This window comes from Luteibacter sp. P1_D3 (assembly GCF_056406135.1).
This window is the reverse complement of record NZ_JBFUAT010000013.1, coordinates 56024-110519: the sequence shown is the minus strand read 5'-3', so window position 1 is coordinate 110519 and position 54496 is coordinate 56024. Positions and strand designations below refer to the sequence as shown.

58 protein-coding genes and 1 other RNA gene are annotated in these 54496 nt (G+C 62.4%); 36 read left to right on the top strand and 23 right to left on the bottom strand.

Annotated features, from left to right (window positions below):
* Positions 1-280: helix-turn-helix transcriptional regulator (locus tag AC1DYM_RS10910; RefSeq protein WP_477338169.1), on the top strand; the 280-nt coding region annotated here is incomplete at its 5' end.
* A gap of 322 nt (positions 281-602) precedes the next feature.
* Complete coding sequence (locus AC1DYM_RS10905; RefSeq protein ID WP_477338167.1) at positions 603-1166, top strand: hypothetical protein; 564 nt, start codon at positions 603-605, stop codon at positions 1164-1166.
* A gap of 321 nt (positions 1167-1487) precedes the next feature.
* Here the strand turns inward: AC1DYM_RS10905 and AC1DYM_RS10900 are convergent, their stop codons facing one another.
* Complete coding sequence (locus AC1DYM_RS10900; protein WP_477338165.1) at positions 1488-1796, bottom strand: helix-turn-helix domain-containing protein; 309 nt, start codon at positions 1794-1796, stop codon at positions 1488-1490.
* A gap of 286 nt (positions 1797-2082) precedes the next feature.
* On the opposite strand from AC1DYM_RS10900, the gene AC1DYM_RS10895 reads away from it, so the two are divergent.
* The 3 genes from AC1DYM_RS10895 to AC1DYM_RS10885 all read left to right on the top strand — a co-directional run bounded on the left by AC1DYM_RS10895 (position 2083) and on the right by AC1DYM_RS10885 (position 5792).
* The gene (locus AC1DYM_RS10895; RefSeq protein WP_477338164.1) at positions 2083-2733 is read left to right on the top strand and encodes a hypothetical protein; all 651 of its coding nucleotides are present in this window, start codon (positions 2083-2085) and stop codon (positions 2731-2733) included.
* Between the two features lie 1363 nt (positions 2734-4096).
* Positions 4097-5437, top strand: coding sequence for an MrcB family domain-containing protein (locus AC1DYM_RS10890; protein ID WP_477338162.1), 1341 nt, complete (start codon positions 4097-4099; stop codon positions 5435-5437).
* Positions 5430-5792, top strand: a complete 363-nt coding sequence (locus tag AC1DYM_RS10885) for a nucleotide pyrophosphohydrolase (RefSeq protein ID WP_477338161.1) — start codon at positions 5430-5432, stop codon at positions 5790-5792. The genes AC1DYM_RS10890 and AC1DYM_RS10885 overlap by 8 nt, the downstream gene beginning before the upstream one ends.
* 19 nt (positions 5793-5811) lie before the next feature.
* Here AC1DYM_RS10885 and AC1DYM_RS10880 read toward each other — a convergent pair whose 3' ends face one another.
* Positions 5812-6378, bottom strand: coding sequence for a recombinase family protein (locus tag AC1DYM_RS10880; RefSeq protein ID WP_477338159.1), 567 nt, complete (start codon positions 6376-6378; stop codon positions 5812-5814).
* 154 nt (positions 6379-6532) lie between these two features.
* On the opposite strand from AC1DYM_RS10880, the gene AC1DYM_RS10875 reads away from it, so the two are divergent.
* Positions 6533-7153, top strand: a complete 621-nt coding sequence (locus AC1DYM_RS10875) for a sce7726 family protein (protein WP_477338157.1) — start codon at positions 6533-6535, stop codon at positions 7151-7153.
* Here AC1DYM_RS10875 and AC1DYM_RS10870 read toward each other — a convergent pair.
* From AC1DYM_RS10870 to AC1DYM_RS10860, 3 genes are read right to left on the bottom strand one after another with little or no spacing between them, the layout of a single operon-like run.
* Positions 7077-8165: a beta family protein gene (locus AC1DYM_RS10870; protein WP_477338155.1), complete on the bottom strand. Its 1089-nt coding sequence runs from the start codon at positions 8163-8165 to the stop codon at positions 7077-7079. The genes AC1DYM_RS10875 and AC1DYM_RS10870 overlap by 77 nt on opposite strands.
* Positions 8166-8172: 7 nt before the next feature.
* Positions 8173-9444, bottom strand: coding sequence for a helix-turn-helix domain-containing protein (locus tag AC1DYM_RS10865; protein WP_477338153.1), 1272 nt, complete (start codon positions 9442-9444; stop codon positions 8173-8175).
* Positions 9441-9902 carry a DUF6932 family protein gene (locus tag AC1DYM_RS10860; protein ID WP_477338151.1) on the bottom strand — a complete coding sequence of 154 codons (462 nt, stop codon included), beginning with the start codon at positions 9900-9902 and terminating at the stop codon, positions 9441-9443. The genes AC1DYM_RS10865 and AC1DYM_RS10860 overlap by 4 nt, the downstream gene beginning before the upstream one ends.
* Positions 9903-10206: 304 nt before the next feature.
* Here AC1DYM_RS10860 and AC1DYM_RS10855 point away from each other — a divergent pair, with 304 nt between their 5' ends.
* The gene (locus AC1DYM_RS10855; RefSeq protein WP_477338149.1) at positions 10207-12015 is read left to right on the top strand and encodes a hypothetical protein; all 1809 of its coding nucleotides are present in this window, start codon (positions 10207-10209) and stop codon (positions 12013-12015) included.
* 147 nt (positions 12016-12162) lie between these two features.
* On the opposite strand, the gene AC1DYM_RS10850 is transcribed toward AC1DYM_RS10855, so the two are convergent.
* The 4 genes from AC1DYM_RS10850 to AC1DYM_RS10835 form a co-directional block, all read right to left on the bottom strand.
* A complete protein-coding gene (locus AC1DYM_RS10850; protein ID WP_477338147.1) occupies positions 12163-13023 on the bottom strand; it encodes an HNH endonuclease in 861 nt (286 codons plus the stop codon).
* Positions 13020-14582: an AAA family ATPase gene (locus AC1DYM_RS10845; RefSeq protein WP_477338145.1), complete on the bottom strand. Its 1563-nt coding sequence runs from the start codon at positions 14580-14582 to the stop codon at positions 13020-13022. Before AC1DYM_RS10845 ends, AC1DYM_RS10850 begins: the two co-directional genes overlap by 4 nt.
* Before the next feature lie 29 nt (positions 14583-14611).
* Positions 14612-15880: a tyrosine-type recombinase/integrase gene (locus tag AC1DYM_RS10840; protein WP_477338143.1), complete on the bottom strand. Its 1269-nt coding sequence runs from the start codon at positions 15878-15880 to the stop codon at positions 14612-14614.
* Between the two features lie 178 nt (positions 15881-16058).
* Complete coding sequence (locus tag AC1DYM_RS10835) at positions 16059-16922, bottom strand: YicC/YloC family endoribonuclease (RefSeq protein ID WP_477338141.1); 864 nt, start codon at positions 16920-16922, stop codon at positions 16059-16061.
* A 75-nt stretch (positions 16923-16997) separates the two neighbouring features.
* Between AC1DYM_RS10835 and rph the strand changes: the two genes are divergently transcribed.
* The 10 genes from rph to AC1DYM_RS10785 all read left to right on the top strand — a co-directional run bounded on the left by rph (position 16998) and on the right by AC1DYM_RS10785 (position 26558).
* The gene (gene rph, locus AC1DYM_RS10830) at positions 16998-17729 is read left to right on the top strand and encodes a ribonuclease PH (RefSeq protein ID WP_477338139.1); all 732 of its coding nucleotides are present in this window, start codon (positions 16998-17000) and stop codon (positions 17727-17729) included.
* A complete protein-coding gene (locus AC1DYM_RS10825; protein ID WP_477338137.1) occupies positions 17726-18238 on the top strand; it encodes a GNAT family N-acetyltransferase in 513 nt (170 codons plus the stop codon). The genes rph and AC1DYM_RS10825 overlap by 4 nt, the downstream gene beginning before the upstream one ends.
* A gap of 4 nt (positions 18239-18242) precedes the next feature.
* The gene (rdgB, locus tag AC1DYM_RS10820; RefSeq protein ID WP_477338135.1) at positions 18243-18836 is read left to right on the top strand and encodes an RdgB/HAM1 family non-canonical purine NTP pyrophosphatase; all 594 of its coding nucleotides are present in this window, start codon (positions 18243-18245) and stop codon (positions 18834-18836) included.
* Complete coding sequence (hemW, locus tag AC1DYM_RS10815) at positions 18833-19990, top strand: radical SAM family heme chaperone HemW (protein WP_477338133.1); 1158 nt, start codon at positions 18833-18835, stop codon at positions 19988-19990. The genes rdgB and hemW overlap by 4 nt, the downstream gene beginning before the upstream one ends.
* A gap of 131 nt (positions 19991-20121) precedes the next feature.
* Entirely contained in the window at positions 20122-22389 is a 2268-nt protein-coding gene (locus AC1DYM_RS10810) for a DUF1631 family protein (RefSeq protein WP_477338131.1), read from the top strand.
* The gene (locus tag AC1DYM_RS10805; RefSeq protein ID WP_046967982.1) at positions 22386-22733 is read left to right on the top strand and encodes a PilZ domain-containing protein; all 348 of its coding nucleotides are present in this window, start codon (positions 22386-22388) and stop codon (positions 22731-22733) included. The genes AC1DYM_RS10810 and AC1DYM_RS10805 overlap by 4 nt, the downstream gene beginning before the upstream one ends.
* 58 nt (positions 22734-22791) lie before the next feature.
* The gene (locus tag AC1DYM_RS10800; RefSeq protein WP_477338129.1) at positions 22792-23406 is read left to right on the top strand and encodes a hypothetical protein; all 615 of its coding nucleotides are present in this window, start codon (positions 22792-22794) and stop codon (positions 23404-23406) included.
* 80 nt (positions 23407-23486) lie between these two features.
* Positions 23487-24809, top strand: coding sequence for a Xaa-Pro dipeptidase (gene pepQ / locus AC1DYM_RS10795; protein WP_477338127.1), 1323 nt, complete (start codon positions 23487-23489; stop codon positions 24807-24809).
* 210 nt (positions 24810-25019) lie between these two features.
* Positions 25020-25796, top strand: coding sequence for a hypothetical protein (locus tag AC1DYM_RS10790; protein WP_477338125.1), 777 nt, complete (start codon positions 25020-25022; stop codon positions 25794-25796).
* Between the two features lie 36 nt (positions 25797-25832).
* Entirely contained in the window at positions 25833-26558 is a 726-nt protein-coding gene (locus AC1DYM_RS10785) for an N-acetylmuramoyl-L-alanine amidase (protein WP_477338123.1), read from the top strand.
* Positions 26559-26627: 69 nt separating this feature from the next.
* Here the strand turns inward: AC1DYM_RS10785 and cydX are convergent, their stop codons facing one another.
* The 4 genes from cydX to cydP are packed head-to-tail and all read right to left on the bottom strand — an operon-like array spanning position 26628 to position 29708.
* Positions 26628-26765, bottom strand: a complete 138-nt coding sequence (gene cydX, locus AC1DYM_RS10780) for a cytochrome bd-I oxidase subunit CydX (protein ID WP_052767214.1) — start codon at positions 26763-26765, stop codon at positions 26628-26630.
* A 12-nt stretch (positions 26766-26777) separates the two neighbouring features.
* Positions 26778-27908: a cytochrome d ubiquinol oxidase subunit II gene (gene cydB / locus AC1DYM_RS10775; protein ID WP_477338121.1), complete on the bottom strand. Its 1131-nt coding sequence runs from the start codon at positions 27906-27908 to the stop codon at positions 26778-26780.
* A 10-nt stretch (positions 27909-27918) separates the two neighbouring features.
* A complete protein-coding gene (locus AC1DYM_RS10770; protein WP_477338171.1) occupies positions 27919-29487 on the bottom strand; it encodes a cytochrome ubiquinol oxidase subunit I in 1569 nt (522 codons plus the stop codon).
* The gene (cydP, locus tag AC1DYM_RS10765; protein WP_046967977.1) at positions 29487-29708 is read right to left on the bottom strand and encodes a cytochrome oxidase putative small subunit CydP; all 222 of its coding nucleotides are present in this window, start codon (positions 29706-29708) and stop codon (positions 29487-29489) included. Before cydP ends, AC1DYM_RS10770 begins: the two co-directional genes overlap by 1 nt.
* Before the next feature lie 139 nt (positions 29709-29847).
* Between cydP and AC1DYM_RS10760 the strand changes: the two genes are divergently transcribed.
* Positions 29848-30921: an acyltransferase family protein gene (locus AC1DYM_RS10760; RefSeq protein ID WP_477338118.1), complete on the top strand. Its 1074-nt coding sequence runs from the start codon at positions 29848-29850 to the stop codon at positions 30919-30921.
* Between the two features lie 106 nt (positions 30922-31027).
* Here the strand turns inward: AC1DYM_RS10760 and AC1DYM_RS10755 are convergent, their stop codons facing one another.
* Positions 31028-32320 (bottom strand): aminopeptidase P N-terminal domain-containing protein, encoded by a 1293-nt coding sequence (locus tag AC1DYM_RS10755; RefSeq protein ID WP_477338116.1) that lies wholly within the window; start codon positions 32318-32320, stop codon positions 31028-31030.
* Positions 32317-32883, bottom strand: a complete 567-nt coding sequence (locus AC1DYM_RS10750) for a UPF0149 family protein (protein ID WP_477338114.1) — start codon at positions 32881-32883, stop codon at positions 32317-32319. The genes AC1DYM_RS10755 and AC1DYM_RS10750 overlap by 4 nt, the downstream gene beginning before the upstream one ends.
* A 114-nt stretch (positions 32884-32997) precedes the next feature.
* Between AC1DYM_RS10750 and AC1DYM_RS10745 the strand changes: the two genes are divergently transcribed.
* The 11 genes from AC1DYM_RS10745 (at position 32998) to AC1DYM_RS10695 (ending at position 42708) form a co-directional block, all read left to right on the top strand.
* A complete protein-coding gene (locus AC1DYM_RS10745; protein WP_046967973.1) occupies positions 32998-33222 on the top strand; it encodes a TIGR02449 family protein in 225 nt (74 codons plus the stop codon).
* Between the two features lie 8 nt (positions 33223-33230).
* Positions 33231-33539: a cell division protein ZapA gene (locus AC1DYM_RS10740; protein ID WP_046967972.1), complete on the top strand. Its 309-nt coding sequence runs from the start codon at positions 33231-33233 to the stop codon at positions 33537-33539.
* Between the two features lie 7 nt (positions 33540-33546).
* Positions 33547-33730: non-coding RNA, 6S RNA (gene ssrS / locus AC1DYM_RS10735), on the top strand.
* 109 nt (positions 33731-33839) lie between these two features.
* Complete coding sequence (locus AC1DYM_RS10730) at positions 33840-34451, top strand: 5-formyltetrahydrofolate cyclo-ligase (protein WP_477338111.1); 612 nt, start codon at positions 33840-33842, stop codon at positions 34449-34451.
* Positions 34448-34906: an EVE domain-containing protein gene (locus AC1DYM_RS10725; RefSeq protein ID WP_477338109.1), complete on the top strand. Its 459-nt coding sequence runs from the start codon at positions 34448-34450 to the stop codon at positions 34904-34906. Before AC1DYM_RS10730 ends, AC1DYM_RS10725 begins: the two co-directional genes overlap by 4 nt.
* The gene (gene rpiA, locus AC1DYM_RS10720) at positions 34903-35559 is read left to right on the top strand and encodes a ribose-5-phosphate isomerase RpiA (protein ID WP_477338107.1); all 657 of its coding nucleotides are present in this window, start codon (positions 34903-34905) and stop codon (positions 35557-35559) included. Before AC1DYM_RS10725 ends, rpiA begins: the two co-directional genes overlap by 4 nt.
* Positions 35560-35585: 26 nt before the next feature.
* Entirely contained in the window at positions 35586-37025 is a 1440-nt protein-coding gene (locus AC1DYM_RS10715) for a DNA recombination protein RmuC (protein WP_477338105.1), read from the top strand.
* A 285-nt stretch (positions 37026-37310) separates the two neighbouring features.
* On the top strand, positions 37311-37907 hold the full coding sequence (folE, locus tag AC1DYM_RS10710) for a GTP cyclohydrolase I FolE (protein WP_046967967.1): 597 nt from the start codon (positions 37311-37313) through the stop codon (positions 37905-37907).
* A gap of 2 nt (positions 37908-37909) precedes the next feature.
* Positions 37910-39220 (top strand): hypothetical protein, encoded by a 1311-nt coding sequence (locus tag AC1DYM_RS10705; RefSeq protein ID WP_477338103.1) that lies wholly within the window; start codon positions 37910-37912, stop codon positions 39218-39220.
* On the top strand, positions 39213-39923 hold the full coding sequence (locus AC1DYM_RS10700) for a hypothetical protein (RefSeq protein WP_477338101.1): 711 nt from the start codon (positions 39213-39215) through the stop codon (positions 39921-39923). Before AC1DYM_RS10705 ends, AC1DYM_RS10700 begins: the two co-directional genes overlap by 8 nt.
* Complete coding sequence (locus AC1DYM_RS10695) at positions 39916-42708, top strand: AAA family ATPase (protein ID WP_477338099.1); 2793 nt, start codon at positions 39916-39918, stop codon at positions 42706-42708. Before AC1DYM_RS10700 ends, AC1DYM_RS10695 begins: the two co-directional genes overlap by 8 nt.
* Here the strand turns inward: AC1DYM_RS10695 and AC1DYM_RS10690 are convergent.
* From AC1DYM_RS10690 to cysK, 4 genes are all read right to left on the bottom strand, one after another.
* Positions 42666-43142: a PIN-like domain-containing protein gene (locus tag AC1DYM_RS10690; RefSeq protein ID WP_477338097.1), complete on the bottom strand. Its 477-nt coding sequence runs from the start codon at positions 43140-43142 to the stop codon at positions 42666-42668. The genes AC1DYM_RS10695 and AC1DYM_RS10690 overlap by 43 nt on opposite strands.
* Positions 43139-43804, bottom strand: a complete 666-nt coding sequence (locus tag AC1DYM_RS10685; RefSeq protein WP_477338095.1) for a MerR family transcriptional regulator — start codon at positions 43802-43804, stop codon at positions 43139-43141. The genes AC1DYM_RS10690 and AC1DYM_RS10685 overlap by 4 nt, the downstream gene beginning before the upstream one ends.
* Positions 43805-43905: 101 nt before the next feature.
* A complete protein-coding gene (locus AC1DYM_RS10680) occupies positions 43906-44316 on the bottom strand; it encodes a hypothetical protein (protein WP_477338093.1) in 411 nt (136 codons plus the stop codon).
* Between the two features lie 105 nt (positions 44317-44421).
* Positions 44422-45378 (bottom strand): cysteine synthase A, encoded by a 957-nt coding sequence (gene cysK / locus AC1DYM_RS10675; protein ID WP_477338091.1) that lies wholly within the window; start codon positions 45376-45378, stop codon positions 44422-44424.
* Positions 45379-45472: 94 nt separating this feature from the next.
* On the opposite strand from cysK, the gene AC1DYM_RS10670 reads away from it, so the two are divergent.
* The gene (locus tag AC1DYM_RS10670) at positions 45473-45817 is read left to right on the top strand and encodes an EF-hand domain-containing protein (RefSeq protein WP_477338089.1); all 345 of its coding nucleotides are present in this window, start codon (positions 45473-45475) and stop codon (positions 45815-45817) included.
* Between the two features lie 22 nt (positions 45818-45839).
* Here AC1DYM_RS10670 and AC1DYM_RS10665 read toward each other — a convergent pair whose 3' ends face one another.
* The gene (locus AC1DYM_RS10665) at positions 45840-46727 is read right to left on the bottom strand and encodes an alpha/beta fold hydrolase (RefSeq protein ID WP_477338087.1); all 888 of its coding nucleotides are present in this window, start codon (positions 46725-46727) and stop codon (positions 45840-45842) included.
* Positions 46728-46810: 83 nt separating this feature from the next.
* Between AC1DYM_RS10665 and AC1DYM_RS10660 the strand changes: the two genes are divergently transcribed.
* The 3 genes from AC1DYM_RS10660 (at position 46811) to AC1DYM_RS10650 (ending at position 50050) form a co-directional block, all read left to right on the top strand.
* Positions 46811-47356, top strand: a complete 546-nt coding sequence (locus tag AC1DYM_RS10660; protein ID WP_477338085.1) for a TetR/AcrR family transcriptional regulator — start codon at positions 46811-46813, stop codon at positions 47354-47356.
* Between the two features lie 92 nt (positions 47357-47448).
* The gene (locus AC1DYM_RS10655) at positions 47449-48645 is read left to right on the top strand and encodes a cation:proton antiporter (RefSeq protein WP_477338083.1); all 1197 of its coding nucleotides are present in this window, start codon (positions 47449-47451) and stop codon (positions 48643-48645) included.
* A gap of 40 nt (positions 48646-48685) precedes the next feature.
* Positions 48686-50050, top strand: coding sequence for a GGDEF domain-containing protein (locus tag AC1DYM_RS10650; RefSeq protein WP_477338081.1), 1365 nt, complete (start codon positions 48686-48688; stop codon positions 50048-50050).
* A gap of 19 nt (positions 50051-50069) precedes the next feature.
* Here the strand turns inward: AC1DYM_RS10650 and AC1DYM_RS10645 are convergent, their stop codons facing one another.
* Positions 50070-50768: a VIT1/CCC1 transporter family protein gene (locus tag AC1DYM_RS10645; protein WP_477338079.1), complete on the bottom strand. Its 699-nt coding sequence runs from the start codon at positions 50766-50768 to the stop codon at positions 50070-50072.
* Between the two features lie 121 nt (positions 50769-50889).
* Here AC1DYM_RS10645 and AC1DYM_RS10640 point away from each other — a divergent pair, with 121 nt between their 5' ends.
* On the top strand, positions 50890-51396 hold the full coding sequence (locus AC1DYM_RS10640) for a DUF1993 domain-containing protein (protein WP_477338077.1): 507 nt from the start codon (positions 50890-50892) through the stop codon (positions 51394-51396).
* Between the two features lie 168 nt (positions 51397-51564).
* Here AC1DYM_RS10640 and AC1DYM_RS10635 read toward each other — a convergent pair whose 3' ends face one another.
* Positions 51565-52326, bottom strand: a complete 762-nt coding sequence (locus AC1DYM_RS10635; RefSeq protein ID WP_477338075.1) for an ABC transporter permease — start codon at positions 52324-52326, stop codon at positions 51565-51567.
* Entirely contained in the window at positions 52323-53279 is a 957-nt protein-coding gene (locus AC1DYM_RS10630; RefSeq protein ID WP_477338073.1) for an ABC transporter ATP-binding protein, read from the bottom strand. The genes AC1DYM_RS10635 and AC1DYM_RS10630 overlap by 4 nt, the downstream gene beginning before the upstream one ends.
* Positions 53280-53407: 128 nt before the next feature.
* On the opposite strand from AC1DYM_RS10630, the gene AC1DYM_RS10625 reads away from it, so the two are divergent.
* Both AC1DYM_RS10625 and AC1DYM_RS10620 read left to right on the top strand, forming a co-directional pair.
* A complete protein-coding gene (locus tag AC1DYM_RS10625; protein WP_477338071.1) occupies positions 53408-53902 on the top strand; it encodes a DUF1993 domain-containing protein in 495 nt (164 codons plus the stop codon).
* Complete coding sequence (locus tag AC1DYM_RS10620; RefSeq protein ID WP_477338069.1) at positions 53899-54483, top strand: DNA-3-methyladenine glycosylase I; 585 nt, start codon at positions 53899-53901, stop codon at positions 54481-54483. Before AC1DYM_RS10625 ends, AC1DYM_RS10620 begins: the two co-directional genes overlap by 4 nt.
* The last annotated feature ends 13 nt before the right edge of the window (positions 54484-54496 follow it).

Below are 54496 nucleotides of genomic sequence, written 5' to 3'. Positions count from 1 at the left end.
CATGCAGACCAGTTACCAGCAAACCAAACTTATTAAGATCGGGCGCGTGATGGAGAAAGTCTCACTATCGCGAGCGCAGATTTACAAGATGATCGCTTCCGGCGACTTCCCGTCTCAGATCAAGTTGACAGAGCGTAGCGTGGCATGGAGGGAGGACGAATTGGATACTTGGATTTTGGGTCGTTGTTCCGCTTCACGAAGCAAGAGCAGCAGCTTCACGGAGCGATGGGAGGCTGCTTTCAAAGTCAAACGCGAGGCTGCGCGTGCTCCGTCACCCTAACGCACTAATCAAAGTATACGTCCAATACTTTTCTTGCCATCATTGCAAGGTATGAATTGGATATCTAATGGAAACACCGAACGTTGCGGCCGAGCTGGTCCGGGCAGCGTCAACCAATAATTGCTTGCAATATTGATTGACTCGAATGCATTTCAGTTGCACACCAGCAACATCTCGATCATAAATATCCCATCGAGCATATGGTAATACTAGCTCGATTTCATCCGTGAACGTCTAACGATCACCCCTGAACGGCCTTTGGCCGGATCAGATTGAGAGTGTGGAAGAAAGATATGAAGAATCTATCAATCAAAGGAACAGAATGTACGTTATCGATCAGAAACAAAGTTATTTCAGCAAAGGTAAATACGTAGGGACAGGGGTGAGAAAAGTCGCATCGGATTTAGACCAAACAGGGAGTTATCGGCTATTTGCAACTATCACGTTCCAGAAAGTCATATCTCTTGAGTCCGCAATTGATCACAGCTCGTTTCTCTGGAGAAGAGTACACAGGCAGGTTATGGGTCGGCGTAGAAAAAAATTCGGTCGCGCTTCATTCACTGGCATCGCAGTCGTCGAACGAGCCTTCATTCATGCCGGGAAATTTGGTGGTGAGAGCTGGCATGTWCATACGCTGATAGAAGACCACGATTGCTTGCCGCGGAACGACCTCTTAGCCTCGATGGCGATATCGTCCTGGCTTTTTCATGCATCGCAGAATTTGAAAGTAAGTGGCAATACCCGGTTAGTCAGCGGCAAGGGATTAGATGTCCGCCCGGTGCATGACCAGCTGGGCCTGTGCGACTACCTGTCGAAGCAGTCTTGGAGACCGGACTGGTCGTGGCATGACAACGTCAAAGTTCTCCGCGGACCCGGCCTGATATGACAGGGCACGCTCAAGCAAGGGTCGCTGATGCGGTGTTTTTTGAGGGGCCGTTGTGGTGGTAGCCCGGAGGCGGTGTGAATGGGCCACTGCACGAGAGGAAGCCAGCGGCCGCGATAAGAAATCCGTTATATAGGCGGTCCCTTCGCGGCGCTTTTGAAGCGATCGCGAGCCTTATGTTGCCGATTGTAGAGAAGAATCCACCGAGATCAGAAAGCTATCACGGGGCTATCTCTTAACTCCAAAACAGCTTCAGCAATGCTGATATCGAGCTAGCCGTTGCATCGAGGAGATGCTTTGCTAAATGGAGGTCGTCACTGCGGTCTACTCTTCGAGATCATCCACCAGTGCAGCCAGCTCTCGCACCGGAGGGAAAAAAGCTCCAACGTCGCAATCGAGGGCAATCGCCAGCTTGACCAACGTCGGAATTGTCGCGGCACGCTTGCCGTTCTCGATCATTCCGATGTGGGCGCGATCCAGCGGAATGCTATACGCAAGTCGATCCTGACTCACGCCCTTCGCCTTTCGCACAGCCCGAATCCTACCCCCGACTGCCACGAGGAGGTCGGACGGAACTCCCCGCCTCCTCTTGTCTGATTGTCCGCTCGGAGCCGTGGTGTCGTTGATAGCCATGCGCGAACACTAGGAAACTGTTGCCGCCATTACCTCTGGCGGCATATCCTCTGGCGGAACTACTCACTGGAAGCAATCAGATGGCGGGAGCCTCAGGGGGAATCGTTCTACGACAGGTCGGACGGTCCGTTGACTGGACCAAGCAGTGCGGCCCATGCGGCTACACAGAGCCCGGATACCACCGTTCAGAGCTCCAGCCACACACAACGCTCCAAGCGGGCGTATTTTTCTGTCCGAGGTGCAGGGCACAGACACCTGTAGTGATCTACGGATGAGGGCGCTGGCAGTGGACGCGAAGATTTTGCAGTTCGATGGGAAGGTTAGCCCGGCCTGTTGTGGAGACTTGAAGCCTCAAATTTCTCGACTTCCATGGGGCTCCGATTTTGGCCGTCTTGCCGAACGACGATCTGATTTCTTCCGGACAGTCTTCGTCGCGATGCTGGCGGGTGCTTCAGCATTTGGTCTCGTTGCGTGCTCCAAGGGCTCCACAGATGGATCATCCGCAGAAGCTGCTCAGGCGCAGCCAGCAGATGACGATGGCGCCATGCCTGACCCTAAGACATTCGCAAAGCGCTATAACGCACTTGCCATCGATTCGCTCAAGATCCAAGACCTGGCTGCTAGCACCTTCAGCCGGAACGAGCACTACGTGATTATGCATCTTGCAGGGCCCCACACAGACAGTATCGGGTTTCGGGTGGAAAAAGCTTCGTACAACTATTCGAACACGCAGCAATGGTTGGTCGGCGTGGAGAACATCAAGAAGGTTTGCAGCTGGATGGCCCGTGCGGTCAGGCCAAACCTAAGCGAGCAGGACGCCGAGGCGATGGCGAGTCAGGTCGTCGACACAGATAAAAAGGTCATCGTCGGGGACCTGATCATGGGGTGGCCCGGAAACGACCACAGCGGCTGCGATATACGCCTTACCGGGCTCTAGAACTCACAGTACGAATCGCTTGATGTCCTATGTGTAGCCTCGTATGCCTCGCCGTCAGCGATGCTGGGCGCAACCATGCAGCGGCACATCCGTATATGCGCATGCAGCGTATGACCTTATATTAAGGCAGGGAATGACAAACCATCCGACTAGCCCTCAAGTCAGCCCGAGGCGTCGCAAAATTGGGCTCACCATCATCACTGTCATCATGGCCCTCGGCGTCGTTTCATGGGGCATCCTTATCGTGAAGGGAGATGCCGGCCCGGTTGGGCAGCTTTTTCATCACGCAGGGCCGAGCAAAATGGTCTCTCTCGGGGTGGCACGGTTCATCAGTTGCGAGTACGAGGGAACCTTCGTCGGGGGAGCCGGGTTCCGTTGTGTCATCAAGAACACGTCCAACCAGATGCGGGACGTGAGCGTTGCAAGCTGCGCAGGATTCGATGACAGCGATCGGCTAATAGATAGCCCGCAGAACGTCCTAGCCTTGTATGGGCCGATGATGCGTGGCGGCGAGGAGCGGGTCATACGGCTCTATGTTCCCGAGACGTCCAGCGTAGCCGTGTGCTCTGAGACCGGTGATCTAGGATCGCCAAGTCAATTGTCATCCGTGCTTCCCGATTTTCGAAAGAACAACCTTGTCTCTGAGTTCGGCATATGAATATGCGTATWCATGCATGCTGTTGTGTGGCTTTGCTGGTCTTTTCCACCCTCAGCTCAGTTGCAGGTGCAGGTGCAGGTGCAGGTGCAGACCCTACCCGCATTACAAGTTTGGCCATTTTTGACTTGCCTTTTTTGGCTCTCTCTCACAGCCCGGTATAGCCGTCGATAGCAGGTGGGCATCGACCGGCGGGGATATCGGTGGCCCGGATGGCTACTGCGGCGGCGCAAAGCAGCCCTAGTGCCGCGGGGCTGCAAGTCGGGATGTTGCGACGCCTACTCATCGAGCGCACCATGGGCCATGGCCGACTTGATTCCTGCCGGGTATTGGACCTGCGTTCGATGTAGCCTCCCGGTGCTGCACAGCATGGTGGAAGTAAACGTCGATGACTTCGGCTGCTACTTCATATGCGTCGGGTGCGGTCGCCGGAACAACCTGCGGTGCGTTCAGGGGATCGGCGATGGGCCCAGCGCCTTCGTGCAAGCTGACGGCCGGGAGAGCTGAAATCGTAAAAGCCAAATTTGCTGAGCCGACCGGGAAGAAATCGCTCCGCCCATGAAAGTGGTCGCAGAATTAGTTGTTTACTGCCACGCTCGACTTGGCGCAAAAATGCCCATCTGCCGGGGTCGGCGCCGCGCTTGAATTCACGCTAAGACGTCGGGGCTGGCTTGGCTCATAATTGATAGTCGCCATAGGAGGGGAAAGATGTCGCCATCGGAGAATGAACGCCTCACCCAGATGCTGACCACAGCGGCGGCGGAGTGTAAACGCCTAGGTTATTCCCCGAAGAAGTTTCTTCAAATGCTGAATGCCGACGGCGGCTTTGCGACTGCCGCCAAGCTACTGGCGGCGCCGGGAATTTCGGACGGATTCGTTCAGCTTCAAATGCTCGGCAAGCTCAACCTTACGGTTGAAGCGTTGATTTTGGAGAATGGCTGGGCGGCGGAGTTTGATCCAATCTTGATCGGTCGGGCAAAGAAGCGCCTTAGCGACGCGGGCTACGCTCCGCCTGCTCCGAGCAATGTAAGCGGTCCGGCGCTCGCGACCATTGTGGAAAGCGGCAGCAGTCAGACAAGCCATTCCGACGAAATCGATCCCTCTCTATCCGGCGCCTTGAGCGAGGTTCTTCGCAGATACCTGTCTGCCGTAAAAGAACCGTTTTCTAAGCATGTGCTCGCCGACTTCATACGCGGCCCGGTTGCCGGTCGGGTGGTAAGCGTGCTGAAAGATCATGCTTCGAACCTTGAGGTAAAGGGGAGTGCCGGAATAGGCAATTGGGCCAGAGGACCTTGGGTAGGCATATTCGACCCACTTGTCACCACTAGCGCGCAGACCGGCTACTACGTTTGCTACTTATTCAAGGAAGATATGACCGGCGTATATCTGAGCTTGAATCAGGGAATGACGGAGGCCAAGAAGCACTACAAGGCAGACGCCAAAACTGCGCTTGCAGCAAGGGCGCTGAACTTCCGCGCAATGCTTGGGCCGCGAGTATCGGACGACCTGAAGCTCGTCATCGATCTAGCACCGAGCGCACCAAGTAACGACACGGCGTTTTATGAAGCTGGGAACATTTGTGCCGTGTACTATCCAGTCCAATCGATGCCAGACGATGCAACTGTGAGGCTGGATCTTGCGCGAATTGTCTTGCTATACCGCGCTTTGATTGAGGCAGAGATCGCCGCAGATAGCGCTTTGGATGAAGAGGGCGACTTGCCGCCGCTAACGATGCTTGAGGACGGTACAAAGTTTCGGCTCCACAAGCGGATCGAGCGTAACGCGAAGCTTGTTAAGCTCGTAAAGCAGGCGAAGTCAAACAGATGCGAAATCTGTGATGTTGACTTTGGTGAGCGATATGGTCCCCTTGGAGCTGGCTACATCGAGGCGCATCATCTACGCCCTATAGCTTCAATAAAAGGGATGAAGGCTGAGTTTGATCCGTTACGGGATTTCGCCATGTTGTGCTCCAACTGTCACCGGATGGTGCATAGATCCGGACTTATCGATGACCTCGATAGATTTAAACGAGAGCACTTCCATGGCTAGCGCCACGTCGGGCGAGCTAGAACACTTACGCGACTTAGTACGGGCGTTTGTCGCCGAGCGGGACTGGGATCAATTTCATACTCCAAAGAATCTTGCTTTGTCGCTGATCGTCGAGGCGGGAGAGCTTCTGGAGCCGTTCCAGTGGGTTGCGACAGGAGGCACTGACGAACTCACTGATTTGCAGCTTCTTCAGGTTCGGCAAGAGGCGGCTGACGTCTTGATCTATCTGATCCGACTCGCTGACAAGCTCGGCATCGAGCTGGGGGACGCCGTGAAAGCGAAGCTCGAACTCAACAGGGTGAAGTATCCGGCGGACTTGGTTAGAGGAAGCGCCCGCAAGTACACCGATTACTAGCCCATGCTTCCATCAGAATTCAAACATCGCTCGTGCTAAGAGCCCGATAAATCGTAGCTGGACCTACATTGAAACGCTCCGCGAGTTGCGGAACGGAGAACTTCTCCTCTTCGCGAAGCGTCCTAATTCGCATGCACTGCTCAGGGGTCAAGGCTCGCTTTCTGCCAAAGGAAATCCCTTTCTCCTTAGCCTTGGCGATGCCGTCCGCCTGTCGTTCAGCTCGAATATCATTCTCGAACTCGGCGAAGCTGGCTAGTAGGGAGAACATCAGCTTCCCCTCGGGAGTACTCGTGTCGATCGACTGGTCCAGCACCTTCAAGACGACACCCTTCTGACGCAACAGGTCGGCCATTTTCGCCAGATCGAGCACCGAGCGGGCCATGCGATCGAGGCGAGAGATGACTAGTGTGTCTCCGTCTCGAACGAATTGGAGGCAGGCTTGAAGTTCCGGCCGTCCTTCGGACTGCCGTCCAGAGCGCTTTTCCGAAAATACACGCGTGCAACCGTAGGCACGAAGTTTGTCCAATTGGACGTCGAGCGACTGCCCCACCGTACTGACTCTCGCGTAACCAACGACTTCGCTCATTATCGAATCTCCTAGATATTGTGATAATAACGTTTTGATAGGAGATTTGATAGGCCATTGCTGGCTCCTCGATAGGTATACATTGTGATGACGCGCAAGGAGGGGATCAGCGAGCTTGCCGGCGAAGAGGAGCACCCGTTAGCATCCATCGGCTATGAGCGTACTACGCGATTTTGAACTTCGTCAGGCGGTGCACCAGCGCCTGCTTGGCCATGCGTGGCGATCAGCCGACACCTTGGTCATCGACGAACTCGGCGTTCTGCATGGGGCGGCACGAGTCGATATCGCAGTGATCAACGGGCACATTCGAGGGCTTGAACTTAAAGCCGAAGCCGATACGCTCACTCGACTGCCAAGGCAGGTCGAGGCCTATGGCAAGGTTGTCGACCGCGCAAGCATCGTTACAACGGATCGTCACGTTGACGGAGCAATGAAATTACTCCCACCGTGGTGGGGCGTCGTGACTGCTAGCGCATCGAAATCCGGCGTGCAGTTCAGGCGTCTTCGTCCCGAGCGCGCGAACCCCGACGTTGATACCTCCGCTGTATTGGCACTACTCTGGCGATCGGAAGCGATGTCGCTCTTAGCAGAACTCAGTAAGGACGACCTTCCTGCGCGACTGTCTCGCAAGGAACTTTACGCCGAGCTGAGCGCCATTCTATCGAAACGTGCAGTGGCAAGATTGGTACGTTCGACCCTTAAAGGACGGCAAAACTGGAGAGATCCTCCAGCACTTTTGTCATGTGGTGATTTGTCCCTACCCACCTCCATGTAGTCAGATTACCTGTCGAAGCGGTGCCGGCAGCACAGTCGTGTACGTACTCGCTGCCCTTCGAGAAGTCCTTGTCGAGGTAGAAGCTCGACTTTTCAACGTCCTTGCAAAGCTCTCGAAATTGCTCAAATCCGTTATCACGAACATTCGACCCTTTGACAACAAACCAAATGTCGTGGGATGCGTATCGGACACTTGCAGCTGGCTTGACAGTCCGCATGTCGAGCGACACCCGTTCTGGACCTGCGATCGCGTAGTCACCGAATAGTGGTCGCCGCGCACCTACTGGCAAAGCATTCAACAACGCCTTGTAGACCAGCCATTCGGACCGAGCAAGTTCCTTAGTGCGCGTTTTTATCGTCCCCATTGAGGAGGGGAATGCCGTGCCCGCAAGGACGACCATTCGAGCTGTTGCCAGTGGTGCAGAGCTCTGGATCAACGTCGCAAGAAGCAAAGCCAGCGCAGAGACCGGTTCGAAGTTAGCTGCTCTAAGATCCACCACGATATCGACGTTGACCAGCAACGCGTGCAACGACAGAAGCAGCACGTTGACGCGATCTTCAAACGAATCATCCGCCAACTCGTCAAGACTGACTCGCAGACAGATACCTGACCCGTCAGCCATTGCGGCTGCTCGCACTGCATCCTGATACGCCTCGTCGCGATCAAGTCCAGTCACTGGAATAATATGCCCACCTAGATGTCTTACTTCGTCAAAGATATAAGTCAACGGATGACGTCCATCGCTCATCCTGTCGCTTGCATCGAGGTGGAATCCGTCGACATAGGCAAGACGCTCGCCCCACTTTGCCTTCAGTCGCTTCGCAAAAGTGGAAAGCTGCTCGTCTATAGTTTTTTTTAGCTTCTTCGCCTCGAAATCGTACTCAGGAGGGCAAAGCTCAAGCAACGGAAGCATGCGATGCTTTAGCTCGTTTTGCATTCTGAGCAGAGCTTGGTACTCACCCTGCCTCCATTTAAGGATTGGCACGTAAAGATAGCTTGGCATTCCAGACATGACGATCTCACTCCTGCTTGTCGAAGAACTTCCTAACCTGTCCTGATCCAACCAACCCGCTTAGGAGGGTGTAGTCATTTGCCTCACGCCGGATGCGTCCTGCAATGATCGCTGGGCTAATCCCGAGMTTAGAGGCATCGTTCACTACCGCCCGCTCAGTGCGAGTAAACCTTGAGACCAGAGCCGACCAGACGCTAGGCTCTATCGCTGCGTCTAAAGCAAACGCATCTGCCTCGTATTCGATATCCGTCGAAGCAACGACATCGTTATTGTCAAAGACCGATGTAAGCTGATCTCTTTTAACGTGTAGAACTAGGTGCGCTATCTCATGGAGTAACGTGAACCAGAAATTGTCGAGCCGATCGTGCCTCAGCGTTAGCGCAACCACGTAGATTCCGCTGTCGGTTAAAAGCGCGGCACCATCTAACAGCGTTCCGGGTAGGTGGGGTTCGACGACGAGGGCGATCCCAGCCTCACTTAAGTATTCTTCGGTGAGAGCGACCCCATCTGCAAGAGAACTCTTTGAGACCAATCCTTTTAGCCAGCTGGGCCGAATTGCCTCTGCACGAAATGGCGCAACCGGAGGGGTTTTCTCGGCCTTGATAACTACTCGCGCCTCCCATGCAGCGAGGGCGAACTCTTGAACCGGGCCCTTTGCACGAAGTGATCGACGGTGCAGCGCTGTCGATGCGAATCCCCTATTGGCGGCACGGAAAAAAGCTGGGACTAAAGTACTAGCAGCCTTGCGCGCCTGCGACGCGGTCCCTGCAAAGTCCTCAAAATATCCGCGCTTGAACATTTCCGAAATCGGATATGAGTTGAAGTTGTCCAACTCATTGGCTGCGGCCTCTTCGAAGCCGATGAATTGGGCTCGTTCGATTATTTTCACGCTCAGAGCATCGGAAACTTCAACCAACCGCTCCAAGCTTGCAGACCTGTAGTTTTCTGCCTCATAGCGCTGTATCTGCTGCTCGTGGACGCCGATAAACGAAGCCAGTTCCTTTTGAGTCATATTGCGTGCGATGCGCGCAGCGATGAGAAGACGCGGAAGATCTCTGAGCGAACCTGCCTCAAACGAAGTTACGTTCCCCGACTTCAGTTCGTCGTACTCGCTGACGCTGTCCAGCAGCTCCTTTAGCTGGCTCTCCATAGCCTTACGATGCGCAGAGACAAATACCGGGTGAATTCCGGCGCTTTCGCACTTGTCGTCCCGCAGCGTTTCCGTCAGCTGATCGATTATTTTCTTAGTAGTTTTGTATTGCTTGTCGTTAGTGATCATATGTTGACCCCCACTTTAGGCGTCAGCTTTACGCGGATAATTCCCTTGGGCATTCCCGATGATTTCTCCGCTTGGAAGAAGTTCAGAAAGTCGAACGCACCCGGAAAGCCGATGGGAAAAAGCTCCCCGCCGTACTTCGCCTTTTGAGCCTCCCTCGTCCCCTCGAAATCCAGCAGCACAGGATCGAGTCTCGCCGGGTCGACACCTACGACTGGCCAGCAGCCGTCGAAGTCCCCGGGGTGGGGCTTTGCCGTCACATAGCTGCCATCCAGATAAAGGTCGCTACATCCGGCCAATTCAAGGGCGGCAATGGCACGCTGTAGGCCCTCGAAAAGCTTCGTCCTGTGGGGAGTCGTGGCAAACGCTTGCCGTACCTCATGCATGGTCGCAATGTGAATGCCGGGTGGCAGGACTGCCCACGGGCAAGGCGGGCCGAGGTCGATTAGCGCAGGTATCATGACCCAACAATATCGTTGTGTTGGTCGATTGTCCAGCTCGCGAAGGGCTACAGGCCAAACGGTCACCAGCGACGCCCTTAAGCCGCTCCCAAGTTCGACGGCGGAGGGCCCGGCATGGCACCTCGACGTTCCGGCGCTCGCTCGTGAGGTACATCGCCGCTTATCAGTGCCGAGAACAGATAAGAGGGATTTACCGCCTCAGGTACGCTCGGCGAAGAGAGGGATATCAAAAGGGATGCGTTTCAGGTGGCCGATCTCGCTAACCAACTAGAATCACCGAAGGAAGGAACACCTGAGAGCGATAATGAGCGACGAGACCGCAAACAAGCCAGCCGAGCCGTCGGCGGCCGACCCGATGGTTGAGGAGCCTGCGCAGCCCGCACAGTCCCCGTCTGCTGCGCGGACGATTGCGCGTCACACCCACGAGTTGGACGGCACCCCTCCATCACAAAAGCATGCAAACGTGCTGTCGCAGCTGAACACGATCAACGCGGTCTCCAAGCTGACGGCGGACCTTCCGTCACTTGCCTTTGCCAACGCCGAGAAGCAGCTAGCGTCAGGGAGGTTGAGTGACATGCTGGCTGCAATTGATCGCACCACCAAACTTTCTTCCTTCGGCACGCTCGCGAACAAGCTCGCAGAAGATATGCATTCTTTCACCATCCCGAAGTTTCAGCACGTCAAGCTGCTTGAGCCGATGGAAAAGAGCGCATTCGCGACCGGCTCGATTCTGCAATCTCTCGTGTCTGGGAGCAGCATCGGGAATCTTCCCAAGATAGACGCGTTGACCAAATCGATATACGCCCTTCCCACACTGCCGACTATCGGTGCCCTTGGCCTTACCATTGACACGGAAAGCGGACTCGGGGCGGCTACGATCCGGAACGGGCTAGCTAAAAAGCTCTGGAACACTGGCGCCGAGAATGCGATGAGCGCGTTGAGCTTGGTTTCTAGAAGTCCAGCGACCATTTTTCCGACATTGATCTCGGCGAAATCTCAATACGACATGGCTCAGACCAGAGCTGCATCGAGCGTCACTGCAAAGATGTTTGAAGCAGGTGCTGACGGCTCGGCCTTTATGAAGCTGAGCCAGCTTGTATCGGAGCAGTACAAACCGAAGGAATTTGTACTTAATACGCCGTCGTACTCCGCGTTTAGCACAATTCGACGCTCACTTGCACAACTTGTGGACGTGAGGTCTGGATTCGACCTACCACAAGCCAAGGACATTCGGAGCGCCTTCGATGCATATAAAGCAGATCACAGTTCCCGCTTCGGCGAGCTCCGTTTAAAGGGATACCTCCTCGACAGCGTTAGCGCCACGATGGAGCGCATGAGCCTTCCATCACTGGATATCATCGGTGGATCGTCCGCGATACGCGGGGTGCTCGACGTACACCGGCTCTCATCGGCACTGGACATCTTTCCACCATACGGTCAGAGGACAGAACGCCTTCTAAGAGGCGAATTGGGTGATTGGCGCGACGCCGATGCGGCGGACGAAGCAGCCCTTCAGGATCAAGAAGCTCGCACTAATCTTTATCTCGATCGAGGTCTCGACAAAGACCTCACGAACTTTTCCGACGAGGCGTTCGACGCCCTCACAGAGGGGTCGGGCCTTCAAAGTGGAGTAATTCAGTTAGACAGCGCCTTTGGCGAGGCCATCCCGCTGAATTCAACTGAGCTCGAAGAGCTCGACCGTTCTACGCAGGCTTGCCGTCATCTAATCGCCCTCGAACGGCTGCTTCGCCAATTCATCGACGGGAAAATGACGGCAGCTTTCGGCAGCGACTGGACGAGACATCGCCTCCCAAAAGGACTGCTCGACCTATGGACGGAAAAGATGGAACGAGCAGAAAAATCTGGATTATTGCGAGCTCCACTGATCGAGTACGCCGACTTTACGGACTACGAAGGGATCATCACAAGAAGAGACAACTGGTCCCAGATTTTCGCCCCCTTTTTCGAAAGAACTGAAAGCGTAAGGGAATCGTTCAGTCGACTTCGTCCAGTACGCCTCGCCGCAATGCATTCGAGGCGAGTAACGAACGATGACATGCTGTTTCTTTATGTAGAAGTCAAGCGCATCGCGAAATGCATGGGAACGCATTGAGGACCTGCGGCGGAACTGGCCCTCGTCGGATACTCACTACCATGGAAGTTCTCGAACCTAGGTCTCTTGTGCTCACTACCGTCGTGCATTAGTAGAGCCTCGCGACGCATCGGCTTTCGAGTGACCAGCCTATTGGCCGACCTCTCCTCATTCTGCCGGATTCCGGATTAACCGGTAGCCTTCCGCATGGAACCAATCTGATTCGGCAAGGGCTCGGTACAACGCTGACTTCCAAGAATTCGGATCATGTGCGACGCGGGACCTTTGTTGCTGCTGTAAATGTTCGCGCAAACCTGCGGCACCTAGCAGACGGGCGATCTCCGCAAGACCGAAAGAGATGTCCACCAATTCGGAAGAGGCCTGCGAACCATAGAGCTCAGCGAGCCTGAACATCTCAAAGTGACGAACGACACGGCGACCGTCTAACTCGCGCCATTCCCTAGGAGCAAGCGCACTGAAGACTATCCCCGGTGGAGATGTGTTTAGGATTGCGGCATGCAACCACACCCCTGCTGGTAGCGCGTCAAAATACGGATGAAGGGACTGGTCCTCTGCACAGTCCGCCTCATGTGCCAGCTTCAGCTTGTTGCAATCTGAACACGCGGGGACGAGATTTGCCGGCGTGATGGCAAGGCTGGGGTAGGCCGACTTTGGCAGGTAATGATCCAGCGTCGCTACTACACGATGCCCACAAAGGGGACAGATGCCGTGTGCAGGCGCGAGCTTGATCGCGTCGTAAATGTGCCGAGCCTTCGATCTCTGTCTCGAAAAGTTGCCCTTATAAAGAGCTTCCATTTCTTTTGTCGTAACTAGGCCGCCGACGTCCTCAGCCGAATCAGTGAGAAATAGTTCGCCCCGCCCGGCAGCCCCAAAGTATGACGCCTCGACGTCAACCAATACGTGCTCCGCCTCAGAGAGTGCTGCGTGAAGCCGCTCGTCACGCACAGTCTCAAGGCAAAGCTCCAAGGCCTTCTTCACATCTGCACGCGGCAAAGGGAGCCTTTTCATTGCCCACCTGCGTTTCGAAGTGCGACAAGATTCCGCACAAGAGCTCGACTCTCCGCACCAAGTTGATTGCCAAACCTTTCGACAATCGCTTCATATGAGGAACCCGGCGTCGCTGCCGCCTGACGAAGCAGTTGGTGAAAGCCCGCATTCGTCACCTCGAAACCGAACACCTCGCGCGTCAGCACACCCACGTTTTCTCCAAACGTTTCAATCTCGGGTCTCTCGGCAGCGGATTCCGCACCAGCCCGCCTGAGCTTCCAGACACAAGACCGCGGTACTTCCTGAAGGACGACCGGTGAGTGAGTCGCAATAATGGCGACCCCGTTGCGAGATACGAGAAGGTCAGACACCGCTCGCACAAAGGCTGACAGAAGTGGGGGATGAAGGTGGCCCTCCGGCTCGTCGATGATTACGAGCGTACGCTCTTCCACAAGTTCTACTAACCTGGTCGTGGTTAATAGAACAATCGCGTGGCCTGAGCTCAACCGTCGAAACAGGCGCTTAGCGATGTCCCGCCACTCCTCGTCGTTTGTACCAAGAATCTGGCCCACATCGGCTTCTGCAAACAGAGGATCTGCGGACAGGGTAGCGATAGCACGCTCCCATCTATCTTTTCGTGGCCCTGTGCGACAGAGCCCAATACTTGTCACAAAATCGTCGGCGAGCTCTAAGGGAGACTTGACCTGACTCAGGCGCTGGCCTCCAAGCGTAGTAACGTTTCGAAGGCCCACGAACGCAGCCTTCGCTCGCAATACCGCTGGATCGGGAGGGACATAGTCATCGAATACACTAAACGAAACCGAAACAAGCCCCGCGAACCACCACTGACCTTGATTCTCCCCCGCCAAACGGATCGTACCTCGGGGGACTCCCTCCTGATCAATATTGAGAATGGTGTTGACCATGCTCTGCATACAACTAGTCTTCCCCACCCCATTGCGCCCCACTAACACATGAACATTCGTCGGAGGCTCAGATTCAGGCGTGACAACAAATTGGAGAACAGGTGGCGGACCGACGCCCTCTAAGCGCCTATCAGGCAGCTGATAATCAAATTCGAACGGGGTGAGGACAGCATCGCCGTGCGCAAGTCGATGCCAACGATTCCGAACATTGGATTCGTTTATAGCTCTGAGTATCGAGGTACGCATTACGCCTTCAGCAGCATGCTGATCTAACACAGCGAGATCGTAAGCGCAGTCTTGCAGTCCGACCAAAAGCCGACGCTTAAAGTCAGGGTCAAGGTTATTGAGGGTCTCGTAGTAATTCTCGTCTTGCCCAAGAGAGAAAAATCTACCGGGCTGCAACGACTCGAACCTGTCCGGAAGCGTAGGGCTGCGCATGCCGGGGGTCGGTGCTGCGCCACCCGGCGAGGGAATGATGCCTGCCTCGCCGATTTTTACCGAGCCGGGCTGATGACGCACGCCATTGACGTCAAAGACAACCATGGTGAACATTGTTCGGTAGCTAAACCAGTCGTCCCAATAGTCGACGACAAGATAAACCGCCGACGCGGCTCGTTGTGGCAGATCACGCACGCTGGTTACGACAAAGAACATTTCCCCTCCGTGGAACGTTAATCTAGAAGTTATCCGAGACGACTACTCATCAGGTCGTTGGTGTCCCTACCAATCGCTTCCGCTTCTACCTCGCCAAGAAAGTCGGCCCAGCGCTGTAAGGCCTCTCGCCGCTCGTCAATGTAGTCGTAACGGTTGTATACACCAACAAGTCCTTTGATCGAGTGATTTAAACAGCGCTCCGCCACATGCGGGGCTGTACCCAGAGCTTCTAAGTGCGTCCGGGCTGTTCGCCTCAGATCGTGCAAGGTGAAATGATCCACCGACGCCATCAATGGCCTAACGCACTTGGCGAGCGCCGCATTGATCGTGTCCGCACTGATGTACGGAACCATTCGGCTTTGCATCTTCCTTGCCGGCAAGATCCACTCACTCCCCCCACCTAGTGCAATTAGCGCCGCCACCGCTGACACCGCCTGAGTCGGCAGCGGAATGCTGATCTCTCTGTCCGACTTCGTGCGAACTGCCGGAATTCGCCAGATAGAGTCAACAAGGTCGAATTCCTCTACCCGTGCTTGAATGAGCTCGGATTTGCGCACTGCGAGCATCAGAAGCAAACGGACACAGAGTCCATTCTGAACGGTCCAACCATTTGCTTTCTCCATCGCAGCCAGCAACGACCGGAGCTCGGTGACAGATAACCATCGAGTCCTCGATCGCGCCTTGCCTCCGGCATCCGAAGCATCGAACATTGATGCCGGGTTGCTTTGTATCCGCCCAAGCTTCATGCCGAAGTTAAAAATCTGCGTAAGACACCCGAGAATTTTCGTCGATGTGGAGGGGGCATCCTTCGCGATCGCGCTAATAAAACGATCGACGTGAGAAGGCCTAACATCGGCAAGCGCAAGAGATCCAATCGCCGGTTTAATCCTGTTGTTGATCCATGATCTAACAACCTCAGGATGTTTCAGCCGGCCCTCTATATATCGCTCGTAGAAGTTGTCGGCTAGCGCCCCCACAGTGAGGCCGTCACGCTCCGCGAGGACTCTCTCACTCGCAGCTCTGACCCGATCCTTTTTTAGATGCCCGACATCGTGGCCAAGCGCGATCTCAGCCCTGAGCTTTTTCGCCTGCGCTCTCGCGTCCGCGAGTGATATATCACGATAGCTGCCCAAGTGAAGAGTTCTGGGCTGTCCGCCGATGCTGTATCGCAGAAACCACCGTGGATAGAGATCGCGGCTCCGATAGCGAAGCCAGAGATTGTCGCCATCCCCCCGGGCTTCGAATCGCTCGGCGTTCTTGATCCAGTCGTTGATGACTGTTTTTGAAAGCTTCCCCACGAGCATTCCTCGGCGTGTACCCAATCAAGGAACCAGTCCTTGGGTACGCGCTAGGGTACACGAGGACTATGACTTTCCGGGAGACATCCATAGACATCAGTGGACGGCAGGTCGGCGCAATGACGGCCTCACAGCTAAGTTTCTTCCTCAAATAGATCTACGTAGATCGCCCGAGACATCACTCGATGTTCTGAACCTGCTCACGCATCTGCTCGATCAGCACCTTCAGCTCAACGGCCGCATTGGTCGTACGCGAGTCGACAGACTTCGAGCCCAGCGTATTCGCCTCGCGATTGAACTCCTGCATGAGGAAGTCGAGGCGACGACCCACCGGCTCTTTCAGCGCGAGCACAYGACGAGCTTCGGAGATGTGGGTGGCGAGGCGATCGAGTTCCTCGTCCACGTCGATGCGGGTGATCTGCAGGACCAGTTCCTGCTCCAGGCGACCCGGTTCCACCGGCTGGCGCATATCGGCGAGGCGGGTTTCGAGGCGCAGCCGCAGTGCGGCCTGGATCTCCGGCAGCCAGCCGCGGACGTCGCCAACGATCTTCTCGATCCCGTTCAAGCGTTCGATCAGCAACTCGCCCAACTTGGCGCCCTCGCGGCCGCGGGTGTCGTTGAGGGCGACCAGGGCCCGGTCGAGTACCTCGATCAGGGCAACCTGGAGGGCGTCGGCGTCGGTCTCCGCCTGGCGCAGCACGCCCGGGAAGCGCAGCAGCTCGGTGAACTCGATCGACATGCGCGGGAAGCGCTGTTCGAGGTCCAGCGCCAGTTCGGACAGGCGCGCCAGCATCTGGCCGTTGACCTGCAGGCCTTCGCTGGAGCCGGCTTCGCTGCGCAGGCGCACCGTGAGATCGACTTTGCCGCGCGACAGGTGGGCACCGATCCGCTCGCGCAGGGCGCTCTCGAAGCTGCGCAGCTCCTCGGGCAGCCGGGGGCTGATCTCGAGGTAGCGGTGGTTCACGGTGCGCAGTTCGCAGGTGAGGGTGCCGGTGGGGCCGGCGCTCTCGGCGGAGGCATAAGCGGTCATGCTGCGGATCATGGATGGCTCGCGTACGCGGCGGGGAAGACCGCAATGGTAAACTGACCCACCGTCCGCGCCCAAATCAGGTTATCCATGACTTTTTCCCGTCCGAGCGGCCGCGCCGCCGACCAGCTGCGCGCCGTCAGCATCGAACGCCATTACACCCGTCACGCGGAAGGGTCCGTTCTCGTGTCCTTCGGGGACACCAAGGTGCTGTGCACGGCCTCGGTCGAAGAGCGCGTGCCACCGTGGCTCCGCGGCAAGGGTGAGGGCTGGGTCACGGCCGAGTACGGCATGCTGCCCCGCGCCACGACCGACCGCACCCAGCGCGAAGCCGCGCGCGGCGGCCAGGGCGGCCGCACGATGGAAATCCAGCGCCTGATCGGCCGCTCCCTGCGTGCCTGCGTGGACCGCGCCGCCCTCGGCGAGCGGGTCATCACGCTCGACTGCGACGTCATCCAGGCCGACGGTGGCACCCGCACGGCGGCGATCACCGGCGCCTATGTCGCCCTGGTGGATGCCGTGGCGACGCTGACCAAGCGCAACGCCATCAAGCGCAATCCTATTCTCGGTGCGATCGCGGCCGTGTCGGTCGGCATCTATAACGGGGTGCCCGTGCTCGACCTCGACTACGCCGAGGACTCGAACTGCGACACCGATATGAATGTGGTGATGAACGACGGTGGCGGTTTCATCGAGGTGCAGGGCACGGCCGAAGGCCACGCCTTCCGCCGCGAGGAGATGGACGCCCTGATGGACCTCGCCGCGAAGGGCATCAACGATCTCGTGGCCGCCCAGCGCGCCGCGCTCGAGAGCGCCCCGTGACCGAGGTACGGGGCGCCACCGCGGGGGATCTCGACGCCATCGTCGCGATCCATCGTGCCGCCTTCGGTCGCGATGCCGAGGCCGATCTGGTCCGCCGCCTGGTCGCCGCCGGACGGGCCGCGATCTCGCTGGTTGCCGTCGACGATGAGGACACGGTGCTCGGCCATGTGTTGTTCTCGCCGGTGACCATCGAAGAAGGCGACGACGGCAAGTCGCTCGGCCTGGCCCCGGTCGCCGTCCATCCCGATCACCAGCGCCAGGGCCTCGGCCACGACCTGATCGAGGAAGGCATCGGTGCCTGCTTCGTGCAGGACGCCCGCGCGGTCTTCGTTCTGGGCTCGCCGGCTTATTACACCCAGTTCGGGTTCACCAAGGCCTCCGTGCACGACCTGCACGATGCTTACGAAGGCGGCAATGCCTTTCAGGTGCTGCCACTCACCATCGACGGCCTCGCCGGCTATCGCGGCCGCGTGAACTACGCGCCTGAATTCGCTGAGCAGGGGCTCTGAACCGATGCGTCTGGTCCTGGCTTCGGGTAATGCGGGCAAGGTGATCGAGCTGGAGCAATTGCTCGCCGGCAGCGGCGTGCAGTTGGTGCCTCAGACGGCGCTCGGCGTGAGCGACGCCGAGGAGACCGGCCTGACCTTCGTCGAAAATGCACTGATCAAAGCGCGCCACGCGGCACGGGCCACGGGCATGCCTGCGCTTGCCGACGATTCGGGCATCTGCGTGGACGCCCTCGGTGGCGCGCCCGGCCTGTATGCCGCGCGTTATGCCGGCAAACATGGCGATAGCGCGGCGAACAACGCCAAGCTGTTGCACGAACTGGCCGGCGTGCCGACCGACAAGCGCAGCGCGTACTTCATCGCGGTACTGGTGGTGCTTCGCCACGCCGACGATCCGGCGCCGCTGATCGCGGAAGGCCGCTGGCACGGCCGCATCCTCGAGGCACCGCGCGGCGAAGGCGGCTTCGGTTACGACCCGCTCTTCCTTCCTGCCGGCCACGAACTCGGCGCCGCCGAACTGGATCCCGCCTTGAAAAACCGCCTGAGCCATCGCGGCCAGGCGCTCGAGGTGCTCAAGGCGCGCTTCGCCGAGCTGTCATGATCCTCGTCCCGCCGCCGTTATCGCTGTACGTCCACATGCCGTGGTGCGTGCGCAAATGCCCGTACTGCGACTTCAACTCGCACGGTGTCCGTGGCACGCCTGCTTACGCCGAGTACGTGGACGTGCTGCTGGCCGATCTGGACGCGGACCTTCGCGACTTCGGCGAAGCGATCGGCGGCCGCCCGGTCGAAACCGTGTTCTTCGGCGGCGGCACGCCGAGCCTGTTCGCCCCGGAGCTGGTCGGTCGTTTTCTCGATGGCGCGCGGCAACGGCTGGCCTTCGCGACCCACGCGGAAATAACCCTGGAAACCAATCCGGGCACGGTCGAGCACGGTCGCTTCGATGGCTATCTCGCCGCGGGCGTGAACCGTATTTCGTTCGGCGTGCAGAGTTTCGATAACGAAAAACTGCATCGCCTCGGCCGCATCCACTCCGCCCACGAGGCTGAGGACGCGGTGCGCCAAGCGCAGGACGCCGGCATCGACAACATCAATATCGACCTGATGTATGCCCTGCCGGAGCAGACACTCGAAGGCGCGCTGGACGACGTGCAGCGAGCCATGGCGCTGGCGCCCACGCATATCTCGCACTACCAGCTCACGCTCGAACCGAACACGGCCTTTGCCGCGAACCCACCGCCGCTGCCCGACGACGATGCCGCCTGGGCGATCCAGGAAGCCTGCGAGGCGAGCCTGGCCGCCGGCGGTTACGGCCAGTACGAAGTCTCGGCGTATGCCGCGACCGGTCGCCGCTGCGCGCACAACCTGAATTACTGGCGCTTCGGCGACTACCTGGGCATCGGTGCCGGCGCCCACGGCAAGATCACCGATGCCACCGGCGTGCGCCGCCGCTGGAAGACTCGCCTTCCCGCCGCCTACCTTGCTTCTTCCGGCCAGCCGGGCCGCATCGGCGGGGACAACCTCGTGGGTGCGGACGACCTGCCCTTCGAGTACATGCTCAATGCCTTGCGCCTGATCGACGGCGTTCCCGCAGCGGACTTCGCCGAGCGGACCGGCCTTCCTGCCGACACCATCGCTCCGGCCCGCGCCGCCTGTATCGCACGCGGCTGGCTTGTGGACGATCCTGTCGTGCTTCGAACCACGCCACTGGGCCAACGCTTCCTCAACGACGTGATCGAAGCCTTCATGGCCTGATCGCTGCCGTTTCCGCCCCTAGTCCATCCGCTCTAAGCCGTAAGCCGACCAGCTCCCCGCTGGCGCCCAAGGGCTTCGGACGCCTAAACTCGACATCAGGCAGGGGAGAAACCAACTCGATGAGCACAGGAATGCAGCCCCCACACGGCAGAATGGGTCAGGTCGCCATTGCTTTGTCGCCGCGTGCGGAGCGCGAGGCACAGCAAGGCCTGTCGCTGTGCCTGACGTGGCTGGACATGCCGCTGCGCGAATCCCTGCGCGACTTCAGCCAGCGCCTGTTCGCGACGGCCGAAAGCACCCGTAACCACCTCGAGCAGCAAGAGTGTTTCGAAAGCCGGAACATCATCGAGCGCGAGGGGCCAGCCTTCCGTAACCGCTTCGCCGCGCATCTGTCCGAGCGATTCCGTCGCCTGGGCGAAAACCCCGAAAACAAATCTGTCACGGGCGAGCACCTCTCGCTGGGCATGAACCTGAGCCTGGTCGATCCCGAGGAGCAGGAGCAGGCGGACGCACTGAGCAGCATGGCGGCACGCGGCGAAGCACGCAGCGCCAGCAGCCTGTTCGAACTGGGTTACCGAATGGCGGTGCTCGCCGGCACGCCGCCCCTCGAAGGTGAGGCCCTGCCTGCTGGCCCGCGTGTACTCACGGGCGCCCTCGAAGCGGCGGTCGCGCCGTTGCCGCTGACCAGCGCGCATCGACTGCTGCTGTTCCACGCCGTCGATACCCACGTGCTCGGGCATAGCGAAGCGTTCTACGGCGCACTCAACGAACATTACCGGACACGCGGCATCCTTCCCGGCTTCCGTGTCTATCCGAACGTCCGCGTTTCCACGCCGCCTGTCGCGGAACGTCGCGGTCGGCCCGGCGAGGGCGYGGCCCCGGGTGTCCCGTCAGGCGCTGGCGGCGGCGCAGCTGCGTCCGGCGGCACGAATGCCCCCGGCAGCAGCCACGAGGCCGCGGCAGTCAGTGCGACCAGCGAAGGCCATATCGGCGTTCTCGAAAGCCTGCGTGACCTGCTGGCCAACCGTGTGGCCGCCCAGGGTCGCGGCGCCGGCTTCGCGCCCGACCGCCTGGTTTCCCAGGACGAACTCCAGACCGCCCTGTCCGCCCTACAAGGCCACGTCTCCGAGGTCGCCGACGCCGCGCAGCGGGAGATCCGCAGCGCCCAGGCCCTGCGCGACGAATTGCTCAACCAGCTCAACCGCGGCCGGCCGGCTGGTTCGCCGCCCGCCGAACTCACCCTCGAGCAGGGCGATACGGTCGAGCTCACGGCCATGCTGTTCCAGAACCTCGGCCAGCAGCTTGGCGCCACCAGCCCAGGCCGTGCTGTCCTGGGTGGCCTGCAGTGGCCGATGCTGCGTGCAGCCGTGAACGACCGTGGCTTCTTCGATCGCCCCGAGCATCCGGCGCGCCAGCTGCTCGACACCGTCAGCGAAGCCGCCCAGCACTGGCTCGATCCCGCCGAGGGCGAGCCGGACGCCGCACTGATCGACCGGCTCGAACGCCTGGTTGTCGAGGCCAGCCACGCCCAGGTGATCGATCCCGCTTGGCGTTCCGAGATCGAACAACAGATCGCCCAGCTGTCGCGCAAGGCGCACGTGGCCGAGCGTCGGCAGATCGAAGCGATGGAAGGCCGCGACCGCCTCGAGCGCGCACGCCAGCGCGCCACCGAGATCATGAGCGAGCGGCTTGGCAGTGGTGCCGCGCCGCGCGGCGTCCTGCGCATCCTGCTGGAGCGGACCTGGGCGGACGTCCTCGCCCTGCATATTCTTCGTGGCGGCGAAACGGGCGAGGCCTTCCTTCATTGCCTCGGCGTCACCGACCAGCTGCTCGGCCGCCGACCGATCGCCGACGTGCAGAAGCTTCGCGTGGAAGTCGAGCGCGGTCTCGAACACCTCGGCATGCATCCGTCGGAGGCGGCCCAGGTGGCTGCCGGCCTGTTCGAAGCACCGGAAAAGCAGACCGACGAGGCACTCACGCCGACTGACGTCGCCCTGCGCCTCAAGCAACGCCCGAGGCTGGGCGAAGGCACGGCACATGGGGAGACCGTCGCGCCCGTCGAACCGACACCGCTCGATGCCGCGGCTCGGGCGGTCTACGACGGCTTTGCCACCCTGCGCTTCGGTACCTGGTTCGAATTCGTCCATGACGACGGCAACCTCAGCCGGCGCAAGCTGGCCTGGTTCTCACCAACAACGGGACGCTGCCTGTTCGTCAACCAGCGCGGCAGCCGTGCCGAAGACATGGATCTGACGCGGTTGGCCCGGCTCATCGCCCGAGGCGAAGCGCGTGAATGGCGTGAGCAACGCATGTCCTTCATCGATCGCGCCTGGCAAGCCGTGGCGCGCAGCCTGCGCCGTGACGGCATGCACGAAACACGCATGGCAGGCCACGCATGAGTCAGGAATTCGAACAACGCCGCGCGCCACGCAAGCGGGTCACCTCGCCCATGCCGATTGTCGACGGCATGACCGAGCGGGTGATCGGTCAGCTCGGCAATCTCTCCGCCACGGGCCTGATGGCACTGACGACGCAGGCCCCGTGCAGTAGCGGCGTGTACCAGGTGAGCTTCACGCTGCCGGACGCGCAGCACCGCGAACATCGGGTCGAGATCGGCATCCAGGAGCAGTGGCACGAACCTGCTGCCTCGGCCGGACAATTCTGGGCCGGCTACCGCATCGTGGCCGCCAGCGAGGACGATGTCCGGGCCATCGACGAGTGGATCGGTCCGCCGCCGGACTGAACGGGAGGTCGCGACCATGCTTTACGACGCACCGCACAGGGGATCACCATCGCCCATCATGAGCGATGCCACCACCATCCTGGTCGATACCGACCTCGAACGCGACGATGCCGCGGCCGCCGCCACCGGCCTCTATTTGAGGCTGGCCGGCGACGGCACGATCTCGCCTGTCTATGAAGTCGAAAGCGAACCGCGTTTTCGTGTGCTCGATGAACGCCTTACCCAGGACACCGGCGTTTACGCGATCGGCCTGCATGCCAGCAGCCACCGCTGGCGCGACGACGAACACGGCGGTGCACACCTGGTCGAGGGCGGCCCGGAAAACGGCATTTTCTGCCGCTACGACGGCAGCTTCACTATCCGCTGTCCGGAATGTCGCCAGCCCCTGGCGCCCGGCGATGAAGGCAGCGAAGCGCTGGAAGAAGCCCTGGCGGTCTGGTGCGACGCGCCCAACTCCGCGTATGTGGCCTGTCCGGGCTGCGCAGCGTGGACGCCGCTCACGCTCTGGCGCTCGCCTGCTCATGATTTCGCCGTCGGGCACTTCGCTATCACCTTGTACGGCGCGCACCTGCGCAGCCTGACCGACGGCCAGAACGACCACGCCGCGACCCTGCTCCGCCACCGCCTCGGCGACGTCGCCGGCGATTTCGCCGTGGTCTACGCCCGCGCCTAGACGATCCAGAGGCTTGGCTACGGGATCGCCGAGGCGCACCATTGGCGTTTGCCCCGCCCCCTATTCCCCGGAGATCGACGATGAACGACGCGCTGGCCGCGCTCTACCCGCAGCACCTCGCCACCTTGCGTGAGCGCACCGATACCGCGCTAGCGCGCGGCGGTTTCGACCACCTCGTCGTCCCGGCCGGCCGACCGATCACCAAGTTCCTCGACGACCAGGACTACCCCTTCATCGCCAATCCGCATTTCAAGCACTGGCTGCCTCTGGTGGACGCCCCGGGCAGCTGGCTGGTCTATACCCCGGGCGAGAAGCCCAAGCTGGTCTTCCTGCAGCCGCGCGATTACTGGCACGTGGTGCCGGAAGCGCCGTCGGGCTATTGGGTCGATTCGTTCGACATCGTCATCGTGCGCAAGCCGGCCGATGCGATCGCCGAACTGCCGCAGTCACTCGCCCGCTCGGCGATCATCGGCGATCAGTACTGCGCGCTCGACGAGGTCTGTGCGAACAACCCGCCGGCGGTGGTCGATCACCTGCATTACCACCGTGCGTTCAAGACGCCCTACGAAATCGCGCTGATGCGCGAAGCCAGCCGTCACGGTACGCGCGGTCACCGCGCGGCCGAACAGGCGTTCCGCAACGGCGAGAGCGAGCTCGGCATCCACTTCGCCTACCTCAAGGCCGTCGGCCAGATCGACGCCGAGCTGCCGTACGCCAGCATCGTCGGTCTCAACGAGCACGGTGCAGTCCTGCATTACACCAACTTCGATCGCAAGGCACCGGCCGAGAGCCGCTCCTTCCTGATCGATGCCGGCGCGAGTGCCTCCGGTTACGCGAGCGACATCACGCGCACGTATGCGGGCAAGAACTTCGGCGAGTTCCAGGCACTGATCGACTCGGTCGACGCGGCCGAGCAGTCGTTCGTGTCAAAGGTGCGTGCGGGCCAGAGCTATCCCGAACTGCACGTGCACGCCCACCACGCGCTCGCCGGCGTGCTGCGCGAGCACGGCTTCATTCGCATGAGCGCGGAAAGCGCGGTGGAATCCGGCGTATCGTCGGCGTTCTTCCCGCACGGCCTCGGCCATGGTATCGGCCTGCAGGTGCACGACGTCGCCGGTTTCGCGGCCGGTGAAACCGGTGGCACCATCGCCAAGCCGGAAGGCCATCCGTACCTGCGCCTGACGCGCAACCTCGAAGCCGGCATGGTGGTCACCATCGAACCGGGCATCTACTTCATCGACATGCTGCTGGCCGAACTGAAGAACAAGCCGTTCGCCAGCGACATCGACTGGGCCAAGGTCGATGCCTTCCGCAAGTACGGCGGCATCCGCATCGAAGACGACGTGGTCTGCACCACGGGCGAGCCGGAAAACCTGACGCGCGATGCCTTCGCGCTGATCTGATCCGTACGGCACGGCGCCCGTGCCGTGCTGTTTGTAGGAGCCGATTCATCGGCGAAAGGGTGCTAGCCACACCCTTTCCCGTTCTCGCGGGCGCGCCCCACTCGCACAAAGCCAAGGACGACGACGTCCCGCTAGCGAGACTGGCATCGAAGCCCGCGCCACATGACGAGCATGGTCAAGCCGCATAAGCGGCTCGCCAGGACACTCGACATGGACCAGCTACACGGCCGCACCTGCATGAACGCGATGCATAAGGGGTTACTCGCCTCGGCACTCGCCGCAGCAGCTTGCCTCTCCACTCCCGTCGTTGCGCAAGAACCGCCTCCGCCGCCTGCTGAGATGACGGACCTTCAATGGCAGCGGCTCGAGAAGCAGATCAACGATCGCGCAAACGAGACCGCGAACAGCCAGAAATTCTTCGAGGACGACCGGCGCCCTATTGTCGTGAAGACAAGGTTAGATCGGCCATCGAAGGTGCTGATCCTGGAAATCGACAGGAGCTTCAGCAAGGACGTCGGAAGCCTCGAGCTTGAGGACTTCATGTCGCATATCAGAGTCGGGATGGAGGATCTGACGGGACTCATCTCGGGATTCACTACAACGGAGTGGATAATCGGTGGTCATGATATGGACTACTGGTTCAACGAAGTAGACCCGGAGTCAATACGCCCTGACACTCCAGAGCAGGTTTCTACCGCACAGACTGCCCGCCCCAAGGTAGTAGTCGCGGCGGGGCACGGCACATACTTCCATCAAAAGTTGAAGTGGACCACTCAAAGGGATTGGGTGAATGGCGTTCTCGAAGATGAGATAACCACCGTCTTCGCAAAAGAGCTTTCTTTCTTTACCGAGCGAAACGGAGCAGATCCGATAAGAATCAGGGGAGCGGACGTCGGTCTTATACATCAGCCAAGCGGCAAGCCCTGGAACAGCCTGGCCGCCCGATACACGCTTAAGAACTGGCGGCCAGATCGTCCAGAGATATGAAACAGCAAGCCCGAAAGCACCGACGCGCGCCGAGAAATGCACCAAGACATCAGAAGCCGCCCGTACTATGCGAACTCGATCGGGGCAGATGCAGTAGTGCATATCCACACAAATGCCGACAAGCCTGCGGCCACGGGGACGCGTATTCTCGTGCATACCGGTCGCGCGGGCGACTTTCGTCTCGCACAACTTGCGCTGTGCGGCATGAAGGAAGCGATTCACTCTGATACTCGGTTCGCCAACTTTCCCGTTCCGCGAGATCCCTCGGTCGTGCACGACAAAGGTGAAAACTCGTACGCAAAGGTTCCTTCCATGATCGTGGAAGTCGGCTTTCATTCAAACGTAGGTGACGCGAAGCTTCTCCAGGATCCAGATTTCCAGAAACTCTCGATGCGAGGCCTTGCCAAAGGCATGCGCCTTTTTCGCGAAGGGGCGTCCTGCGCACCCTTCCTCGTGAAGCCGGCGGAACCGATGACGGCCGTGGTGGGCAGAGACTCGCACATGCCGATCAGTATCAGCGGGAACCCCGTTTATCCGGTCAATCTCATCTCGACGCAGCTGAGCTGCCCCGAAGGCAAGAAATGTAGCCCCAAAGTTCGATCGGTCTACAGCAAGAAGGAAGCCGATGCATATCGCTTCGGCCATTTGTGCTGGCGTGGGGACGAATCTAAGCCACCAGTCGAGTTCCGGGTCGAAGCTAAGGACTTCGAGGGCCTTCGCACAGAACCTGTGATCTACCAGTTGAAGTGTGTGAGCGGCTAAGCCCTCGGTGGCGGGCCGGCCGGCAGCGTGAAGCCGGTCGGCACGTCCCGCGATAGGTGATCTACCCGCTCACGGACCCTCGTGCTTCGGCATCGGATCCCGCTTCAACGTTGCCTCGTCATCCGAGTGCACCTCGTACCAGATGGCGTTGAGGATGCCGAAGGCGGCGGCAAGGCCAAGGCCCAGTATCCAGGCGAAATACCACATGTCGTCGCTCCTTCAGTACAGGCTGTGCGACTTGCGCACGTGTTCGAGGGTGACCCGGCCGCGCATGACACGGTAGACCCATCCGGTGTAGAGCAGGATCAACGGGATGAAGACGACGGTGACGCCAAGCATGATCAGCAGCGTGCCGCGGCTGGACGATGCGTCCCACACCGTGAGGCTGGATGTGGGATCAGCCGCCGAAGGCATGAGGAACGGGAACAACGCGAAGCCCGCGGAGAGGATGGTTCCGGCCACGGCGAGGCAGCTGCAGAAGAAGCCCAGGAAGCCGCGCCGGCCGACGAACAGCTGCAGACCGAGCGCGCCAACGAAAGCGATGACCGGGCCGGCCCAGAAGTACGGATGCGTGAGATAGCTGGCGAACCACGATCCACCGACCGCCACCTGCTTGTTCATCGGGTTGGACATCGCATCGGTCACGACAGGTCCCGATACGGCGTAGCCTGGGATGCCGTACGCCAACCAGATGCCGGCGAGCACGAACAAGACGATGTACACCGCGGAGGCGATACGTGAGACCTTCGCCGCGCGTTCCGCGATAAGCAGGTCGGCCTTCATCGCGGCCCAGCTCGCGCCATGCGCCAGCAGCATGCTCAGACTCACCAATCCCGACAGCAGCGCGAACGGCCGGAACAGCTGGAAGAAGCTGCCATCCCAGGTCATCCGTAAATCGCCGTCGTAGTGGAACGGCAATCCGAGGAACAGGTTGCCGAAGGCCACACCGCAGACCAGCATCACGATCACGCCCGAGGCGATCAAGCACGTATCCCACACGAGCCGCCAACGCGGATCGTCCACCTTCTCGCGAAAGTTGAAACCCACCGGCCGGATGATGAAGGCGACAAGCAGGACGAACATCGCCACGTACAGACCGGAGAACGAGGCGGCATAGAGTAGCGGCCACGCGGCGAACACCGCGCCGCCACCGAGGATGAACCACACCTGGTTACCTTCCCACGTCGGCTCGATGGTTTCGAGCAGGACCACGCGCTCGTGCTCGTCGCGACCAAGAATGCGCAACAGCGCGGCCACGCCGAAGTCGAAGCCGTCCATGATGGCAAAGCCGATCAGCAGGATGCCGATCAGCGCCCACCAGATCACACGCAGCGTTTCGTAATCGAACATGTCGTTCTCCTCAGACCGTCTGCGCGGTGACGGGAATGGCGTCCGCTCGCTTCGGCCACATGCCGAGGCCGTCCGGTCCCTTGCGGGCGAACTTGAGCATCAGGTAGCCATCGACAAAGGCCAGCGCCGTGTAGAACAGGACGAAGCCACCCAGGGAAATCCAGACCTGCCCTGCCGTGAGCGAAGACGCTCCCAGCGCGGTTGGCAGCACGCCTTCAATCGCCCAAGGCTGCCGACCGTACTCGGCGACGATCCAGCCAAGCTCGGCGGCCACCCACGGCAGCGGCAGGCTCCACAGAGCCACCTTGAGAAATCTACGGCCGTCGAGACGCCGCGTGCTCGAGCGCCAGAACGCGTAGCCGAACAGGAAAATGAAGTACATGCCACACGCGACCATGATGCGGAACGACCAGAACAGCACCGGGACATTCGGAATCGTGCTGTCGGCGGCCTTCTGGATGTCGGCCGGTGTGGCCTTGCGCGGATCGTCCATGAATCGCTTGAGCAGCAACGCGTAACCCATGTCCTTGTCGTGCGCGGTGAGGATCGCCTTCGCCTGCTCGTCGCCCTTGTTCTCCCGAAGAACGAGCATGGCGTCGTACGCCTTGATGCCATCGGCAATGCGAATCTTGGCATCGTCGACAAGGGCAGCGATGCCGGGAATCGGCTGGTCGATGGAACGTGTGCCGATCAGTCCCATGACCCAGGGCACGCGGATCGCCGCATGCGTCTCGCGTGCTTTCACATCGGGCAGGCCGAACAGCGTGAACGACGCCGGCGCCGGCTCGGTCTCCCACATGGCCTCGATCGCGGCCATCTTCATCTTCTGGTTTTCGGAGACGGTGTAGCCGGATTCATCACCCAGCACCACGACCGACAACGACGCGGCGAGGCCGAAGCTTGCTGCCACCGTCATCGAGCGCTTGGCGAAATCGACGTTGCGTCCGCGTAGCAGGTACCACGCGCTGATCGACAGCACGAACATCGCACCCATCGTGTAACCCGCGCTCACCGTGTGAACGAACTTGGACTGCGCGACCGGATTGAAGATGACCTCCTTGAACGAGGTGACCTCCATGCGCATGGTCTGCGGGTTGAATGCCGCACCGACCGGATTCTGCATCCATGCATTGGCGATGAGGATCCACAACGCCGACAGGCTGGTCGCCAGGGCGAGGAACCAGGTCACCAGCATGTGCTTCAACGGCGAGATGCGATCCCAGCCAAAGAAGAACAGACCGACCAGCGTGCCTTCGAGGAAGAAGGCCATCATCCCTTCGATCGCCAGCGGCGCACCGAAGATGTCACCGACGTAATGGGAGTAATACGCCCAGTTCGTACCGAACTGGAACTCCATGGTCACACCGGTGGCCACGCCCATGGCGAAGTTGATGCCGAACAGCACGCTCCAGAACTGGGTCATGCGTTTCCACACCTCGCGCCGCGTCATCACGTAGACGCTCTCCATGATGGCGAGCATGAACGCAAGGCCGAGCGTGAGCGGCACGAAGAGGAAGTGGTACAGCGCCGTCAATGCGAATTGCAGGCGCGACAGGCCGACGACATCGGGGTCGACGATCATGGCTTGGATCCCTGGGTAGAGGCGGAAGCGGGCGCGAGCATCCGTCCGACACCGGCGGGCGAGACGTCCGCGCGGGGCAAGGGCCGGATGGCCACGTACCAGATGAGCATGAGCAGGGCGAGCTTGGCGACGACGATCACCGACAGCTCGAGGACCAGCCTCGGCAGGGGCTTCTTGTCGCGCCAGCGACGGCGCCTGGGTGGAACGTCGACAACCATCGGTGCGACTCCCTCGATTCCCTGAACATCTGCCGGGCATCGTATGCCTGGCGAGCCGGCCGCGATCCATGGCCGATTGTCGCAACCGGCTGACCGCGTATGCTTCGCTTTCCCTCGTTGGCTGAAGCGTATCCCCGGGATGGTTCCGAATAAAGTGCGCTATGCCTCAGTCGACATCCTGCGCGGGATGACGGTGGCCGCCATGCTCCTGGTCAACGATCCCGGCGACTGGGGCCATGTCTGGTGGCCTCTGGAGCACGCCGAGTGGAACGGCTGCACGCCGACCGACTTCGTTTTTCCCCTCTTTCTCTTCATCGTCGGGGTGTCGGTATCGCTGGCCATCGTGCCGCGTATCGAAGCCGGCGCCGACCATGCACCGATTCGGCATGCGGCGTTGCGCCGCGCCGCCCGCGTCGTCGGATTGGGACTGCTCCTGAATCTCGTCGCGTGGCTGACCCTCCCCGAGGCCCACCTGCGCCTTCCTGGCGTGCTGCAGCGAATCGGTCTCTGCTTCGCGGCGGCGGCGCTGCTCGCCGTGGATACGCGGCCGCGCACGCGCGACCTTGTCGGCGTCGCGTTGCTGGTTGGCTATGGCGTCCTCCTGCTGGCCGGCGGCTCGCTCGACCCTTGGATCAATATCGCCAGCCGTGTGGATACCGTTGTCTTCGGTCCCTTCGTCTACATGACCGACGCTGCCAGCGGTCGCGGCCACGACCCCGAAGGGTTGTTGGCCACGCTCCCCGCCTTGGCCACAACCCTGCTCGGCATGCGCGCGGGGACGTGGCTTCGCTCGGGCGATACGCGCCGCCTGCTTACCGCGGCCGTCGCATGCGCCGTGGCCGGCTGGCTGCTGCAGCCACTCTGGCCGTTCAACAAGAACCTGTGGACGCCGAGTTACGTGTTGTGGACCGGCGGCTGGTCGTTCGCCGTGCTGGCGCTCTTCCACGTCCTGATCGATCGACGCGGCTGGCGACTGCCCGGGCGTGCCTTCGGGGTCAATGCCATCGCAGCCTATGCGGGCTCCGGATTGATGGTTTACCTGCTCATCGGCCTCGGTATTGCCGCGCCGCTGTACCGTGCGGCTTTCGCCTCGTGGATGACACCACTGTTCGGGCCATACGTACCATCGGCCGCCTGGGGTGTCGTCTTCGTTACGATCTGGTGGCTCGTCGTCCGCTGGATGGACAAGCGCGGCATCTACCTCAAGGTATAAGGCACTGGCTTTGGGTAGGAGCCGATTTATCGGCGAATGGGTGCTCGCGCGACCATTGCCCGCTGCCGCGGGATCGCCGATGAATCGGCTCCTACAGAGAAAGCGGTTATCGCTCCAGCGCCTCGGGTGATTTGGGCACCATCGCCGTGAGCACATCCGGCGCGCCCTTGGTCACGGCGACATCGTCCTCGATGCGGATGCCGATGCCGCGCCAGCGCTCGTCGACCGTCTTGTCGTTCGGCGGGACATAGATGCCGGGCTCGACGGTGACGACCATGCCTTCCTCGAGTACGCGCGGCTCGCCGTCGATGCGGTAGTCGCCGACGTCGTGCACATCCAGACCGAGCCAGTGGCCGGTCTTGCTGGGGAAGTAGGTTTTGTAACTGCCTTCGGCGATGGCGCGATCGGCACCGCCTTTGAGGATGCCGACGGCACAGAGGCCCTCGGCGATCACCCGCACGGCGGCATCGTGCGCCGCACCGAACGACAGGCCAGGCCGTACAGCGTCGATGGCGGCGAGCTGGGCCTCGTGGACGATCTCGTAAAGCGCACGCTGGGCCGTCGTAAAGCGCCCGCCGATCGGAAACGTCCGCGTGATGTCCGAGGCATAGCAGTCGACTTCGGCACCGGCGTCGATCAGGAGCAGGTCGCCGTCTTTCAGGGTGGCCCGATTGGCCTGGTAATGCATGATGCAGGCGTTGGCGCCACCGGCGACCGTCGGCGGAAAGGCCGGTACGGCGCCCTGGCTGCGGATGCTGCGCAGGATCTCGCCTTCGATCTCGTATTCCGCCACGCCGGGACGCGCCAGCGTCATGGCGGCGATATGCGCAGCGCCGGCGACTTCGCCCGCACGTCGCATCAGGGCGAGTTCGTCGCGCGACTTGAACAGGCGCAGGTCGTGGAGCAGATGGCTGAGGGCGACCAGGTCCTTCGGCACGACGCCGCCACCGCGCGCCGTGCGCAGGCGGCGCATCCAGCTCAGCAGCCGTGCGTCGAAATCCGGCTCCTGCCCGAAATGACAATAGACGCGCGCCCTGCCCTCGATCATGCCGGGCAGGATGTCGTCGATATCGTCGATGGGGAAGGCGTCGTCGAGGCGAAGCTCGCGCGCGGCACGATCCGTGCCCATGCGCTCGCCATCCCAGCGCTCACGCTCGGCGTCACGTTCCCGGCAAAACAGGACGGTTTCGCCATGGGCCCGGCCTGGCAACAAGGCCAGGACGGCCTCGGGCTCACCAAATCCGGTGAGGTAGTGAAAGTCGGAATCCTGCCGGTACGGCCACGGGGCGTCGGCGTTGCGCATGCGCTCGGGGGCCGCGGCGAGGATCAGGACGGCATCCTCGCCGGCCATGCGCATCAGCTCCCGGCGGCGCCGGGCGTACTCGGCGGCCGAAATCAATGCAGGGTGTCGCTGGCCGGTCGTGGTATGCGGCTGAATTCGGCGTGCAGCAGCAGCGCGCCGGTCCGGACGTACTCCTCGATCTCGGTCAGGTTTTCGTCGTTGACGTCGTCGTCCTTATCGAACTCGAACTCGGTCGTGGCGATGCCGGCCATGTCGGTAAGCAGTTCGCGCGCCTCGTCACTCATGTTCTTGTTGGCGCCCGGCGAACCGCCCAGGCCGAATCCACCAAGGAAGCCCTCGGCCCACTCGCTCAGGCCCTCGGCACGCTCGTGGATCGGCGCGTCGTCGTCCGGCAGCCAGGGCGAAAAGGTCAGTTCCGGATCGGCCAGCCATTCTTCGGTCTGGTGACGCAACCGGGTGAGCATGTCCTGCTCGTCCTTCGTGGGCGGCTGGTCGGGCTCGAGCTCCAGTGYCTGCAGCACCGAACCATGGGGAAAGCTGCCGCCGGCGCTGATGTAACCCACCAGGGCGCCATGGAATTCGCTCACGGACATGGCCAGCTTGCAACGCCCGATGAGCTCGGCGATCTCTTCGGGATCGACGGTCTGATTGGCCGACATGGGGGTACTCCTCGATAACTTTGCTACACAGTCTAATGCAGCCGCCTTCACGCCGTTCGTCTCGCCCCTGTCACCCCCTGCCGACAAGCGCGGACGTCCTGTTATAGTCCGCGCATGACGAACCCGGACGCCTTCAAGACCGAAGTGGAAGCCCTGAGCGCGACGCTCGACCGGCTCGTCGATACCGTTCGCCGTCTCCACGAGGAAAACCGCAGCCTGCGGCATAGCCAGGAGCAGTTGGCTAACGAGCGTGCGGGCCTCATGGCACGCAACGAACAGGCGCGCGGCCGCGTCGAAGCGATGATCCAGCGCCTGAAGGCGCTCGAGAACACAGGCTGATCCGTCACATGAATGCCACCGCCAGCGAACCGGTATCCCTGCGCCTCCTCGATCGCGAGTTCCATATCGCGTGCGCGCCGGAGGAGCGGGCCGGCCTGATCGCCGCCGCCCAGTTTCTCGACGGCAAGATGCGCGAGCTCAAGGCCAACGCCAAGGCGCCCGGCTTCGACCGGATTGCCGTCCTGACCGCCGTCAGCATCGCCCACGAGCTGCTTTCGCTCAGAAAGGAGCACGAGTCGCAGGAACAGGTGCTGACCGACGGATTGGCCTCTCTTCGCAAGAAGCTTGATGGTCTGCTCGACGCACCGGTAAAATAGCCGAAGGCGTTCCCTGCGGTGTTCGCCAGCGCACTTTACATTTGCCTTGTTCCTACATACGACCCCGGGTCGGCTTTTCGTGGCTGTTGTGCATGTCCGCCTTCGTGCGGAAAGCCTAAATGCTGCGTAGCTCTCCCACCTGATCCTTTGGATCAAGGTCGTTTGGTGCGCAGCGGCATCGCGGAGAACGCCTCTCCTTAATCAGCCGATCGGCCACCCGGCCGGTCAGCGCCCCTGTCGCGGCACCGGCTGGGGCGGCTCGACGGCAACCTTCGACCGTGCCGTTCAGCTGAGCGCCCCATGTCAAAGCTTCCCGAGAGACGCGAACTTCGAGCCGACCTCGTCCAGCGCCGACGCCAGCTGACGCCGGCCGAGCGCGTGGCTGCGGCCCGGGGCCTGCGCGATTCGCTGGAACAGTTGCCCGAATTCCTGACCGACAAGCACGTGGCGGGCTATTGGGCGACCGGTGGCGAGCTGCCGCTCAACCTGGCCATCGCGCCACTGGCCGAGCGCGGCCAGACCTTTTACCTGCCGATCGTGACCAAATCGGGTGGCAAGCGCCGCCTGACCTTCGCCCCGTGGGCGACGGGCGAGGACGTCGAATCCAACGACATGGGCATTCCGGAGCCCAAGGCCTCCGAGCACATCGTCGAGGCGAACAAGCTGGACCTCGTGCTGGTGCCCCTGCTGGGTTTCGACCGAAAGGGCAACCGCCTCGGTTTCGGCGGCGGCTACTACGACCGCAGCTTCGAGTTCCTGCATGGCCAGCAGCGCCCTGCCCAGCCCCTGCTGGTTGGCGTGGGTTACCACTTCCAGGAATTGGACGCGATCACGACGGCCGAGTGGGACATCTCGCTCGACTACATCGCGACCGACAAGGAACTGATCGACTGCACGGGTGGCGCCGCATGAACTACTGGCTCATGAAGTCCGAGCCGGATGCTTTTTCGATCGACGACCTCAAGCGCAAAGGCAGCGAACCCTGGGACGGCGTGCGCAACTACCAGGCGCGCAACTTCATGCGCGACGGCATGAAGGTCGGCGACAAGATTTTCTTCTACCACTCCAACACGGATGTCCCGGGCATCGTCGGCATTGCCACGGTCGCCTCCCCGGCGTATCCGGACGAGAGCCAGTTCAACAAGAAGTCCAAGTACTACGACGAGAAAGCCACCCGTGAGGAACCGCGCTGGGTGCTGATTGACGTGAAGTTCGAGCGCAAGCTCGCGCGGACGATTTCGCTCGAAGAACTGAAGCATCGCGACGAACTCGCCGACATGCCGCTGGTGCGCAAGGGCAACCGCCTGTCGGTCATGCCGGTCGCCAAGGGCGACTGGGATTTCATTCTCACGCTGGAAAAGCTATGAGCCAGGACAACGAGAAGCGCCTTGCCGCCGAGACCGCCGTGCATCGTTACGTCGAGAACGGCACGTTCAAGGGCGGCATCATCGGCGTGGGCACCGGTTCCACGGTGAACTTCTTCATCGATGCGCTTGCGCCCTTCCGCGACAAGATCAAGGCCGCGGTGTCCAGCTCGGAAGCCTCCAGCGATCGCCTGCGCAAGCTGGGCATCGACGTGCTCGACCTCAATGCCGCCGGCCGCCTCGACCTCTATGTCGACGGCGCCGACGAGTGCGACGCGCAGAAACGCCTGATCAAGGGCGGTGGCGCGGCACTCACACGCGAGAAGATTGTCGCCGCGGCATCCGACAAGTTCGTCTGCATCATCGATGCCAGCAAGCAGGTGGACGTGCTCGGCAAGTTCCCCCTGCCGATCGAAGTGATCCCGATGGCGCGCAGCCTCGTGGCCCGCGAGATCGTCGCCCTCGGCGGCCAGCCGGTGTGGCGCGACGGCGTGGTCACCGACAACGGCAACTGGATCCTCGATGTGCACAACTGGCRCATCGCGCAGCCGGTCGAGCTCGAGGCCACGCTCAACCAGATCGTCGGCGTCGTGACCGTCGGCCTCTTCGCCAGGCGCCCGGCCGACGTCGTCATCGTGGGCAATCGCGAGATCTGATCGGGGCCGGTGTACCCTCTCGCCCCATGACGCTCGAATCCATTCTCCTCCTCGTTCTCCTGGTGCTGGCCATCGCCGGCATCGGCCTCCTGCTCGTGCTTCTTTCCCGTGGAAAGCCGGACGACGGTAACGCCGGTCGCCTCGACGGACTTCGCGAAGATACCCGCCGCCTCGAGGGCGTGCTGCGCGACGAGCAACGTGCCGGTCGCGGCGAGCTCGGTGAAAGCTTCAGCCAGTTCCGTGGCCACGTGCAGGAGCAGATGCAGCAGGCCGCCGAACGGCAGCACGAGCGCATCGAAGGCTTCGGGCGCCGCCTCGACCAGCTGACCGAACGCACCGATATCGGCCTGCAGTCGTTGCGCCAGGGCCTGGCCGACGACTCGCGCAAGACTCGCGAAGAATCCGCCCTCACCCTCAAGCACTTCGGCGAACTGCTCGACCAACGCTTCACGGCCCTGACCACCGACAACGAGAAGCGCCTCGGCGAGGTCCGCGCCACGCTGGAAACCCGCCTGGCGGCGATCCAGCAGGACAACGCGGCCAAGCTCGAACAGATGCGTGCGACGGTGGATGAGAAGCTCCAATCCACCCTCGAAACCCGCCTGGGCCAGTCGTTCCAGCTCGTTTCCGAGCGTCTGGAAGCCGTCCAGCGTGGCCTCGGCGAGATGCAGGCCCTGGCCGCGGGCGTCGGCGACCTCAAGCGGGTACTGACCAATGTGAAGACCCGCGGGACCTTCGGCGAAGTCCAGCTTGGCGCCCTGCTCGAGCAGATCCTCGTCGCTGAGCAGTACGCCGCCAACGTGGCGACCGTGCCCGGCTCGGCCGAACGCGTCGAGTACGCGATCCGCCTCCCCGGTACCGAGGACGGCACCCCCGTCTGGCTGCCGATCGATGCCAAGTACCCGATCGAGGATTACCAGCGCCTGCTCGATTTCCAGGACGCCGCCGATGCCGAAGGCGTGCTCGTCGCCGGCAAGGCGCTCGAACTGCGCGTGCGTGAAGAGGCCAAGCGGATCCACAGCAAATACGTGGCCCCACCGCACACCACCGATTTCGCCATCCTCTTCCTGCCGACCGAAGGCCTCTACGCCGAGGTCATCCGCCGGCCCGGCCTGTCCGACCAGCTGCAGCGCGAGTACCGGGTGACGATCGCCGGCCCGACCACGCTCACCGCCCTGCTCAACAGCCTGCAGATGGGTTTTCGCACCCTGGCCATCGAGAAGCGTTCGTCCGAGGTCTGGCAGGTCCTGGGCGCGGTCAAGAACGAGTTCAGCAAGTTCGGCACAGTGCTGGAAAAGACCCGCAAGCAGCTGGATACGGTGCGCAACAGCATCGACAACGCCGGCACGCGTACCCGCGCCATTGAACGCAAGCTGCGCGGCGTCGAATCGCTCACGGGAGACCAGTCGCAGGCCCTGCTGGAGCTTCCGGCCGACCTGGAAGAGCCCGAGTCGCCCGAGGATTAAGGCTCTTTGCCCTTCGTAGGAGCCGATTCATCGGCGATGCTCCTCCTTCGGCTGGGTAGGAGCCGATCATCGGCGATGCTCCTCCTTCGGCTGGGTAGGAGCCGATTTATCGGCGATGCTCTTCCTTCGGCGGGGACCGAGGCTAGCAGCCTGGAGGAGCGCTGCTGCGCAGCGGGTTTATTGGCCATTCGCCGATGAATCGGCTCCTACATGTATCTATTGCCGATGAATCGGCTCCCGCATTTCCTAATACAATGGGCGTTTGAACCTTCGAAGGAATCCCCGATGAGCGACGACGCCACGTCCCGCCCGGTCACCCGCGAACAGGCCGAAGAGGCGGTGCGCACGCTGCTGCTGTGGTCGGGTGAGGATCCGACTCGCGAGGGCCTGCTGGACACGCCCAAGCGCGTGGTCAAGGCCTACTCGGACTGGTTCAAGGGCTACGACGAGGATCCCGCCGAGTACCTTCGCCGCACCTTCAAGGAAGTGGAAGGCTACGACGAGATGATCGTGCTGCGCGACATCGAGTTCGAAAGCCACTGCGAGCACCACATGGCACCGATCATCGGTCGCGCGCATGTCGGCTACGTGCCGACCGATCGCGTCGTCGGCATCAGCAAGCTGGCGCGCGTCGTGGACGGTTTCGCACGCCGCTTCCAGGTCCAGGAGAAGCTCACCGCGCAGATCGCGCACTGCATCGAAGATACCCTTCGCCCGCGCGGCGTCGGCGTCGTGATCGATGCCAGCCATGAGTGCATGACCACCCGTGGCGTGCACAAGCGTGGCGTCTCGATGGTGACCAGCCAGATGCTCGGCAGCTTCCGCGAAGATCCGCGCACACGTGGCGAGTTCCTTCGCTTCGTCGGCGTCGACCGTCGCTGACGTTGAGCGGACCGACCGACACCACCCTCCACGACGAACGCCTGCAGGATCTCTTCCGCGACGGCTTCGTCGCCGAGGACCTCCCCGCCGTCTTCCCGCTGTTGCGCGGACGCGGCTTGCTGCGCGCGTTCTCCGCGCTGTTCCACGGCAGCGAAGCCCAGGTGCTCTTGCGCCTCCTGGTGCTGCGCACGCTCGGCGCACGTTCGCACGCGTCGGAGTGGACGCCCCAGGAGATCCGTGACCACCTGGCCTTCGTCGACACGGTGAAGCTGGAAACCGTGGTCCAGCGACTGAAGGATCACGAACTCCTCGTCTACGATGGCGAAACGCAGCGTTATCGCGTCGGCCCGCTCGGTCGCAAGGCACTCGCCGCGCTGGCCGTGATGCTGGAGTTCGAGAACGACGATGACGACGGCCTCGGCTACCTCACCGCGCAGCTCGCCGCCGGCCAGGCGGTCGGGCGCGTGTCGGTGGATGAACTCGGCCATCTGCTGTCGCGCCTCAGCGAGCTGAAGGAAGACTTCGATCGCGCCGTTCTGTCCGGCTCCGAGCACCGCATCCGCCGCGCCGCCGAACGCCTGGATTCGGTCTGGACCTGGGTCGAGAAGGGCACCGAGGTCGTCGCCGGCATCACCGAGAAGGAAGAACTGGAGCCCGCCGCGCATCGACTCGCCCAGGCCGTCGGTCGCGCGCAAAGTGCTTTGCTGCGCCAGGCGGGCATCTTCCAGCGCGAACTGAACAAGATCGATCAGCATCGCGTCCACCTCGGACGGACCGGCCTGTCCTCCTCCGACCTCGTCGGCTGGCTGCGCGCGCTGGATGTCGATGCGCTCGCCGCCTTCGAGGACGGGCAGCTGCTGATGCCCTTGCCCGCACCCTTCATCCACGACCAGATCGCCCTCGACGTGGCGGAGTTCGAACTGCTCGAGCGCGAACGGCTCGCCGCCGAAAGCACCACGCTCCCCGGCGCGGAAGAACCGCCCGACACGGCCGACCTACCGATCGACGAGGAAGACCTGCGCTTCCTCGAGGACTGGCACACCGAACTGGCCGCCATCGTGGCGCCGCGCGAACTCGCCGATACCTTGATCGGCGACGACTACGCACTGTCTGCGTATCGCCTCTCCTTGCTCGGCTTGCTCGGCGACCCCGAATCGGCGGCCCTGGAGGGCGGTACGGCCGACCTGGCGCGGCTCCCCCTTTCGCTGGAAATCGAGCCGATCCTGATCGAGACCGACCTGCCCCAGATCGCGCTGGTGAGCGCCGGACGCCTGCGTCCGCGAACCGTCGCGAAGGACCCTACCGATGCATGATGAAACCGCCACCCTGGTCACCCGGCTGCTCGCCCAGCGCTGGTTGCCGCGCGACGACGTGCAGGCCCGCAAGGCCCTGCTGGATGAAGCGTTCCGCGAGGAACTCGACCGTCGGCTCGAGTCCGTCGGCCTTGAGCTTCGCGAGCATCCCTATGCCGCGTATATCGGCCTCGCCGTGGCACGGAAGAGCGAACGCGCCGTCTTCGGCGGCAGCGACAGCTGGATCTCGAACACCTTGCAGCTGGACCGCGATGGCGTCGCGCTGCTCGTCGTCATCTGGGCGCTGATCGTGCTGCCGAAGCGGCAGCGCCAAGTCGAACGCCAGGACGTCGAGGCCGCTGCCTCGCAGAGCCAGATGTTCGCCGAGCAGAAACCCATTCCGCGCGACCCGACCGTCTCGCCTGTCATCGCCGAGCGCACCCTGCTCGCCGACTTCGGCGAGAAGCTCGGCGGCAAGACGCGCGTCGGCTTCAACCTGGGCACGCTCAATCGACTCGGCTTCATTATCCGTCGCAAGGGCGAAGTCGCCGAGGGTCCGCTGCTCGACCTCGCCTTCGATTACGAGCGCACGGCGCGCCGCATCCTTGACGGAGCCCTCGGTGATCTCCTGGCCGAGGCGGCCTCGCGTCCGCCATCGGCGCCAGTGGACGACATCGACGACGAGGAACCCATGGACGAGATCGAGGAAAACGCCGATGTTTGATTTCCGCAGCCTCGAGGTCGTCCACTGGGATTACTGGCAGCGCTTCATCCTGCCGCTGGACACGAACATCGTCACCGTGGTCGGGCCAAATGGCTCGGGCAAGACGACGCTGCTCGACGCCTTGCGCACCCTGCTCACCATCGACTGCGCCGGCAACCGCGATTACAAGAGCTACCTCCGCCACAACGGCAAGCCCTTCGCCTGGTTGCGCGCCCGCGTGGGCAATACGCCCGGCCCGAGCGGTGAGCGCCCGTTCTTCCCGCTGATGGATCGCGAGGTCACCCTCGCCTGCCGCATCCAGAAAAAGGGTGGCGAGTGGACGCGGCAGTACGCCGTGATGGGCGGCGACGTCAGCGTGGAAGAGATCGAGGCACGCAACGAGTTCCTCGGCCTGCGCGAATATCGCGTGCGCCTGGAAGGCGCGGGGCTGTCGCAAGCAATACGTCGCGTGTTGACCCTGGAACAGGGCGCGACGGACAAGCTCTGCCAGATGCCGCCCAAGGCCCTGCTCGATTTGGTCTTCGATGTCTTCGGCGACAAGGCCGTGCTCGACGACTACCAGCGCGCCCGCAACGAGCAGAACGAAGCCGATCGCGAGCAGCACGGCCTCGAACACCAGCTCTCCCTGATCGGCGTGAGCCTGCAGGAAGCGGAGGCGCGCGCACGATCGTTCCAGGAATGGAATGCGCTGAAGACCGAGCGTGTCGACCTCGTCGCCGACATCCTGCCACGCACCGAACTCGCCGAACTCGGCGCAGGTATCCGTGGCGCCCGTCCCCCGCTCACCGGTGTGAAGCGCCGCGTCGGCGAACTCGAGACGCGGGATGGCGAGCTCACGCGCCAGCTCGGTGAATTCGATGCCGGCGGCGAGACATTGCGCAGCGAGCAGCACGAAGCCGACCTGGCCCGTCAGCAGACGCAGAAAAGCCTGGACGCCGCACGTGCCGAGCTCGCGCAGAACGACCTGCTCATCAAGCAGGAGTTGCGTCTGCGCGAGATGGTCGCGGCGCAGGGCGGTGCCGATCACGAGCGCCTCGCCGACGTGGCGCGAGACGCCCGCGCACGGGTCAACACGCTGCAAGGCGAAGAAACCCTCCTTCGCCAGCAGTTGGCCACGCTGACCAGCCAACTCGCCGCCTGGCGTAGCGGCCGTCGCTACACACCCGACTTCGAGGCCGACTTCCGCCGCGCGCTGGAAGCCGCCGGCGTTCGCCACAGCATGCTCAGCGAGATCGTCGAGATCGCCGAACCGCGCTGGCAACCCGCTGTCGAAGCCGTGCTGGCGGGTTACCGCCACGTCGTCCTGCTCGATGATCCGCGTGACCGCGAAAAGGCCTGGAAGCTCGGCGAGCAGCATCGCTACAAGCACTTCGTCGTCGCCGATCGCGCTCCCGCGGAAACCGCCACCCGCGGATCCCTCCTTGAAGTGGTCGAATTCTCGGCGGCCGCACCGGACTGGCTGCTGCGCAATCTCGACCGTATCCGTCGTGTCGAGGACATTGCCGATGGTTCGAAGTTCGGCCGCGAGCAGGACTGGATCACGCCGCAGGGTTACTTCCGCGAACGACGCGGCGGCCGTCATCTGGGCGTCGACGACATGTACTTCGGAGCGGCCGCCCGTGATCGTCAGCTGCGCGACGGCGAGACGAAGCTGCGTGACATCGAAGGCCGCCTTCGCGACATCGCCAGCGAGCGCAAGGATACGCTGGCTCGCGCGACCGACGCCGAGGGCGTGCTTCGTGGCGCCAGTGCCAGCAGCCAGCTTGCCGACCGTGCCGACGAGTTCAGCGAGGCCCACGAACAGCAGGCCCGGTTACGCGAGGACGTGCAACGCACCGCGGACAGCCACGTGGCCGCCGAGAATCACTATGAAGCCGTGCGCGAAAAGCGTTTGAAGACGTCGAACGCGCGCGACAATGCCGCGCGCGAGCAGCGTGTCGTACAGAACCAGCTCGCCGACGCCGTGCGCCAGCATCATCAGCTACGCAACGACCAGATCGACCGACTCAAAGACTTCCGTGCGAAGCGCGCCCATGTCGGCCTTGCCCTGCGCAGCCGCGCCGCGATGGCCGCACTGCGTGAGCGCTACGAGTCACCCTCGTCCGTCCGCCGCGAGATCGAGCGCATCGAACGTCGGCTCGAAGAGGGTCACTGGGAGCAGGACGCCAGCGTGGTCGCACTTCGCGAAAAGCTGTGGACCGACCATGACGGGCTCAAGCTCGATCTCGAAAAGCGCCGCATCCATCTGGAGCGCGCCTCGCGCATCACCCATGAGGCGCGTGGCGCGTACATTCAGGTGCTGCGCAACACCGTTCGCCGCTACGCCAAGAACCTCAAGGTGCTCGCCGAACTGGCGGGCATCGGTGTGGACGTCGATCTGCCCGAGCTGAGCAATGACGACCTCGCGCTCGCCTCCGCCGCCTTGAACGTCCGCTTCGAGTTCGACAAGAAGGGCTGGATCGGTATGGACGACGGCGAGGCCTCCGGCGGCCAGCAAGTGATGAAGTCACTGCTGTTGCTGGTGGCCCTGATGCGCGACGAGGATCGCCCCGGCGGCTTCGTCTTCATCGACGAGCCCTTCGCGCACCTGGACATCTTCAACATCGACAAGGTCGGCGCGTTCCTCAAGTCCACGCGCGCGCAGTACATCCTGACGACGCCGGCGACGCACAACGTGAACGTGTTCCAGCCGTCGGAGCTGACACTGGTGACGAGCAAGCGGCGACCGGGGGCGACCTGGGCTCAGCCGCTAGCGGTTTTACGTAGGCGGCCTGTGGCCGCTTGAGCAGATTCAGCGCCGGGCTTTGGGCGCGAAAGCTTGACCTGTTCGAAGCGTCCCTTGGTCTCGGCCGACCAAGGCACCAGGAAGATCGCGGGCGGCGTTACGGCCCCTGCCTGATCCACAATCTGTGGCCAACACTGTATGAGGCGGGCCGCCTTGTCGAAGTAAGGCTGACCTTGCCAGCCCTTGGCGAGTACGAAGATGGCCATGCTCAACCTCGCGATCGTATCTCGCTCGTTACGACGACGGTGGTGATGGTCATGTGTGATGTGGATACAAACTCCGAGCCTCGACGTTTCGAGCAAGAGCTCGACGTCGGGCGTCCCTCGCGGAACAAGAGTCGTCACGTGAGTGACCGAATGTCCATCGTCCTTGACGAGGCAATTCAATGCCTGAGCCAGCGTCGGAGGAAGATTTTCGTCGAGCTGGGCGTTCATGGAGCGAACAGCATCTCGAACTGCACTGCTTTCCTGACGCCGACGAGCGAGACTTCGAAGTAGCGGGCAACGCGCCTTTCGTCACCACCTTCCGCGGCGACGGCCGATGCAAGGGCTACGGTTRGCACACCGTAAATGCTCAGGATCGGCTTGCCAAAACTCCTGGCGGGATCCAGAACGACGACCTTGGATCGCTTGAGCGGATACCATCGCAAGGCTTCCCCCTTTGAATCCAGCTCGACGCCCTCGCGAATCGACGGCCCGACTACCTGCTGAATAACTGCACGGCGGCGCGCGAGATCAACGAGCGAACGATCGCCAACCTCATCCAGGACCCTGAGAAAAATCTCCTTTCCTTCAGTGCGAAATCGCGGAGAGGTGAATGGGTACGGCGTGGACAGTTGCTTTCGCGCAACCTCGAACATGCGTCGTACGACAGCAAGCGACACGCCCTCGGAGCGGAGCGCCCGAATAAAGCGAAGCTCAATAAGGTCTTTAAAGCCGATTCCATCCGCACCCGAGCCGGCGAGCTGCGAGTCCCACAGCCTTCCGTTCATCCACCGACGAAGTTGGGCGGATGGCGCGCCTATGTAGGTCGCAGCCTCGGCAAACGAGTAAAGGCCGATGCCGACCAACGGGAGCGATATACGTGTTTTTGTCATCCGCGAATTCTATCTGACGGGAATTCGCGCAATGCCAGAGCCGGTTACTTAAGGCGGCCGGCTGGCAGCCACGCTGCATGTGCGCCAACCGGAGACTAGAGTCAGTACAAGCCCGTCTCACCCGGAATCGGATTGTCCTCACCCGACCCGTCGAACGCATCACCACTGGCGTTGCTCGGGCGATAACGCGTCGGATCGTGCTCGTCGTATTCGTCCTGCGTCAGCGCCTTGCGGCGCGCGAGCAAATACGCCGTCGCGAGGGCGCCCAGACCGATGCTTACGCCGATGGCAATGCCTAGCCCCGTGCGGTTGCGAGCCGTTCGCCGACCGGACGAGGTCAGGGCTTTCGTGGTGCTGACCGCGTTACTCGCCAACGTGCCGGCACGCCCGGCGTAATCCCGCGCCAGGCCGCGCGCCAGGTCGTAGGCATCTCGCGGCGGATGGTCCTGGACGAGCTGCCGGGCGTGCGCGAGAAGTTCCTCGCTGATGGTCTTGCGGCGCAGAAAGGTCATGGGCGGTCTCCTCGAAATCAGGCGCCTAACGTGCCTTCCGCCATGTGACGAAGACGCAGCGATCCCGTTCTCGCGGGATAACGAAATCGCTGCCGCCGCGAAGCCTCACCCGAGGCTTTCGAGCCATTCGGTGTCGGAACCTTCCTCGACGCCTTCGAACAGGAAGGTAGACAGGTAGCGCTCGCCCGTATCGGGAAGCATGGCCAGGATGACGCTGTCCTTTGCGGCGCTTTCGGCGAAGGCCAGCGCCGCTGCCACCGTCGCGCCGGCAGAAACGCCGACGAACAGACCTTCTTCCTTGGCCAACCGACGTGCTGTATCGCGGGCGACCACCTCGTCCACCGGCAGATTGACGTCGAAGACCTTCCGGTTGAGCACCTCGGGCACGAAGTCGGGCGTCCAGCCCTGGATCTTGTGTGGCGACCAGGGCTTGTCCGCGAGCAGCGGCGCGGCCGTCGGTTCGGACACGACGATCTTTACCTCGGGACGGGCCAGCTTGAGCATCTCGCCCACACCCGTCAGCGTGCCACCGGTGCCCCAGCCCGTGACGAAGGCATCGAGACGGCGGCCGGCGAAGTCCTGCAGGATCTCCGCCGCGGTGGTGCTGCGGTGGTAGGCGGGATTGGCCGGGTTGGCGAACTGCCGCGGCAGGAACCAGCCGTGCTTGGCCGCCAGTTCCTCGGCACGGCGCACCATGCCGCTGCCGCGCTCGGCGGCCGGCGTGAGGATCACCCTGGCGCCATAAGCGCGCATCAGCTTGCGACGCTCGACGGAGAAGCTGTCGGCCATGGTCGCGACGAACTTGTAACCCTTCGCGGCGCACACCATGGCCAACGCCACACCGGTATTGCCCGAGGTGGCTTCGACGACCGTGTCACCCGGTTTCAGCAGGCCTTTCTGCTCGGCATCGAGAATGACTGCGATGGCCAGGCGGTCCTTGACCGAGCCGCCCGGATTGAACGACTCCACCTTGGCGTAAAGGGTGACGTGGGCGGGTGCCACGCGGTGAAGACGGACGATGGGCGTACGGCCGATCGTGTCGAGAATGCTGTCGTAGATCATCGTCGCGTTCCCTTGGCTGGAGGGTAAGAAGCCAAAGGTACTCCCAGCACGCACGGGGCGACAAACACCGGCCGATCCCGCAGACTGCCGCCCCATGAATCGACGTCCCCATGCCTTCGTGGTGCTCTTGTTGCTCGCCGGCGCTGCGCCGGCCCAGGATTACCCGCGCACCCCCGCCGAGTACCTGCAACGCATGGACGCCAACGGCGACGGTCGGATCGACGAGGCTGAATACGTCCGCTACATGAGCCAGGGGTTCCTGCGCATGGACGTCAACGGCGACGGCGTCATCGACGCGAACGACGGGCCGATGCGACCCGGCGCCCGGCCCATTCACCTCGACGAGTTCCAGCGAAACCTCATCCGCCAGTTCCACAAGCTGGACAAGAACAAGGATGGGACCCTCAACGCGAAGGAACTCTCGCAGCCGCCGATGTAAGGCGACGGCGAGAGGCGTCGGCTCAGGCTTTCAGCTTGCGGCCGAGGAAGTCGCGGATATGTCCGGCGATCTCGTTGGCATGCGTCTCCAGGGCGAAGTGACCCGTGTCGAGGAAGTGCACCTCGGCCTCCGGCAGGTCGCGCTTGTAGGCTTCGGCACCGGGCGGAATGAAGAACGGGTCGTGCTTGCCCCAGACGGCGAGCAGCGGCGGCTGATACTCGCGGAAGTACGCCTGGAACGCCGGGTAGCTGGCGACGTTGCTGCGGTAATCGAGCACGAGGTCGAGCTGAATCTCATCCGCCCCAGGGCGGCTCATGTATGCGATATCCAACGTGTAACCGTCCGGCGACAAGCGGGTCAGGTCCGTGCCGGTCCCGTACTGGATGTCACGGATGGTTTCCGGCGCAAGCGCGTCCCGGGTGGCCTCGCGATTCTCCTGGGTGGGCTCGCGCCAGTAACGCTGCCACGACTCCCATGCCGGACTGAAACCGTCGAGGTAGGCATTGCCATTCTGCGTAATGATCGCCGTGACCCGCTCGGGGTGGGCGAGTGCCAGGCGCAGGCCGGTCGGTGCGCCGTAGTCGAAGATATAGAGCGCGTACTTGGTCAGGCCGATCGCGTCGACAAAGCCGCCGATGACCTTGGCCAGGTTGTCGAAGGTGTAGTCGAAATCGCCTCGCTTCGGTGCCTTAGTCTGTCCATAGCCCGGCAGGTCCGGAGCAATCACGCGATAGCGGTCAGCCAGCAGCGGGATCAGGTCACGAAACATGTGGCCAGAGGTCGGGAAGCCGTGCAGGAGCAGGATCACCGGGGCATCGGCCGGGCCGGCCTCGCGGTAGAAGACATCGACGTTGCCAACGGGCTGGCTGCGGTACTGGACGATCGGAAGGGCGGGAGCGGGAGCGTTCATGGCGGGTCTCCGGGGGGAATGAAACTCGAGGGTGGATCTGCTAAAATAGATCCGACCGGTCGGTAGTTTATGTGGAGCATTCGATGAAAGCAAGCCTGGGTGCGATCGTGCGTGAGGCACGGGAGCTGTTTCGCCATCACGGCTACGACGGCGCCTCGATGCAGGACCTCGCCACAAGGGTCGGCTTGAAGAAGGCCAGCCTCTACACGCGGTTTCCCACCAAGGAAGCCCTGGTGCCCGAAGTGCTGACGCTCACCAACGACGAGTTGTTCGTCGATCTGCCGGCAGGCGATCCTCTCGCCGCCTATGCCGTGGTGCTAGAACGGATCGCCCGTGGCTTGTCCGAGCAGACCCGTTGCGTCGGGCTGCACCTGGCCTACGGCGCATCGGGGCCGGATACGCCCGAGGCGGCGGTGGCGGTCCATGGGTTCTTCACCGGCCAGCGCGAGCGGTTGGCGGCCTTGATCGCGCCATCGGTCGGCGAGACGCGGGCGCGTGAGTTGGCGGGGGATGCGATTGCGCGGCTGGAGGGGGCGACGGTGTGGACGGTCGTCGAGGGGGATGCGGCACCGATGGCGCGGGCGTTGCGGTTGTCGATGGAGGAATTGGCGAGCACCCTTCGCCGATAAATCGGCTCCCACAGATAAATCGGCTCCTACCGGGAGCGGTGTTCGCAAGAGTGTGCGGTCCTGTACGCTCTGCCCAGCTTTGGGGAGAGCGAATGAGCACAACCGAACTGTTCCTGATCGCGATGACGATCATTCTTGGCCTGCCTTACCTGATCTGGCGCGTGTTCCGTACCGACTACTGGGCGCCCCTGGTGGTGGTGCAGATCCTGACCGGCATCCTGCTCGGACCCGGGGTGCTGGGAAAAGTCTTTCCCGCGTATTACGCGACGGTGTTCGCACCCCCGGTCATCGCCGCCCTCAACGGCATCGCCTGGTGGGCGGTGATGGTGTTCGTCTGGATCGCCGGCATCGAGCTGGATCTGCGCGAGGTGTGGAAACAGCGGCGCGAGTGCGGTACCACGGCCGCCCTCGCCCTGGGTGCGCCTTTGCTCACCGGCTGCCTCGCCGCCGTCGGCATGCTGGCGTGGCGCGCGGGGTGGATGGGCGACGCGGCGAGCACCTGGCAATTCGTCCTCGGCATCGGCATGGCCTGCGCGGTGACGGCGCTGCCGATCCTGATCCTGCTGATGGAAAAAATGGGCATCCTGCGCGAGCCGCTGGGCCAGCGCGTGCTGCGTTACGCCAGCCTGGACGACCTTGCGATCTGGGCCGTGCTCGCGATCATCCTGCTCGACTGGCAGCGGGTAGGCCACCAGATCGCCTTTCTCGCCGTGTTCGGCGTGGCGGCGTGGCTGTTCCGCCGCCTCATGGCACGCGTCCCCGAAATGGACCGATATTTCCTCGGTCTCGTCTGGCTCGCCGCCTGCGGCTACGGGGCGGACTGGTGCGGACTGCACTTCATGGTCGGCGCCTTCCTCGCCGGTGCGGTCATGGAACGCGAGTGGTTCAACCTCGATCGCCTCGACGGGCTGCGGCACAACGTGCTTCTCGTGGTGATGCCGGTCTATTTCCTTTCCACCGGCCTGCGGACGAACTGGCAGATCGGTGGCACGGCCGTCTTCGTCGCCGCGGCGCTCCTGCTCGCGGCCTCGGTGGTCGGCAAGCTCGCCGGTGTCGGGGTCGCCGGCAGGCTTCTCGGCTGGAAGCGTGGCGATGCGTGGACGGTGGGCTGGCTGCTGCAGACCAAGGCGCTGATCATGATCATCTTCGTCAACGTGCTGCTCGACCGCCGCATCATCACCAGCGAAACCTTCACCGCCCTGCTGCTCATGGCGGTGGCGAGCACCATGCTCACGGTACCCATCGTGGCGCCCCGACTTAAACGCGCTAACCCCGGTGATTTCTCGTAGTATGGCGCCCGTATTCGGCAGTTAACGCGACCGTTGGGGCGTGCGTTTGGACAACCAGGTCTGGGAAAGCAGGTATCACGAGGCCGTCGATCGGTTGAGTCGTGAGGAAGCACAGTGGCGGACCGCCGAGTCCCTGCTGCGCCAACTTGTCGGTTGCCTCGGTCGTGCCGCCCACGGTGCCCACGACCAGGTCGACCCCCATATCGAACGCCTCTCCGGTGCCCTGCAGGGCCCCATGGACGCGATGGCCCTCGAGCCCCTGGTCAACGGCCTGACCGAGGCGATGAACAACCTGGGAGCGAGCCCCCGGGGCGCCCACGCGGAACGGTCGATCGCGATCACCCGCGTGACGCGCACGGAGCACGGTTCCTCCGTGCAATCGGCGCTGAGCCGGCTGGTCGACCGGATCATCGTGCTGCCTCGCCTGGCCGACCGGGCGAACGAGCTACGCCATGACGTGGCCGACGCCGGCGATCTGGTCGCCCTGGCAACCTGTGGCGATCGTCTCGCCGACCTCATCAATGAACAACGCCTCGGCCTCCAGCGCGAGATCGATGCCCTGCAAGCCGTGCTTCGCCATGTCACCAGCCGGCTGGACGAGCTCAGCCAGTACATGTCGCGCGAACTGGCCGACCAGTCCACCGGCGAAGCGAATGGCCAGGCCCTGGACGCCTCGGTGGCACACGAGATGCGACTGCTCAGCGAAGCCGCGCTCGAGTACGACGACGTGCACGACCTGCGCGAGCGGGTGAACGTCTGCCTGGAAACGATCGCGCAGTGCTTCAGCGAGTTCCGCGACCGCGAAGGCGCGCGCCTCACCGCGTATCGCGATCGTGCCGAGAAGATGCGCCAGCGCATCGAGCAGCTGGAAACCGAACGCAACACCTTGCAGCGGTCACTGGAGCGCGAGCACGAGCTGGCACAGACCGACACCATGATCGGCATGCCCAACCGGCTCGCCTACGAGAAGCGCATCGAAGCCGCGTTCGAAAGCTGGCAGACCACGACACGGCCGCTCAGCATCGCCGCGATCGATATCGACCATTTCAAGAGCATCAACGACACCTACGGCCACACCGCCGGGGACGCCGTGTTGCGGATCATCGGCCAGGCACTGGTCAAGCACGTGCGCCCCTGCGACTTCGTCGCCCGTTACGGCGGCGAGGAATTCATCGTCCTGTTCGACGGCGCGGATGAAGCCGAATCCATGCAGGTATGCGAACGCCTGCGCGGCAAGATCCAGCATCTCGCCTTCCACGCCAGCCGCCAGCCGGTACGCGTGACGGCCTCCATCGGCCTGGCCCAGTTCCAGCCGGGCGACACGCCGCAAACCGTGTTCGATCGCGCCGACCTTGCGCTGTATACGGCGAAGAACGGCGGTCGCAACCGCTGCGTCTCGGGCTGAGACCGCCCGGCGGCGCGGCTTAGACAGCCGCGTCGAAGAGTCGACCCGTCACCGCCGACACCGCCATCGCCAGTGCACCCCAGAAGACGATACGCGCGACGCTGCGCGACGTGTTCGCGCCACCGAGGCGAGCGGAGATCGCACCGAGAATGGCGAGGGCGAGTAACGATACGGCCACGGTGATCGGAGCCAGGTGTTCCCGAGGCGACCACACCGCCGCGAGGATGGGCAGGATCGCACCCGATGCAAAGCTCACCGCCGACGCGGCTGCCGCTTGCAGAGGCTTCGCCGACGTCGTCACCGACAGGCCGAGCTCGTCGCGCGCATGCGCTTCCAGGGCGTTGTGTTTCATGAGCTGCTCGGCCACGTCATGCGCGAGTGCACGATCGAGCCCCCGTCGCACGTAGATCTCGGTGAGCTCCTTGTGCTCGCCGGTGGGATCGTCGCGCAGCTCCCGCGACTCCAGGTCCAGTTCCGCCTGCTCGCTGTCTGCCTGCGACCGGACCGAGACGTACTCACCAGCCGCCATCGACATGGCCCCGGCGACCAGCCCGGCGACACCGGCCAGCAATACGCTGCCCGAGGCGGCCTGCGCGGACGCCACGCCGACGAGCAGGCTCGCTGTCGACAGGATGCCATCGTTGGCGCCGAGCACCGCCGCGCGCAGCCAGCCGATACGATCCAGCCGGTGGTGTTCGCGATGTTTGGGCCTGAGCATCGGGTGCATTCTCCGGGTCTGGTGCCACCATCGTAACCGTACCCCGTCGACGCGTCGCCAGCGAACCCGCAAACTACGCCGCCGCGGCCGCCCGGCCGCCACCCACGACAAGAGCCCCGCCATGTCCATCTCCATGTACCAGACCTCCGTGCCCGTCCTCGTGCGCGCCCTGAACAACCTCGCCGCCATCCTCGCCAAGGGTGCCGCCCATGCCGCGGAACGGAACATCGCTCCGGACGTCCTGCTCCATACGCGCATCACGCCGGACATGTTTCCGCTGATCCGCCAGGTACAGATCGCCACCGACATGGCCAAGGGCGCAGGCGCCCGCCTCGCCGGCGTCGAACCGCCGAAGATGGAAGACAACGAGACCACCTTCGAGGAACTGCAGACCCGCATCGCCACGGTGATCGCCCAGCTGCAGGCGTACACGCCGGCACAGATCGACGGTAGCGAAGACCGCACGGTCGTACTGAAGACGCGCGGCGGCGAACAGAGCTTCCGCGGCCAGGATTACCTGCTGGGCTTCGCGCTGCCGAACGTGTACTTCCACATCACCACGGCGTACGCGATCCTGCGCGGCGTGGGCGTGGTGCTGGGCAAGACCGATTTCATCGGCAAGCCGTAACTCTTGCGCTTCTGTAGGAGCCGATTCATCGGCGAGCTCTTCCCCCCAGGTTGCGTGAGGCAAGCAACCTGGGGGGAGCGCTGCTGCGCAGCGGGTTATTTACTATTCGCCGATGAATCGGCTCCCACATTTGCCTATTGCCGATGAATCGGCTCCTACACGGTCTAATTAGCTCTTGAGCTTCCAACCGGTGCGGAAGATCCACCAGACCACGCCGAGGCAGATCAGCAGGAAGCCGACGGTCGCGGCGGCGCTGACCAGCACGTTCACGTCCGCCTGGCCGTAGAAACTCCAGCGAAATCCGTTGACCAGATACACGACGGGATTGAACAGCGTGATCTTCTGCCAGACCGGGGGCAGCATGTTGATGGAGTAGAAGCTGCCACCGAGGAAGGTGAGCGGCGTGATCACCATCAACGGCACGACCTGCAGTTTCTGGAAGTCGTCGGCCCACAGGCCGATGATGAAACCGAACAGGCTGAAGGTCACCGCGGTGAGGATCAGGAAGGCCAGCATCCAGAACGGATGCTGGATTTCGTAGGCGACGAAGAAACGTGCCGTCAGCAGGATCAGCAGGCCGAGGATCACCGACTTGGTCGCCGCCGCGCCGACGTAACCGACCACCACCTCCACGTACGACACGGGCGCTGACAGCAGCTCGTAGATCGTGCCGGCCCACTTCGGCATGTAGATGCCGAACGAGGCGTTGGAGATGCTCTCGTTGAGCAACGACAGCATGATCAGGCCGGGGATGATGAAGGCGCCGTAGCTCACCCCACCAATCGCTCCCATGCGCGAGCCGATGGCAGCACCGAAGACCACGAAGTACAGCGACGTCGACAGCACCGGCGAGGCGATGCTCTGCATCAGCGTCCGGAAGGTGCGGGCCATTTCAAACCGGTAGATGGCGCGGATCGCATGGATGTTCATACGCCACCCCGCACCAGGCTCACGAAAATATCCTCGAGCGAGCTCTCACTGGAATGCAGGTCCTTGAAGTCGATGCCGAGTTCGCCCAGCTTGCGCAACAACATGGCGATGCCGGTGTCGTTGCCCTGGGTGTCGAAGGTGTAGGTAAGGCACTGGCCGTCGTTCGACAGGTCCAGCGGCCACTCGCGCAGGCCTTCCGGCACGGCCGCAAGCGGACTCTGCAGCGACAGCGTGAGCTGCTTCTTACCGAGCTTCTGCATCAGCGTGTGCTTCTCTTCCACCAGCACGATTTCGCCGCGATTGATGACGCCGATGCGGTCGGCCATCTGCTCGGCTTCCTCGATGTAATGAGTCGTGAGGATGATGGTGACACCCGACTCGCGCAGGCGACGGACCATCTCCCACATGTCGTGGCGCAGTTCCACGTCGACACCAGCCGTGGGTTCATCCAGGAACAGCACCCGCGGCTCATGGGCGAGCGCCTTGGCGATCAACACGCGCCGCTTCATGCCGCCGGACAGCGCCATGATCTTCGAGTCCTTCTTTTCCCATAGCGACAGGTCGCGAAGGATGCGTTCCAGGTGCACCGGGTTCGGCGCCTTGCCGAACAGGCCGCGGCTGAACTTGACCGTGGCCCAGACCGTTTCGAAGGCGTCGGTGGAGAGCTCCTGCGGGACCAGGCCGATCAGGCCGCGCGCCGCCCGGTAGTCGCGCACGATGTCGTGGCCGTCGACGTGCACGCTGCCTTCGCTGCCGTTGACGATGCCGCAGATGATGCTGATCAGCGTGGTCTTGCCGGCACCGTTGGGGCCGAGCAGGGCGAAGATCTCGCCGCGGCGGATCTCCAGGTCCACGTGGTTGAGCGCTCGCAGGCCGCTCTTGTAATGCTTGGAAAGCCCACGCACCGAGACGATGGCATCGGGCGAGGATGGGGTGGCTTCGAGTGACGACATGAGGACCCGCGGATCGATGGGTAAGGCGGCCGATGGTAGACCGATTGGACGAAGACTGCCTGCCTTGTCAGGCGCCCCGGGCACCCCCAGATCGAAGCGGATTGCCCAACCCAAAGGCCCCGCCCGCCATGACCCTTTCCGCTTACGACGCTTCCGTCCCCGTCTTCGTCCGCGGTTTCCGCGTGCTGACCGAACTGCTGGACAAGGCCGAGGCCCAGGCCGATGGGGCCCGTCTCATCGAGGCCCGACTGGCCCCCGACATGCTGACCCTGGCCGGCCAGGTGCAACGCGCCAGCGACACGGCCAAGTTCGCCATCGCCCGCATCGGTGAGGTGCAGCCGCCCTCCTTCGAGGACAACGAGACCACCTTCGCGGATCTGCGCAAGCGCATCGACAGCACCGTGGCCTGGCTGGAATCGGTCGACCGCGCCGTCATCGAGGCGGGGGAAGCCCGTCCCCTCTCGCGCAAGTTCAAGGAGACCGAGCACAGCTTCACCGCGGCCTCGTACCTGCTGACCTTTGCCATCCCGAACTTCTTCTTCCACGTGACGACGGCGTACGACATCCTCCGCCACAACGGCGTGGCCATCGGCAAACTGGATTACCTCGGCTTCAACGGATGACCGATGGCAAGACCCGCTGCGCCTGGGGCGAGTCCGACGAGCTCATGCGCGCCTACCACGACACCGAGTGGGGCGTGCCTGAGCGCGACGGGCGCAAGCTGTGGGAAAAGCTGGTCCTCGACGGTTTCCAGGCCGGGCTGTCGTGGCGCACCATCCTCGCGCGCCGGGAGGGTTTCCGGCGCGCCTTCGAGGGTTTCGATCCGGAACGCGTCGCCGCGTACGGCCCGGACGATGTCGCTCGCCTGCTCGGTGACGCCGGCATCCTCCGCTCGCGCAGCAAGATCGGTGCGGCGATCAACAACGCAAAGGCCTACCTCGCCATGCGCGATGCGGGTGAGGATTTCGCCCGCTTCTGCTGGGACGCGGTCGGCGATCAGCCGATCCTCTGGGAGGGGCCGGTGCCGCCGAACAGCCCGCTCTCCGAACAGATCGCCAAAGCGCTACGCCAGCGCGGCTTCAGCTTCGTCGGGCCGCCCATCGTTTTCGCCTGGCTCGAGGCTACCGGTCTGATCAATTCGCACGCCCCGGATTGCTTCCGGCGCCGGGAAGTGGCATGTACGCCCCTGCGCCCCAAGGGTTAACGGGTTTTTTAGT

What these genes read in the sequence shown, in the direction of transcription:
- AC1DYM_RS10670 (WP_477338089.1), top strand. Translation starts at nt 45,473, where the DNA reads ATGAATCGACGTCCCCATGCCTTCGTGGTGCTCTTGTTGCTCGCCGGC.
- rdgB (WP_477338135.1), top strand. Translation starts at nt 18,243, where the DNA reads ATGCGTCTGGTCCTGGCTTCGGGTAATGCGGGCAAGGTGATCGAGCTG.
- pepQ (WP_477338127.1), top strand. Translation starts at nt 23,487, where the DNA reads ATGAACGACGCGCTGGCCGCGCTCTACCCGCAGCACCTCGCCACCTTG.
- hemW (WP_477338133.1), top strand. Translation starts at nt 18,833, where the DNA reads ATGATCCTCGTCCCGCCGCCGTTATCGCTGTACGTCCACATGCCGTGG.
- AC1DYM_RS10785 (WP_477338123.1), top strand. Translation starts at nt 25,833, where the DNA reads ATGCACCAAGACATCAGAAGCCGCCCGTACTATGCGAACTCGATCGGG.
- AC1DYM_RS10695 (WP_477338099.1), top strand. Translation starts at nt 39,916, where the DNA reads ATGTTTGATTTCCGCAGCCTCGAGGTCGTCCACTGGGATTACTGGCAG.
- AC1DYM_RS10645 (WP_477338079.1), bottom strand. Translation starts at nt 50,768, where the DNA reads ATGCTCAGGCCCAAACATCGCGAACACCACCGGCTGGATCGTATCGGC.
- AC1DYM_RS10790 (WP_477338125.1), top strand. Translation starts at nt 25,020, where the DNA reads ATGGACCAGCTACACGGCCGCACCTGCATGAACGCGATGCATAAGGGG.
- AC1DYM_RS10625 (WP_477338071.1), top strand. Translation starts at nt 53,408, where the DNA reads ATGACCCTTTCCGCTTACGACGCTTCCGTCCCCGTCTTCGTCCGCGGT.
- folE (WP_046967967.1), top strand. Translation starts at nt 37,311, where the DNA reads ATGAGCGACGACGCCACGTCCCGCCCGGTCACCCGCGAACAGGCCGAA.
- AC1DYM_RS10855 (WP_477338149.1), top strand. Translation starts at nt 10,207, where the DNA reads ATGAGCGACGAGACCGCAAACAAGCCAGCCGAGCCGTCGGCGGCCGAC.
- AC1DYM_RS10655 (WP_477338083.1), top strand. Translation starts at nt 47,449, where the DNA reads ATGAGCACAACCGAACTGTTCCTGATCGCGATGACGATCATTCTTGGC.
- cydX (WP_052767214.1), bottom strand. Translation starts at nt 26,765, where the DNA reads ATGTGGTATTTCGCCTGGATACTGGGCCTTGGCCTTGCCGCCGCCTTC.
- AC1DYM_RS10760 (WP_477338118.1), top strand. Translation starts at nt 29,848, where the DNA reads ATGGTTCCGAATAAAGTGCGCTATGCCTCAGTCGACATCCTGCGCGGG.
- rph (WP_477338139.1), top strand. Translation starts at nt 16,998, where the DNA reads ATGACTTTTTCCCGTCCGAGCGGCCGCGCCGCCGACCAGCTGCGCGCC.
- AC1DYM_RS10870 (WP_477338155.1), bottom strand. Translation starts at nt 8,165, where the DNA reads ATGTCTGGAATGCCAAGCTATCTTTACGTGCCAATCCTTAAATGGAGG.
- AC1DYM_RS10900 (WP_477338165.1), bottom strand. Translation starts at nt 1,796, where the DNA reads ATGGCTATCAACGACACCACGGCTCCGAGCGGACAATCAGACAAGAGG.
- cydP (WP_046967977.1), bottom strand. Translation starts at nt 29,708, where the DNA reads ATGGTTGTCGACGTTCCACCCAGGCGCCGTCGCTGGCGCGACAAGAAG.
- AC1DYM_RS10635 (WP_477338075.1), bottom strand. Translation starts at nt 52,326, where the DNA reads ATGAACATCCATGCGATCCGCGCCATCTACCGGTTTGAAATGGCCCGC.
- AC1DYM_RS10715 (WP_477338105.1), top strand. Translation starts at nt 35,586, where the DNA reads ATGACGCTCGAATCCATTCTCCTCCTCGTTCTCCTGGTGCTGGCCATC.
- AC1DYM_RS10800 (WP_477338129.1), top strand. Translation starts at nt 22,792, where the DNA reads ATGAGCGATGCCACCACCATCCTGGTCGATACCGACCTCGAACGCGAC.
- AC1DYM_RS10730 (WP_477338111.1), top strand. Translation starts at nt 33,840, where the DNA reads ATGTCAAAGCTTCCCGAGAGACGCGAACTTCGAGCCGACCTCGTCCAG.
- AC1DYM_RS10660 (WP_477338085.1), top strand. Translation starts at nt 46,811, where the DNA reads ATGAAAGCAAGCCTGGGTGCGATCGTGCGTGAGGCACGGGAGCTGTTT.
- AC1DYM_RS10885 (WP_477338161.1), top strand. Translation starts at nt 5,430, where the DNA reads ATGGCTAGCGCCACGTCGGGCGAGCTAGAACACTTACGCGACTTAGTA.
- AC1DYM_RS10880 (WP_477338159.1), bottom strand. Translation starts at nt 6,378, where the DNA reads ATGAGCGAAGTCGTTGGTTACGCGAGAGTCAGTACGGTGGGGCAGTCG.
- AC1DYM_RS10700 (WP_477338101.1), top strand. Translation starts at nt 39,213, where the DNA reads ATGCATGATGAAACCGCCACCCTGGTCACCCGGCTGCTCGCCCAGCGC.
- AC1DYM_RS10740 (WP_046967972.1), top strand. Translation starts at nt 33,231, where the DNA reads ATGAATGCCACCGCCAGCGAACCGGTATCCCTGCGCCTCCTCGATCGC.
- AC1DYM_RS10725 (WP_477338109.1), top strand. Translation starts at nt 34,448, where the DNA reads ATGAACTACTGGCTCATGAAGTCCGAGCCGGATGCTTTTTCGATCGAC.
- AC1DYM_RS10640 (WP_477338077.1), top strand. Translation starts at nt 50,890, where the DNA reads ATGTCCATCTCCATGTACCAGACCTCCGTGCCCGTCCTCGTGCGCGCC.
- AC1DYM_RS10690 (WP_477338097.1), bottom strand. Translation starts at nt 43,142, where the DNA reads ATGAACGCCCAGCTCGACGAAAATCTTCCTCCGACGCTGGCTCAGGCA.
- cydB (WP_477338121.1), bottom strand. Translation starts at nt 27,908, where the DNA reads ATGTTCGATTACGAAACGCTGCGTGTGATCTGGTGGGCGCTGATCGGC.
- AC1DYM_RS10850 (WP_477338147.1), bottom strand. Translation starts at nt 13,023, where the DNA reads ATGAAAAGGCTCCCTTTGCCGCGTGCAGATGTGAAGAAGGCCTTGGAG.
- AC1DYM_RS10805 (WP_046967982.1), top strand. Translation starts at nt 22,386, where the DNA reads ATGAGTCAGGAATTCGAACAACGCCGCGCGCCACGCAAGCGGGTCACC.
- AC1DYM_RS10680 (WP_477338093.1), bottom strand. Translation starts at nt 44,316, where the DNA reads ATGACCTTTCTGCGCCGCAAGACCATCAGCGAGGAACTTCTCGCGCAC.
- AC1DYM_RS10875 (WP_477338157.1), top strand. Translation starts at nt 6,533, where the DNA reads ATGAGCGTACTACGCGATTTTGAACTTCGTCAGGCGGTGCACCAGCGC.
- AC1DYM_RS10630 (WP_477338073.1), bottom strand. Translation starts at nt 53,279, where the DNA reads ATGTCGTCACTCGAAGCCACCCCATCCTCGCCCGATGCCATCGTCTCG.
- AC1DYM_RS10860 (WP_477338151.1), bottom strand. Translation starts at nt 9,902, where the DNA reads ATGATACCTGCGCTAATCGACCTCGGCCCGCCTTGCCCGTGGGCAGTC.
- AC1DYM_RS10890 (WP_477338162.1), top strand. Translation starts at nt 4,097, where the DNA reads ATGTCGCCATCGGAGAATGAACGCCTCACCCAGATGCTGACCACAGCG.
- AC1DYM_RS10845 (WP_477338145.1), bottom strand. Translation starts at nt 14,582, where the DNA reads ATGTTCTTTGTCGTAACCAGCGTGCGTGATCTGCCACAACGAGCCGCG.
- cysK (WP_477338091.1), bottom strand. Translation starts at nt 45,378, where the DNA reads ATGATCTACGACAGCATTCTCGACACGATCGGCCGTACGCCCATCGTC.
- AC1DYM_RS10620 (WP_477338069.1), top strand. Translation starts at nt 53,899, where the DNA reads ATGACCGATGGCAAGACCCGCTGCGCCTGGGGCGAGTCCGACGAGCTC.
- AC1DYM_RS10665 (WP_477338087.1), bottom strand. Translation starts at nt 46,727, where the DNA reads ATGAACGCTCCCGCTCCCGCCCTTCCGATCGTCCAGTACCGCAGCCAG.
- AC1DYM_RS10745 (WP_046967973.1), top strand. Translation starts at nt 32,998, where the DNA reads ATGACGAACCCGGACGCCTTCAAGACCGAAGTGGAAGCCCTGAGCGCG.